Here is a 56,679-nt window from a genome sequence, read left to right on the forward strand (position 1 = left end):
GCTTGCCTTTATTGCTGCTGTGGTCTGGAGTCTATGGATGCTCAGCCAGGTGCCGTCGCTGCCGTCGGCGGGGTGATGGCGGGCGGGGCGAAGGTGTGGGGTAGCGGGGGTTATTTCTTGGTCTTCACGCTGCCGTTCTTTCCCAGCACGAGGGTGGTGGCTTTCAGACTGCGCTTGGTATGGTCGAAGATGGTGGACGGATTGATGCGCACGCCACGGTACTTGACCTCGAAGTGCAGGTGCTCGGTGGTGGCCCGCCCCGTGCGCCCCGTGAGTCCGATGACGTCTCCGGCCTTGACCTTGTCTCCTACCTTGACCAGGTTCTTGTACTGGTGGGAGTAGAGCGTCTCAAAACCGAAAGCGTGGCGGATGATGATGCAGTTGCCATAGCCCGAGAAGGGGGCGGAGCGGGTGACGACGCCGTCGAAAGCAGCCACGATGTTGTCTTTGGGCTTGGTCTTGAGGTCTACGCCACTGTGGCGCCGTCTGCCGCCATAGGGGCTGATGACCTTGGCACCCGGGAGCGGGTAGGCCCAGTGCTCCTCCTCTATCTGGGTAAGGTCGAGCTCGAAGCTGCTGCTGTTTTCAAACGGGTTGGTTTCCTCGTCGGGGTCGAGGGTCAGTCCGCGCTTCTCGTTGCTCTCTCCGTCGATGTGGGTTATACGGATATTGGCGCCGCGCTTCTCGAACGCCAGCACCTGACGGTAGAGTCGGTGGTTGCGGGCATTGACGATGGTGGCGGGGTTGACGCGTGAGCCGTTGACCATGATGAAGAAGCGGCAGAGACCCTGCTCGCCGTCGTTGCCGATGATGGCGATGGTCTGTCCGGCCTTTACCGTCTGTCCGCTCTGCACCAGGTTCTGCGCATTGTTCTCATAGACAGTTTCCAGACCATTGTCGTGGCGTATCACGATGACATTGCCGTGGCGGTCCATCTTTCGCGCGAGTCGTACGCAGCCGTCAAACATTGCCTTGACGGCATCGCCCTTCTTGGAGGTGATTTCCAGTCGGTCTTCCTTGTCAGAGAGCGTAGCCTTGCCCACGGGCAGCGGGAAGCTGTAGGCTCGGTCGCCCATGCTGGTGAAGTCGATGCTGAAGGCTTTGCTCTTGTCAAAGAGTCCAGGGGTGCTGATGCTTATCTGCTGGGTTTCGGCTGGGGTGAACTTGATGTTGGCTGGGGTGGATGCCGACAGCAATGTCGCCAGCAGGGCCCATGTCAGTGTATGCTTGATGTTCATATGTATAAAGGTAGACTTTTAGGAGTAAGGGTTAATGGTCGGGGTGTGGGATGTCATCGCATCAGGATACCGGTGTAGATGCGTCCGGAGTCGATGCCGAGACGGCGCGCCGAGAAGTAGTCGTCGGCATGGTCGAAGGTACAGATGCCGGCATGGTGGATATGCTCGGGCGCCACGCCGCAGCCGATGAGCTCCCGGATATTGATGCCGGGCAGGTCAAGGTGCCACTTGGTGTGCCACTCGGCGGTGTCGGTGAGGTCGAAGCCGGCCTGCAAGAACTGGTCGTAGACCTCCTGTCCCACTTCAAAGTTGGCAAGCGAGATGCCTGGTCCTACCACGGCGCGCAGCCTGTCGGGGGTGGTGCCGTAGTGGAGTTGCATGGCCATGACGGCACGCTGGCAGATGCGCTGCAGGGTGCCGCGCCATCCGGCATGGATGGCGGCGGTGGCGCGGGCCACGGGGTCGTAGAGCAATACAGGGATGCAGTCGGCGGTGGAGACTCCGATGCACACGCCGGTCATCGAGGTCGTCACCATGTCTACTCCGTCGAGTATCTTGTCGCGCACGACGTCGCTCATGTCGAGCAGTTCGGGCGCCACGGCGCGGTGCTCGATTCCGTGGACCTGGTGGGGGAGGACGATGTGGGAGGCGGGCAGTCCGAGCCTGTCGGCCAGCAGCTGGCGGTTGCGTGCCACGTGGTCGGCGCTGTCTCCGCAGTAGGGGTTGATATTGAACGAGGCGTAGTTGGCCTCACTCACGCCGCCATGTCGGGTGGTGGAGAAGGCTGTGACCCCTTCGCCGAGGTCATAGCAGAGCAGACGGGGTTCAGTCTTGCTGGTCATCATAGTCCTCCTCGTCGTATTCGAAATCTTCCAGGTCTTCGATATCTTCGATGTCGTCTTCATCGACAAACTCGATATCCTCGCCCTCGTCGTGGAGTTCTTCGGCAAAGCGGCTCATATCCTTGTCGCGGTGCACCAGCGTGTCTTCGGCTGTGATGTCTGCCAGCTTGTTGCTCTCGCTGTTGAGCTCACGCCACAGGATATCCTTGAGCTCGGGCAGTCCCTTGCCGGTGACGGCAGAGATGAACACCACGGGGAGGTCGTCGGGCAGAGTCTCGCGCAGCATGTCGATAAGCTCGTCGTCGAGCAGGTCGCACTTGGTGACCGCCAGCACGCGGTGCTTGTCGAGCATCTCGGGGTTGAACTGCTGCAGCTCCTTGAGCAGCACTTCATATTCGCGCTTGATATCGTCGGTGTCGCCGGGCACCATGAAGAGCAGCAGCGAGTTGCGCTCGATGTGGCGGAGGAAGCGCAGTCCCAATCCCTTGCCCTCGCTGGCTCCCTCGATGATGCCGGGGATGTCGGCCATGACAAACGATTGGTGGTCATGATAGTCTACGATGCCCAATGAGGGCTCGAGGGTGGTAAAGGGATAGTTGGCTATCTTGGGCCGTGCGCTCGAAAGCGACGAGAGCAGGGTGGACTTTCCGGCGTTGGGCAGACCTACCAGTCCGACGTCGGCAAGCAGCTTGAGCTCGAGGATGATGGTCATCTCCTCCATCGGTTCGCCCGGCTGTGCGTAGCGAGGAGCCTGGTTGGTGGCTGTGCGGAACTGGAAGTTGCCCAATCCGCCGCGTCCGCCCTTGAGCAGCAATACAGTCTGTCCGTCGTAGTTGACGTCGCACACGTATTTGCCCGTCTCGGCGTTGTAGACCACAGTGCCGCAGGGTACGTCGATATAGATGTCCTTACCATCGGTGCCGTGACACTTGTCGCGGCCACCATTGCCTCCATGTTCGGCAAATACGTGACGCTGGAACTTGAGGTGGAGCAGCGTCCAATAGTTGTGATTGCCACGGAGGTAGATGCTTCCTCCGCGTCCTCCATCGCCACCGTCAGGACCACCATTAGGGTTGTACTTCACGTGGCGCAGGTGCATACTGCCGCGTCCGCCCTTGCCCGAGCGACAACAGATTTTTACATAGTCAACGAAATTGGATTCTGCCATAATTATAATAGATGATAAGGAGTTGGTGAAAAGTGGAGTCTAATAAAACGAAAAAAGGTTGAAGCGCCGTGTCGTGCTTGTCGTAACTATCTGCATAGGTACGTCTGCCGGCACGCTGCTTCAGCCTTTTATGATATTACAAATTGTCGATGACGGCAGTGATGTCGCCAAAGATGCGGTCGAGCTCACCCAGACCGTTGATGTGATGGTGTATGCCTTCTTTGGCGTACCATTCAATGAGGGGAGATGTCTGGTTGTGATAAACGTTGAGGCGCTTCTTGATAGTCTCTTCGTTGTCATCGCTGCGTCCGCTCTGCTGTCCGCGGAGTATGAGACGCTTCATCAGCTCGTCTTCGGGAACGTCGAGCTCAATCATGGCAGCCACCTTGTGTCCGCGCTCAGCCAGCATCTTCTTGAGGGCTTCAGCCTGGGGGATGGTGCGGGGGAATCCGTCGAAGATGACTCCCTTGTGCTCTTTGCCGAAGCTGTCGTATACGCTGGCAAGGATGTCTATCATCAGCTCGTCGGGGATAAGCTGTCCCTGGTCGATATAACTCTTGGCGGTCTTGCCCAGCTCGGTTCCGTTCTTGATTTCATTGCGCAACACGTCGCCGGTAGAGATGTGCTCAAAACCGTACTGAGCAATCATCTTGTCGCTTTGGGTGCCTTTGCCCGAACCGGGGGCACCGAAAATAACTATATTCTTCATCCTTCTACTAATGTATAAATGTCTCTGAGGTTACGACCCTCCTGGTCGTAGTCAAGTCCATAGCCCACGATGAAATCGTTGGGGATTTCCATGGCTGCATACTCTATGTTGAGGGGTATCTTCAGTTTCTCGGGTTTGAGCAGCAGCGTACAGATGTGCAGCGAGTTGGGGTTGCGGGTGCCCAGGGTGTCGAGCATGCGCTCCATGGTCTTGCCAGTGTCTACGATGTCTTCGACGATGATGACGTCGCGTCCGGTTATGTCTTCGTTGAGTCCCATCACTTCGACCACCTTGCCTGTAGAGACGGTGCCTTCATACGATGCCAACTTGACAAACGATATCTCGCATGGGATAGTGATGTGGCGCATCAAGTCAGCGGCAAAGACAAACGAGCCGTTGAGCACGGCCAGGAGCAGGGGCTTCTTGCCCTCCATGTCATGGTTGATCCTGTCGGCGACGGCCTTGACGCGTTGCTGGATTTCGTCCTCGCTAATAAACGTTTTGAACCTTTTGTCCTTAATCTGTACGATACTCATGAGTATGAATTTAATAATTTCTCGGCAAAATTACAAAAAATATAGGAAAACAGCTACGATAGTTAGTCATTTTTTCGTATTTTTGCAAGGTATGAAAATATTTACGAGCAGACAGATAAAGGAGTGGGACAGATATACCATCGAACACGAGCCCGTGAAGAGCATCGACCTGATGGAACGCGCGGCGTCGGCAGTGGCCGATGAGATAGCCCGACGCTGGGTGCCCATGAGGGTAATCGTCTTTGCCGGACCTGGCAATAATGGCGGTGATGCCCTGGCTGTGGCGCGCTTGCTGGCCGAGCGCAGTTTTACCGTGACGGTCTATCTCTTCAACATCCACAACAACCTCTCGCCCGACTGTGCCGCCAACAAGAAACGGCTGGTCGAAAGCGTCAAGGTGGAAAATTTTGTCGAGGTCAAGGTAAACTTCGACCCGCCCGTGCTCGATGCCGATACGCTCGTTGTCGACGGACTCTTCGGGGCTGGGCTCGACAAGCCTCTCGCCGGAGGCTTCTCCTCGCTCGTCAAGTATATCAACCAGAGTGAAGCGCCCGTGGTGAGCATCGACCTGCCTTCGGGCCTGATGCCCGAAGACAATTCGAGCAATGTCAGAGCCAACATCGTGCGCGCCACCCTTACCCTCACTTTCCAGCAGCTCAAGCTCTCGATGCTCTTTGCCGAGAACCAGCCCTATCTGGGCGAGGTCAAGGTGCTCGACATCCGTCTCTCCAAGTCTTTTGCTGAGAGTAAGGACAGCCGCTTCTCGCTCGTCGAGGAGGGAGAGTTGCGCTCGTTTCTGCGCCGTCGTTGGCCCTTTGCCCACAAGGGAGAGATGGGCCATGCGCTGCTGATAGCCGGCAGCTACGGCATGTCGGGAGCGGCGATACTGTCAGCCCGAGCCTGTCTGCGCTCGGGAGTGGGCAAGCTGTCGGTGCATACGCCCAAGGCCAATTATACCGTCATGCAGATGGCGGTGCCCGAGGCGGTGCTGCAGATGGATGCCAGCGAACTCAGGTTTACCGAGGCGTTAGACACCATAGCCTATTCGGCCATGGGTGTAGGTCCCGGACTGGGTACCGACGAGACTACGGCCCTCTCGCTTATATCCCAGCTGCGCCGAGCCAACTGCCCGGTGGTTATCGACGCCGATGCCATCAACATACTGGCTGCCCATCGCGCCTGGTTGCAGCAGTTGCCCAAGGACTGCATCCTCACGCCCCATCCCAAGGAGATGGAGCGCCTGTTGGGGGCGGCGTCGCACGACAGCTGTGAACTGCTCAACCGCGCATCGGAAATGGCAGCGCGCCTCCAGGCATACATACTGCTCAAGGGACACTACACCGCCCTGTGCCTGCCCTCGGGACAAGTGATATTCAACACCACGGGCAACGCCGGAATGGCTACTGCCGGATGCGGCGACGTGCTCACGGGCGTCATCACTGGACTTCTGGCGCGGGGCTACCAGCATCAGCAGGCCTGCATGCTGGGTATGTATCTCCACGGACTTGCCGGAGACCTGGCAGTGCGCACCAAGGGAATGGAGAGCCTCGTGGCGAGCGACATCGTGGACTCCCTGCCCGCAGCGTTCCGCTACATCGAAGACTGATAACATCATAGACAATACAAAAGCAAATTATAACACACGCAATGAAAAAGTATATCCTTTCGGCGCTGATGCTGCTTGCCGGCATGGGCGTTTCCCTGGCCCAACAGACTGTGGCCGGAACCACTTACTTTCTGCCCAAGACGGCGCTGAGATTTGCCGTCAAGGTAGAGAAGACCACCTACACCCCCGGACAGTTTGCCATGTACGCCTTCCGCTACATGAAGAAGAAGGACGTGGCGCTCCATCCCGCCGAGACCTATAGGGTGGTAGACATCCGCATGAACACCATCGGTGTGCCCGATTCTACCAAGCAGTTTACCCTCAATCTGGATAAGAAACTCAGCATCAGCGAGGTAGACCGCGACGAGAGCGGACTGCTGCTCGCCATCAATGCCAAGGGACGCCAGGTGGCGCTGCCCGAGCGGTTTGTGCCTGCTCCCAAGCAGCCGCAGCCCAATCCCAACGACTATATGAACGAGGATATCCTCTCGGCTGGAAGCACCGCCAAGATGGCTGAGCTCACCGCCAAGGACATCTATGACATCCGTGAGAGCCGCAACCAGCTCGCACGCGGTCAGGCAGACTTTATGCCCAAAGACGGCACCCAGTTGCGCATCATGATGGAGAACCTCGATGCCCAGGAGCGCGCGCTGTTGCAGACCTTTGAGGGAACCATGGTGAGCGACACCGTCGAGACCATCATCACCTTTGTTCCCCAGCCCGACGAGGAGCGCAGCGTGCTCTTCCGCTTCTCCCAGCATCTGGGTATCACCGATGCCGACGACTTGGCGGGTACACCTTATTATATAATGGTGGCTCCAGAGGGCAATGTGCCCGAAGGCGGACCTGCCGAGAAGGAGTCCAAGGACAATTTCGGGCTCTGCGTCAACATCCCCGACAAAATCCAAGTCACGCTCACCCACGACAGCCGTATCGTGAAGACCTATGAGTGCTACGCCGGACAGTTTGGACGTACCGAGTATCTCAGCGCCGAGCTCTTCGGCAAGAAGAATACCAGCCACATCCTGCTCAATCCTATCAGCGGAAGCATCGAGAAGATAGAGAGCGAGACGCTGAAGTAGCCCCGCATCCCCCGCGGTCATCGGCTGATGGGCGGTCATAAAGTCCTCCGTCAGCCCCTTGCCAGCGGGCAAAATGAAGGCCATCGACACGCAATAAGAGATTTTTAATATATTAAAATCGGAAAATGCTATGCATATTTTGTAAAAAGTATGTAACTTTGCAGTCGTAATAGTGAAACAAAAAAGAAGCATTTATATGAAGTGTGTAACTATTTGGTTGAGAAAATGATGTAAAGATTTGAAATTCTGTAAACTTTTTAATCAGTCGGAGGACTGGAGGCGACGGGCAATGCCCACAGATGTTGTGATAACATTGCGTCGGGTGTTAAGGTGGTTACTTACAACCGCTCGTTGTTGATATTAAAAAGTCTTTTTCCTTAAACAAAACAAGTTTTTGTCCCGCCGAAGAGTATGATGTCGAGAGACATGGGCTTTCAGGCGTTTTTTTTATGCCCTTACGTGTAGCCTCCGCTGCGCCCTCGTGCCCTTTGCTCTCTTTCTTTTCCCTTGTCGTCGGGCGCCAAGCCAGATGGCAGGCTCTGGAAACTGCTCCCATTCTTTTTCCCGTTATCCATACAACATTTGCGAAGTTCGCGCGTTACCATTATAATAGAACTATACAACAAATACTGCTTATGGATTTTGATGAATATCAGCAGAAGGCACTCGACACCGCCATCTATCCCCATCCCATCGTCTACCCCACATTGGGATTGACCGGAGAAGCCGGCGAGGTGGCCGACAAGGTAAAGAAAGTGATACGCGACAATCAGGGAGAGTTCGGCGACGAGCGCCGCCTCGAGATAGCCAAAGAGATAGGCGACGTACTCTGGTATTGTGCCATGCTCGCCCACGACCTCGGCTATACCTTTGACCAGATAGCCCAAATCAATTGCGACAAGATAGCAGCCCGCAAAAATGCCGGAACGATACACGGTGAGGGCGATAACCGATAGGGTGGAGACAGGTATCTTCTCGGAATCATATACCACCCGCATCATTTCCGCTTTCACTATGCCGAAATGAATAGAGATGATGTCTGTTTGTAATTCCTTGTCCTGTTTCTCTAAATCATTCTTGTATTTCTCGGTTTCGATATGCTAATTATCTAAATCATAGTTTGCCACCATGTATAACATAAGTGCCACATGTAAGTAGCCCGTCCTCTTGAATATGCCTATAACGACAGGTATAAGACTGATGATGCAGCAGAAGTCTGTTGAAGTTGCGTGTCTTCTATCGTGTATGCCGGTTTGTGGCGAAAGTTCTGGAGGCTTTATGGAGTGTAGGATAATTGACCCATTCGACAATTTTCTTTCTGATAATGTAAATTTTCAACAGATTTACAAAGCGTTCTCACATACTTTGTGTATCTTTGCCATACATATATTATAAGGTATGCCAAAAGGACAGGTCATTAGATTGAAGATAGTTCTTGCCGAGAAGCAGAGATTCAATAAGTGGCTTGTCGAACAGTTGGGTAAGGACTTGGCAAGACATCCAAGCGGATGACAAATGCAAGTCTGCCATACCTTAAAAACCTTCTGCGCATTGCGAAAGCATTGAGTGTAGATGTGGCAAGATTGTTAAATACTGAAGTGGTCATCGATGATGGCGTATGAAGCCAATGTGCCAAGCCGATTTCTTGCAAGGGAAAGGCAGGGGACATGATTCGTAGTGGAAAAGGGCATGATATGCTGCCGTTGATAACTTCCGATAATATGCTATTATCAGAAAAAGAGGAGGAATAACCTATGACGCCAGAGAAAAAAGCGAGAATAAAGATAGACCGTTGGTTCACAGAAGCAGGTTGGCAGGTAGTCAACCGTGACGAGTTTGAACCTACGATGTCTGCTGTGGCTGTGCGTGAAGGATTGCTCGAAGGTAATCTCGAGGCCGACTATCTTATGTTTGTCAACGGCAAGGTTTGTGGTGTGCTGGAAGCCAAGCGTGAGGATGTCGATGTCGATTCGGATATAGTGAGCGACCAGGTGGCCACTTACGCCAAGAGTGTTCCTGGCTGCTACCAGACTTGGCAGAAACCTACGCCCCTTTTATTTAAGTCTAATGGTAAGGTTGTCTTATTCCAAGATTTTCGCAAGACAAACACGGAATGGGATACAATCAACCGTATCCATACGCCCAAAGAGGTCGTAAGTATGCTTGGCATCGACGACCCGTTTGCCGGCTTGCCTACGTTGAGCAAGAAGGGATTGCGTGACTGCCAGTATGAGGCTGTCACCGAGTTGGAAAAGAGTTTCCGTAGTGGGCAAAAGCGTGCCCTTATGGTGTTGGCAACTGGTGCGGGAAAGACTTATACGGCGTGCCTTGCAGCCTATCGCATGCTGACGTACACCCCGATGCGTCGAGTGCTATTCCTCGTCGACCGCAACAATCTCGGACGGCAGGCCGAGAATGAGTTTGGTACGTTCCGCCTTACAGGCAATGGTGAGGCGTTCAACAATATCTATGGAGTGGAGCGCTTGAAGTCGGCAAAAATACCATCCGACTGCAATGTGCTGATTTCAACCATTCAGCGTCTGTTCTCACTGCTGAAAGGTGAGGACATCGTGGACAATGACGAGGATGACAATGACGAGGCGACAGCCGAAGTGAGGCTCCCTGCCACTCCCAAGCTGCCCCATGATTTCTTCGACTTGATTATCATCGACGAGTGTCACCGCAGTATTTACGGCAACTGGCGCAAGGTGCTTGAATACTTTGACACCGCCCGACTGATAGGTCTTACCGCAACGCCTATTCCCGAAACTATGGCTTTCTTCAACAACAACCGCATCGTAAACTATACGCTTGAGAAGAGTATCGTGGATGGTGTGAATGTGGACAACCGCGTGTATCGCATCATGACAGAGGTGACGGAGAATGGCGGCGCAATCTTGAGGGGCGACCGAGTGCGTGTGGAGACTCGTTATACGGGCCAGACGGTGGAGATAAGTACGCGCGAGACTAAGAATTATTCCAAGGCAGAGCTAAACCGCTCTATAATCAATCCCTCTCAGATAAAACTCATTCTTACCACATATCGCGATGCCGTGTATACGGAAATGTTCAATGACCCACAGCGTGAGCCAAACTTTGCCTATCTTCCCAAGACGCTTATTTTTGCGCTCAACGAGATGCATGCCGCCAATATCGTGAACATAGCCAAAGAGGTATTTGGAGAGAAGTGTCCCGATGCCGATATGGATCGATATGTACAGAAGATTACCTATTCGTCGGGCGACAGCAATGAACTCATCCGCCAGTTCCGCAACGACCGCGACTTCCGTATCGCCGTCACTTGCACGCTGGTGGCTACGGGTACCGACGTGAAACCACTCGAAGTGGTGATGTTCATGCGTGACGTGGAGTCCGAACCGCTTTACATTCAGATGAAGGGACGCGGCGTGCGCACCATTGGTGACGAACAGCTTAGAGCAGTGACTCCCAATGCCTTCAGCAAGGATTACTTTTTCCTTGTCGATGCTGTGGGTGTCTCCGAGCACGCGAAGTCTGTTGCCAGACCAAGCGATAGTCCCGATATCGTCAGGTTGACACTGAAGCAATTGCTTGAGCGCATCGCTCATGGCAATCTGTCTGATGAGTATCTGAAACGTCTGGCTTCCACTTTGTCCCGATTGCACAATAAGTCCGACGACTCTCAGCGTGCAGAGTTCGAACGGTTGGCAAGCGACTCTATGAACGCTATTGCACAGCGTATATACGAGGCATTGGAGGGCGACACGCTGCCGCCTTACTATGATGTCAACGCCCCCAACAACGAGCGCAAAGGTCTTGTCGCACCTGTCGCCAATCATGCCGATGTGCGCCGATACATTCTTATTCTTGCGGCTGGCTTTGTCAATACGCTCATGCCTGGCGAAGATACGCTTATCTCTAAAGGCTTCTCATTGGAAGAAGCCGAAGAGACAACAGAGGCTTTTGAGCAGTACTGCAATGAACATGCAGACGAGATTGAGGCATTGCGCATCATCTATAACCAGAGTGGCGATCCTATCACTTATAGCATGATGAAAGACCTGGAGAACAAACTGAAGATGGAGAACTCTCGCTTCAGTACGAGGCAGTTGTGGAACTCTTACGCCATCGTTAGTCCTCATTGTGTGCGCCGTGCCACCAAGAAGGAAGAGAGCGAGGCAATTACCAACATCATACAGTTGGTGCGCTTTGCCTTCCACCAGATAGAACGGCTTGAAAGTGTCTGCACTACAGCCCGGCAGTATTTCAATCTTTGGTGCGGACAGTGGCACCGAGAGATAACGGATAGGCAGAAAGAACTGATGAGCCAGATTGTGGACTATGTGGCAAGCAATGGCGCTTGCACCATCGATGATATTCGCGACGACGACCGCACGCAGGCAGCACAGATGATAGCAGCGTTCGGTTCCAAGCAGAAAGCTGATGACGCTCTTCTCTCTTTGTTTAATTTTGTAGTTTTAGGTAAAACAGCATAACCATTTAAGTATGACAAACAATACATCTACCGAGCAGTCGCTCACCAAGAAAGTATGGACTCTTGCCACCACTCTTGCCGGAGTAGGAATTGGCTTTACTGACTATATCACCCAACTTACCTATCTGCTTTTCCTGAAGATGGATGCAGAGAATGTGGAAATGTTTGGTGAGAACTCGGCTATTCCTGACGGCTACCAGTGGCACGACCTTACCAGTCTGGATGGCCTGGACCTTATCTCGCAGTACGAGGAAACGTTGAAGATTCTTAGCGCCCAGGGTAATCTTATCGGTACCATCTACACCAAGGCGCAGAACAAGATAGACAAGCCCGTGTATCTGAAGAAAGTCATAACGATGATAGATGAGGAGCAATGGCTCGTTATGGATGGCGACGTGAAGGGTGCCATCTATGAGAGCATATTGGAGCGCAACGGCCAGGACAAGAAGAGCGGCGCTGGACAGTACTTCACGCCGCGTCCGCTCATCACGGCTATGGTCGACTGTGTCAATCCGCAGATTGGCGAGACCGTATGCGACCCTGCTTGTGGTACGGGTGGCTTCCTCCTTTCGGCCTACGATTATATGAAAAATCAATCGGCAAGCAAGGAGAAACGCGACTTCCTGCGTAACAAGGCTTTGCGTGGCATGGATATCACGCCTCTTGTGGTCACGCTCGCCTCTATGAACCTCTATCTGCATGGTGTGGGCACAGACCGTAGCCCCATCACTTGCGAGGACTCGTTGGAACGAGAGCCTAAGTCGTTGGTGGATGTGATTCTTGCCAATCCGCCTTTCGGTCAGCGTCCAGCAGGTTCGGTGGACTTGAACCGACAGGACTTCTATGTAGAGACCAAGAACAACCAGCTTAACTTCCTCCAGCACATGATGCTGATGCTGAAGAATGGTGGCCGTGCCGCAGTGGTGCTTCCCGACAATGTGCTCTTTGAGGGTGGCGCCGGCGAGACTATCCGCAAACGCCTTCTCTCTGACTTCAATCTCCATACCATTCTCCGTCTGCCTACGGGAATTTTCTATGCACAGGGAGTGAAGGCCAATGTGCTGTTCTTCACCAAGGGGCAGCCCACCAAGGATGTCTGGTTCTACGATTACCGTACGGATGTCAAGCATACCCTTGCCACCAACAAGTTGGAGCGTCGTCATCTCGACGACTTCGTGAAGTGCTACAATCCCGCTGACATCAACAATCGCACCGAGACTTACGATGCAGATAGTAATCCATCGGGCCGTTGGCGCAAATATAGCATTGACGAGATAGTAGCCCGTGACAAAACTTCACTCGATATCACCTGGATTAAGCAAGGTGGCGAGGAAGAGGAACGTACCTTGGAAGAGCTGATGACTACTATAAAGGAGCAGAGCCAGAGTATCAGCAAGGCGGTGAGTGAGTTAGAGAAGTTGTTGGGAGATATTGACGAGGATTGATAAAATGGCAAACAACATTATAGATAATAATATAAGTTCTTTGCAAGAAAAGCAGTTCGCAGAGGTTGTAGAATTAATTATACAGCATAAATGCCGTGCTTCTGTAGCCGTGAACAATGAAACATTATTCACGGCATGGTCTGTAGGTAAGTATGTGTCTGCTAAACTCAAAAACGAAGAATGGGGAAGTAAGGTCGTTTCTCAATTATCGGAATATATTCGTGCAAAACGTCCAGATGTAAAAGGCTTTAGTCGAAGCAGTATTTATAATATGGTGATGTTTTATGAAGAGTACTCCTCTGACGCATTTCAAAAAGTCATCGGCATGTATCTTTCTGCAAATTCATCATCAAACAATGATATTGGGTATCGTAATTATTCAAACTTGCAAGATTCCGAACGCAACAATCAAGCAACGGAAATTGTCCAGATGCCGTCTGGACAATTTCCTGATGTGTTGTGTTTGACGACTTTATCTAATCATTATGACATCTTGTGTCGATGTCGTAGCTCTGAGGAACGTTTATTCTATATACTTTATGCACATAAAGAAAATCTGAAGAACAAGGAGTTGCAACGTGCTATTTCTACGCAAACATATGAAACATTATTGCGAAGAAAAATTAATCTGTCGAAAGGATTGCTTGAAACATACCCAGACTCACCAATAATGTTCAAAGATACTTACTTTGTGGATTTCCTCAACTTGCCAAAGAAACATAATGAGTTGCACCTTAAGCATGGACTGATAGAACATATGAAGCAATTTATCCTTGAGCTGGGGAAGGACTTCATATTTATGGATCAAGAATATTGTTTGACTGTTGGTGCTTCTTCGTTCAAGGCTGACTTGCTGTTCTTCCATCGTGGACTACAAGCTCTCGTTGCTGTAGAATTAAAGAAAACGAAGTTCCATCCGCGCGACCTCGGTCAGTTGGAATTCTATCTTGAGGCTCTTGACCGTGATGTAAAGCGTTCAAACGAAAACCCTTCTATTGGTATCATTCTATGTCCCGATGCCGACAAGGTGGTTGTTGAGTATGCTATGAGTCGTAGCATGAGTCCAACAATGATAGCAGAGTATAAACGCATCTTGATACCACAGGAACAAATGCAACAGCAGTTAAGAGAGTTTTGCCAATTCTTTTTAACTGAAGATAGCCCGAAAAAGAAATAACAAATGAATACTAAAGCATTACGCCAAAAGATACTTGACCTTGCGATACATGGTAAACTTGTACCGCAAGACCCCAACGATGAGCCCGCATCAGTGCTCCTCGAGCGCATCCGTGCCGAGAAAGAACGCCTTGTCAAGGAAGGTAAAATCAAACGTCCTAAAAAGACGAAGGCTACTTCTGATAAGCCGCATTATGAGAACAAGTTGCCAAATGGATGGTGTCTTACAAACATAGGTGAACTTTTAATTAATCGTGATGGAGAGAGAAAACCAGTATCTTCCGCTATTCGTAATAAGCAGAAAAACAAAGTTTATAATTACTATGGTGCAGCTGGTATTATAGATAAGGTTGATGGTTATCTCTTTAATGAAAGATTGCTGCTTATCGGAGAGGATGGGGCGAATTTGTTGTCAAGAAGCAAAGATAATGCTTTTTTTGCTGACGGAAAATATTGGGTAAACAATCATGCACATGTATTGGATGCAATAGATAAGAATTTGCTTGATTTTGTAGCTATCGTTATTAATGCTATGAAATTGGATGACTATATTACAGGCTCTGCCCAACCTAAATTGTCCCAAGACAATCTGAATAAAATACCCATAGCGTTGCCTCCACTTTATGAGCAAATACGAATAGTTGCAAAACTTAAATACTGGTTTTCATTTGTAGATTGGATAGAGTATAATAAAGGCAACCTACAAGATACTATCAAACAAGTAAAATCTAAAGTTCTCGACCTCGCTATTCACGGTAAACTCGTACCCCAAGACCCTACGGACGAACCTGCCAGCGAACTGCTCAAGCGCATCAATCCTAAGGCTGAAATCACTTGTGATAACGGGCATTATCAGAAGTTGCCCGAAGGATGGGTGATTACGCCCATGCAAACACTATGTGCTTTGGTAGATGGAGAGAAGCAAAATGGCATAGAAAGAATAAATCTTGATGTGAAGTATCTGCGTGGAGAACGAGAAGCTAAAGTATTAACGTCAGGCAAATATACAGCTGCAAACACTTTACTGATTTTAGTGGATGGTGAAAACTCTGGAGAAGTTTTTCGTGCGCCAGTAGATGGCTATCAAGGTAGCACGTTCAAGCAACTTTCCATTCATGAAGAAATGTACACCGACTATGTTCTACAAGTAATAAACCTGCATCGAAAGACGCTAAGAGAGAATAAAGTCGGTTCAGCCATTCCGCACCTGAACAAGAAGTTATTCAAGGCTATCAATGTGCCTATACCTCCATACGAAGAACAAAAAAGGATTGTAAATGCCATAAACCAAACATTTACAATCCTCGATACAATAATGGAGAATCTATAGATTTTCAACGATACTATCCAGCTTTTCAAAAACTTGCTGTAAATACTGTACAATTCGATATTGTTCTGCGAGAGGAGGTAACCATAGAGTTATCTCCTCAAATTGTTTTCTTGTAATATGAATCATTCCAGAACCATGCGATTTTCGATAGAATTCAGTTATCATTGCATGGAAAGCATAGTACAGATATTTTTTATCCATAAAAGGATAAGGTACAACTTTAAATATATGCTGATTTAGCCAAGCATCCTCACCTTTCCAAATATATGTACCCAATGATGCTGCCCATGCAAACAGTAAATCACCTTTTTTAATTAAATATTTTTCTTCGTATTCATTTTTTGTGCGATTGTAATATGCATTTGGATCATTCAGATTCTGAATTCTAATAATAGGCAGACCTGTCTGTTCCCATTCTTCTGGTTTGAAAGCACGTCCATTGATATATTCGGCAACATCTCCGACTTTTAAAATAGCCCATCCTTCAGGCAACTTCTGATAATGCCCGTTATCACAAGTGATTTCTGCCTTGGGATTAATGCGCTTGAGCAGTTCACTTGCAGGCTCATCCGTTGGGTCTTGTGGTACGAGTTTGCCGTGAATGGCGAGGTCGAGAATTTTTGATTTTGCAAGTTTGATGTTATTGGCTAAATTGAATTTATCCTTTTCAATTAAATCAATTAAACCAAACCAACGCTTTATCTCTGCAACGATTCTTTCTTGTTCTGCGACTGAAGGAAGTGGAACTTCTAATTCAGTGAATATTGCTTTGTTAACACGTTGTTGACCAACTACTCCTTTAAAGTATTTTGTTCCTTGCGAAATATACCATGATGACTTAAACAAATATAAATAGAATGGAGCATAAACACCCAAACTTCTTAATATTACAAGTTCTGTTGTTCCTGTTCCAACCCCATTTGGAAGAGACTGCAATATACAAGATTTTAAATTTTCAAAGCATGGTGAGATTTTTGCGACACCAATATCTCCATCTTGAAAATGACAATATCCTTTTTTTACATCCCCCCAATTTCTAATTTCAAAAGAATGTTTACCAGAAAAGCCATCATCTACACATGCCATAGGTATAAAACCTATTTCAGTATTGTCATTTATTTCACTTTTGGGATTAAGCAGAAACAAATCGGACATTTGTGCCATAATCCAAGATCTTGGAATATTGAAAGGTTCATTCTCATAATGCGGCTTATCAGAAGTAATCGGACTATCGCTGCGGCGAAAGATGATGTTGGTTATCATCTGTATATAAACAAAAAAGAATAAATAGTAGTTTTCAGTTTCCTCTTTATTGTGTGACTCGCATGAGCATGTGTTCTTTTGTTTTACTTATGGTCCAACCATATGTGAAAGTTATTCATATTATGGCTTCGCAATTCTACTGCTTTTGTATTATGTAGTGTCCAGCCTTCTATTGGGTGTGAGAAGCAGCATCGTTATGTTTGACGGGAAACGAGGTGGTAGCTGGTGTAGACCCCAAAATTGTCCGCCCCGCCTCCGCATTTCATCATTGTCCTGAATTGTCCCCTGGTTTATCGGGTGAGCCGTGTCCTGTACAGATGTAGAGCGTACTTCTGAAAGCCCAAAGTGCATGATTAACAAAAAAAGAGGAGAACTTATCGTTCTCCTCTTCGTGACTCGCATGGGGCTCGAACCCATGACCCCAACATTAAAAGTGTTGTGCTCTACCAGCTGAGCTAGCGAGTCGCTCACAGCTATCATTTCTGAAAGCGAGTGCAAAGTTACTAATATTTATTTTACTGTGCAAATAATTTCCTTACTTTTTTACCCGTTTCGTATTGTGATGGGTAACAGGGAGTTTATGTCTATTCTTGTTCTGGTCATTTGGCTCGCTGTGGGTGGTGGCGGTGGTAGGGCGGTGGGCCTGACCGGAACTGCCGGTGTCGTGGCATCGCTGGAGGGTGTCATGGCGGTAATGGCGGGGAGCTTATTGCTGTTGAGGCTGTTGACTCTCAGCCTGGCTGGCGGGCTCACCAGCCTTCTCCTTGGTCACATAGCGTTGCCAGTAGGCGATGATGAGGGTGGTGAGGGGCAGGGCGATAATCAGTCCGATGAAGCCCAGCAGCGCACCCCATACCGACAGCGACAGCAGTAGTATGGCTGGGTTGAGGCCCATGGCCTTGCCCATAATCTTGGGCGTCACTATCATGTCGGTAATCAGCTGTACCACAGCAAAGAGCCCCACAGCCAGTCCGAAGATGAGCCAGAAGCTCTGTCCCGTGTCGGCAGCTTTGAGCATGGCAAGGAATGCGGTGGGGATGAGGGCGAAGGTGTGGAGATAGGGCACCAGGTCCATGATGCCGATGAGGATGCCCAAGCCTATAGCCATGGGGAAGTCCATGATAGAGAAGCCTATGCAGAACATCACGCCCATACACAGTGCCACGAGACCCTGCCCGCGGATATAGTTGTTGAGTTCGCGCTCCACGTCTTTGGCCAGCACGCTCCAGAAGGGGCGGTTCTTCTTCGGGAATATGCGTATCCAGTTGGTGGTGAGGTATTCGTAGTCGAGCAGGATGAAGAACATATAGAGCAGCGTAATCATCGAGGCGATGATGCTGATGATGACGTTGGCGGTCTGACCCACAAAACTGAACAGCTTGGGCATGGCGCTCTTGACGGCATTGTTGAAGTCGTCGCTGCGGAAGAAGCGCTCCACCTCGGTATGGTTTTCCTCGACCCATGACGAGATATATGCCGTGAGGTCATTGGTGTGGGTGGTCTGTCTCACCCAGCGGGCGAGGATGTCGCCGAGCTTCTGAAACTGCTCAATCATAGGCGGGATGATGAGGTAGACCACTCCGCCGATGACCGCCAGCACCATGACCATGGTGATGACGATGGCGAGCGCACGTACCCTTACGCCCATCTTGTGCTGCACAAACTTGACGATGGGGTAGAGCAGATAGGCGAAGAGCCATGCCACACAGAAGGGCAGCAGCACTCCGCTGAGATAGTTGACCAGACAGAACACACCCAGGGTGAGTGCCACCAGTCCGGCGCGGCGTATAAACAGGTCAAAGGTTATCTCCTTGCTCATATTCTTGTCATTCTTCTTGGTTGTTTTGTCCTTCCTCCTTGACGGCTTGCTGATAGCAGGTGCGGCAGAGAGGCTCGTACTCCTGGGCCTCACCCAGCATTACCCGGCGGTCGTTCTTGACCAGTCGGTGACTCACGTAGGCCAGCGCGCCACACTTCACACAGATGGCATGCACCTTGGTCACCTCGTCGGCCACGGCACACAGCGCAGGGATTGGGCCGAAGGGCACACCCTGGAAGTCCATGTCCAGTCCGGCGATGATGACGCGCACGCCGCGGTTGGCCAGCTGGTTGCACACGTCGACCAAGCTCTCGTCGAGGAATTGGGCCTCGTCGATGCCCACCACGTCGATGTCTGACGACAGCAGCAGTATCGATGCCGAGGCGTCGATGGGTGTGCTGGGGATGGCGTTATGGTCATGGCTTACCACGTCTTCGTCTGAGTAGCGGGTGTCTATCGCCGGCTTGAAGATTTCTACCTTCTGCTTGGCAAACTTCGCGCGCTTCATTCTCCTTATCAGTTCTTCGGTCTTACCCGAGAACATCGAACCGCAAATCACCTCGATTCTTCCGGGACGATGGGTTTCTCTGTATATATTCTCCATCATAATGCTACAAAATTACGAAGAGCTTTTTAGTGGAGCAAGAGAAACGCCGCTTTTTTGTCTCAATCACCACGTTTTAACGTTTTTTCCTTTTTCCTAATTATTTTTTTTGACCTAATGGTTATCGATACCGATATTTTTGTGTAAGTTTGCAACCATATATGGGTACATTATATATTATACCGACACCTGTGGGCAATATGGAGGATATGACGCTCCGCGCCATACGCATATTGAAAGAGGCCGATGTAGTGCTTGCCGAAGACACGCGCACATCGGGCAATCTGCTCCGCCACTTCGACATCAAGAATCATCTGCTGGCCCATCACAAGTTCAACGAGCACGGCACCACCGCCGGCATCGTCGAGCGGCTCAAGGCAGGTCAGACCGTGGCATTGGTGAGCGACGCCGGCACTCCCGGCATCAGCGACCCCGGATTCTATCTGGCGCGCGAGGCAGCCAACGCCGGTGTCGAGGTAGTGTGTCTGCCCGGCGCCACAGCCTGCATCCCCGCCATCGTGGCGTCAGGTCTGCCCTGCGACAGGTTCTGTTTCGAAGGTTTTCTGCCACAGAAGAAAGGACGGCAGACAATGCTCGAGTCGCTACGCGAAGAGACACGCACGATGATATTCTACGAGTCGCCCTACCGAGTGCTCAAGACGCTCCAGCAGTTTGCCGAAGTCTTCGGCGAAGACCGCCAGGTGAGCGTGGCGCGCGAGATATCCAAGCTCCACGAGCAGCACGTGCGCGGTACTCTGGCCGAGGCCATCGCCCATTTCACCGAGAATTCGCCACGAGGAGAGTTTGTTATAGTAGTGGCTGGTAATAATAAGAAATCTAAAAAGGAAAAACTATGAAGCAATTGAAGTTATTCGCATGCCTGGCACTCCTGTTGCTTGGCGCTTGTACGGGCAAGAAGTCATCGCCTGACCTGGCAAATATGGAACAAAACGACTCGCTGCAGCGCATCATCGCCCAGCGCGACAGTGAAATCAATGACATGATGAGCACGCTCAATGAAATCCAGGAAGGACTGAGCGCCATCAATCAGGCTGAAAACCGACTGAGCATAGCCCGCGAGGGCGAAGGCGCCAACAAGACGGCGCAGATTAAGGAGAACATCAAGTTTATTGCCAATACCATGGCCCGCAACCGTGAGCTCATGAAGCGTCTGCAGCAGCAGTTGCGCGAGAGCCGCTTCAACGGCGACGAGCTGCGCAAGACCATTAGCAACCTCACCCAGCAGCTCGACGACAAGGCGCAGGAGCTGCAGCGGCTCAAGGCCGAACTCGACGCCAAGGATATACACATCGCCGAACTCGACGAGAAGATAGACAACCTCAACGACAATGTCGAGAACCTGCAGACCGACGCCCAGCAGAAGGCCCAGACCATCAGCAACCAGGACAAGCAGCTCAACACCGCATGGTTTGTCTTCGGCACCAAGAAGGAACTCAAGGAACAGCATATCATGGAGAATGGTAAGGTGCTGCAGTCCAACTTCAACAAGAACTACTTTGCCAAGATTGACATCCGCATCGACAAGGAAATCAAATTCTACTCCAAGTCGGCACGCATCCTCACCATGCACCCCTCGGGCAGCTACACCCTCACCCCCGATGTCAACAAGCAGTATGTGCTGCGCATTACCAATCCACAACTCTTCTGGTCTACCAGCAAGTATCTGGTGGTGCTCGTCAAGTAACCCCATACACCCACACCAAGGCCCTCCCTCATCACGAGTGGAGGGCCTTTTTCGTCTATGATTATTTTCTGCAAGAATTATTGGAATCTTTGGAAATATCCGATTGTGCAGATAAAGCATGAGTATTTGCTGTCTAAAAGTATTGACTACATAAAACTACAAAACAATGATTGAAAAGATAATGGAACCCGCTGCCAAATGTGCAGAGGTGGTGTCTAAAGAATGTGTGAAAAAAGGTGCTGAAATTGCTGGCGTAATTGCTACTTGGGCAATGACTATGTTATTGTCAATATGGCTTACGTCAAGATATAAAGACAAAGTCCATAAAGAATTGTTAAACAAGCATGACGAAGAGACTGCCAATAGACTGACCGAACAATTCAACATAGAAGTAGAAAAGCTCAAAAAGGAAATAATGGAGTTGAAGAAGGAGCTAAACATAACAAAAGAAGAGGCGGAGTCTCGTTTCAGAGAAGGGGTTATTCGTATTTGCAAGAAATCTGGCATATCGCCTGACAGCGTCCTTAAATAAGGCTGCGCCTGCAACTGAAGGATATATTGCCCTCCGAGCCCATCGGGGGGCTTTTGGTATACTTTCCGCACGAGCATTGTCTGACGGGCAATATCTTTTTCCCCTTGAGGATGATAGGGAAAGGCTCTATAGTTGTGGTGTCATCCTCGGCAGAGCCTCTTTCCCGCGCCAATGCTGTCGGAGTTGCCATTGGTGGAGCGTCAGACATCACTGGCAACGCCGGGACCATCATTGTTGGTTCGTATCGGACGATACGCGCATCCGCATCGGACGGTACGTGCATCCGTATCGGACGGCACGTGCTTCCGTATCGGCCGATACGCGTCGGCAACAGTCATCTCCGCGCTGCTGAATGGCGTGAGCATGAGACTCTTTGGTGTCTCGTTGAGTGTGGGCGATATTGCGGTTCGCGTTGGCAGCGTTGTGGTTATCTACGCGTGTGGTTTCGCAAGGGGGCAACCCTGGTCAGAAATCTTCTGCAGGGCCTTTACTTGTTGGTCGTTCTTAGTAGGGTAGTGTCACGGATCGTTCATCTCGTCGTGCGCCTTCTCACACAGCTTTGCGAAAAGGAGGAACTGGTAGGCGTCGTCTCCCATATCCTTGAAGCAGGATGACTTGTGCGTTTTGAGTCCGTCAGCGGAGTAGATGTAGATATAGTCCTCTATCTCGCGGTCGGAAACGGTCGTACGGGTCTGCGTCCGCCACAGTCTGATGTTCTCCGTGCGAAAATACTCGTCGCTCACGGTGTTGCCGGCAGGGTTGAAGTAAATCCAGACGTCAAACTGGTAATCCTAAATGGTTTAGGCGGTTGATATAAGGTTGACAAGATGATGGATGGAGGCATTGCCTTTGTCTTGGATTAAATCTTTGAGGCAATATGTTTGTAAGATTTAGGGAGAGGGAGATGTGGTCTCCTTCTCCCGTTTTATATTCTCATCAAATTTCAATAGTTCCACAATCTGTGACACAAATCAAAATAGAATTGTCCAACAACTTGTTGGGAGAGTGTTTCGCCCCAATTTGGGCAAAGTCAACTGCGTTTAAGGTGTAGCCTATGGAAATGTATTTACGCCACAGTCTTTTCCGTTCCGGGCTGTTTCTTGTAGCCGTATTCTATGAGAAGTTCATCGGTGAGGTAGATGTCGCTCATGGCCTGCATATCGGCGATGCCCTCATCCATAAGGATAAAGGTATTTGAGTTGTAGAACTTGTCAAGAGCCTCGTCAAGGGAAATTCCAGCTTCCTTGGCGAATGCCTTGACGATGCGTCCATATTTCATCTGGAGGATAGTCTTGTTTGTTTCCATAACATTATAGTATTATAGATTTGACATAATGCAGGTTTCTGTCAAGAAGTTCTTGGCTCGTAATGCATATTTGGTTGTTCGGTTTCTTGTAAATCAGCATGTCAAGAGCCTGCTCTTTGGTATATATACCCTGCATGTACAGGTCAACGGTGTTGTAAACCTTATCGTCGGCTATACCACCTTCGATTATGTCATACAGTGTATGGCCTTGAAGCCTCCGGCATGCAACAATGTAATCAATCCAGTCGCCGTCATACTTTTCAAAGACATGGGATGTAAAGCCTTCCAGGTTCTCGTCAAAATGATAAATGTTGAGAACGGCAGAATTATAGAGTCTTATGAATCTCTCGGCGTATTTGTCAGCCTGAGACCGTAAGCGAGTAAGGTAAAAGCCTTTTCCGAAGTCAAGGCTCTCACGGGAGTGAAGGATGTCGGGCTTATCGACAACTACCCGGGAGGAATGGTACAACGTAATCATGCGACAACCCCTTTCTCCTTCATCACGGATATGAGATCGTCGGTGATATACTGCTTCGAGAACGTGTGGAGCACGTCATAACATGGGATTATGTAATTGCTGATAATCCCCGATTCGCTCATCTTGCGATAAACATCGCGTGCGCTCATCTTCATCCTCTCCGCTACGCTTGAGACGCAGAATATTACAAAGTCCAATGTTTCTGAATTCATATCCAGTCTTTTGTGCAAAAATAAGGATATTCGTTGGGATTAGCAAGGGAAATCCTGAAAATCTTATTAATTTCCATCGTTTTCCCACATAAAGCAAAAGGAGTTACGATAGTCTTCGTAACTCCTTTTGCAGTAGCGGGGGTGGGACCCGAACCCACGACCTCCGGATTATGAATCCGACGCTCTAACCAGCTGAGCTATCCCGCCATTTGTGCGATTGCGGGTGCAAAGGTAGTGAAAATTTTCGTGCTTGCAAAATTTTCGGACACTTTTTGTCTCTTTTCCTATGTTTTTTTTGTTGCGACGCCTTCCGGCGCCTCCTCGGATGGACGCAAAAGCGGCGGCGGCAGTAATAAAAAGTGAAAAAATAAGGAGAATATGAATAATTTATGCTAACTTTGCACTCAAAATTATGTACACGCGTATATAGTCACCACGTACATTATGCTGCGAATAAAGAAATTAGATATATTCATCCTCAGGCAATTCAGCCTGCTCTTCTGCGGTACGTTCTGCATCAGCCTCTTTGTTCTGATGATGCAGTTTCTGTGGAAGTTTGTAGACGAACTGATAGGCAAGGGTCTGACTCTCGACATTATGGGTCAGCTGTTCTGGTATATGGGCCTGATGTTCGTACCCCAGGCGCTTCCGCTGGCACTGTTGCTTTCTTCGCTTATCACTTTTGGCAACTTGGGCGAGAGCAGTGAGCTCACGGCCATCAAGGCTGCGGGAATCTCGCTGATGCAGACCTTCAGGTCGCTCATCGTCTTTGCAGTGGTCACCACCGGCGTGAGCTTCATATTCCAGAACCAAATAGGCCCTATAGCCAACCAGAAGATGGCCCAGCTGTTTATCTCGGTAAAGCAGAAGAGCCCTGAACTGGAGATACCCGAAGGCATCTTCTATAGCGGCATCCCCAACTGCAACCTCTATGTGCAGAAGAAGGACATGAAGACCGGTAAGCTCTATGGCATCATGATTTACCGCATGACGGCCAGCTATGAAGACCATGCCATCATCCTGGCCGACTCGGGTATGCTGCAGTCAACGGCAGAGAAGAAACACCTGCTGCTCACGCTATGGAGCGGTGAGTGGTTTGAGAATATGCAGACCCAGAGCTTCGGCGATGCCGCCTCGGTGCCTTACCGCCGCGAGACGTTTACCGCCAAGCGCATCGTGCTCGACTTTGACGGCGACTTCAGTCTGATGGATGCCTCCAGTCTGTCCAACAATGCCAAGGGCAAGAGTCTGGCCGAGCTTCAGCGCGGCAAGGACTCGCTCACGCTGCACTACGACAGTGTGGGCGCCGACTATATGGACTATGCCCGCATGACCTACTACCGCCAGGACAGCATCACACCCCACCAGCGGCTGGCTGTGGCAAAGATTATCAAGAGCCAGTCGGTGGACTTTGACTCCGTGTGTGCCAAACTCTCGCCCGACGCTCGCAAGAATATGGTGAACAGCGCTCTCTCTGATGTGCAGAGCGCCAAGGTGGACTTGGACTTCAAGAAACTGATAACCAATGACGGTGACCGACTGATACGCGAGCACAAGCTCGAGTCTATCAAGAAGTTTGCCCTCGCCCTGTCGTGTCTGATATTCTTCTTCATCGGTGCGCCGCTCGGCACCATCATCCGCAAGGGTGGTCTGGGTATCCCCATCATCGTGTCGGTGTTTGTGTATATCATCTACTACATCCTGGACAGCACGGGATATAAGATGGCACGTTCGGGAATATGGTCAATATGGTATGGCACGGCACTTGCGCCGGTGGTGCTCATCCCCACGGCGGCATTTGTCACCTACAAGGCTTCGCACGACTCGATGGTGTTCAACCTCGACCTGTGGCGCAGTCTGGCCATGCGCCTGCTGGGTCTGCGTCTGAAGCGCCATGTGCCCATGAAGGAGGTTGTCGTAGACGAGCCCGACTATCGCGGCGATGCCGAGAAACTGGCGCAGATAAGCCGGGAGATACTGGAATACTCGCGTCGTCACCGTCTGCGCTCGGCGCCCAACGTGATAAAGGTGTTCTTCAAATACTCGCCCGACCACGCCATAGAGAAAATCAATGCCCGTCTGGAAGAGGTAATCGAAGACCTGTCCAACACGCGCGATGTGGTAATCATCAACGAGATGAACTTCTATCCCTACATCGCCACCAAGGCCCATACGCGCCCCTTCGAGCGCCGATGGCTCAACATTCTGGCTGCGCTGTGTCTGCCCCTGGGCCTGTTTCTGTACATTCGCATGTGGCAGTTCCGCATCCGTCTGTTCAATGATCTGCGCGACATCCAGCAGGCCAATGCCAACATCATATCGAGAATAGAGAAGATAGTATAATATATATAATAAGGTGTAAGCACTCAGACAAGAACCAAGATTATGACTGATTTCAACATAGATAATATAGAGGCAGCCGTCAAGGACTTTGCCGAAGGTAAATTTGTGATTGTGGTCGACGATGAAGACCGCGAGAATGAAGGCGACCTGATTATCGCCGCCGAAAAGATAACACCCGAGAAGGTGAATTTCATGCTCAAGCATGCCCGCGGCGTGCTTTGTGCCCCCATCACCATCAGCCGTTGTGAAGAACTGGACCTGCCCCATCAGGTCTCTGACAATACCTCGATGCTTGGCACGCCGTTTACGGTAACGATAGACAAGCTGGAGGGCTGTAGCACAGGCGTGTCGGCACATGACCGAGCCGCCACCATACAGGCTCTGGCTGACCCCGCATCGACTCCGCAGACCTTTGGCCGTCCCGGCCATATCAATCCCCTCTACGCCCAGGACAACGGCGTGCTGCGCCGTAGTGGCCATACCGAAGCGGCCATCGATTTGTGCAAACTGGCAGGTCTCTATCCTGCCGGCGCACTCATGGAAATCATGAACGAAGACGGAACGATGGCTCGCATGCCCGAGTTGTGCAAGATGGCAGAAGAGTGGGGCATGCGCATCGTGTCTATCAAGGACCTTATCGCCTACAGACTCACCAAGGAGTCGATTATCGAGGTGGGCGACGAGGTGGAGATGCCTACCGAGTATGGCGACTTCAAACTCATCCCCTTCCGTCAGCAGAGTAACGGTCTGGAACACATGGCTCTCGTCAAGGGAGAGTGGCGTCCGGACGAGCCCATACTGGTGAGAGTGCACTCATCGTGCGCCACCGGCGACATCCTGGGCAGCAAGCGCTGCGACTGCGGCGAACAGCTGCACAAGGCCATGCAGATGATAGACCGTGAAGGTAAAGGCGTGCTCATCTACATGCAGCAGGAAGGTCGCGGTATCGGACTGATGAACAAGATAGCTGCCTACAAACTGCAGGAGGAGGGCTATGACACGGTGGATGCCAATGTGCATCTCGGCTTCAAGCCCGACGAGCGCGACTATGGTTGTGGCGCGCAGATGCTGCGTCATCTCAATGTCCACAAGATGCGTCTGCTCACCAACAATCCCGTGAAGCGTGTGGGTCTGGAGGCCTACGGACTCGAAATTGTGGAGAATGTGCCCATCGAGATTACCCCCAATATTTACAACGAGCGTTATCTCAAGACCAAGCGCGACCGCATGGGTCACACCCTGCATCTCAAATAATATAGGTTAAATCACCGTAGATGGGAGAGGGTAGGCCGCGGCCGGGTTGTTTGCAATAATATAGAACAGCCTATATAAGAACGTTAAAAAGTATATTATGATTAATTTGTCAGATTGTATCAATCGCCTGGCTCCATCGGCTACGCTGGCGATGTCGCAGAAAAGTAGCGAGATGAAGGCCCAAGGCATTGATGTCATCAATCTCAGTGTCGGAGAACCAGACTTTAACACTCCCGACCACATCAAGGAAGCTGCCAAGAAGGCTATCGATGACAACTATTCGCGCTATTCGCCTGTGGCGGGCTATGCCTCGCTCAGGGAAGCCATTGTGCGAAAGCTCAAGCGCGAGAACGGACTTGACTACACGCCTGCCCAGATATCGGTGTCAAACGGCGCCAAGCAGGGTGTGTGCAATACGGTCATGGCGCTCGTCAACAAGGGAGACGAGGTCATCATCCCGGCTCCCTACTGGGTAAGTTATCCGCAGATGGTCAAGATGGCCGACGGCGAACCGGTCATCGTGAACACTGGATTTGAACAGGACTTCAAAATGACTGCCCAGCAACTCGAGCAGGCCATCACTCCCAAGACCCGCCTGCTCATACTCTGCTCGCCAAGCAATCCTACAGGAAGCGTCTATTCGCGTGAAGAACTGCGGGAATTGGCAGAAGTGATACTGCGCCACGACGGCGTCTATGTTCTGGCTGATGAAATCTACGAGCATATCAACTATACCGGACATCATGAGAGCATTGCTCAGTTTGAAGGCATGCAGGAGCGGTGCATCATCGTCAACGGTGTGTCCAAAGCCTATGCCATGACCGGCTGGCGTATCGGTTACATCGCTGCCCCTGAATGGATCGTCAAGGGATGCAACAAGTTGCAGGGCCAATACACCAGCGGCCCATGTTCGGTAAGCCAGAAAGCGGCTGAAGCTGCCTATGATTCGCCTCAGAGTTGCGTGGAGGAAATGCGGAAGGCGTTTGAGCGTCGTCGCAACCTTATCGTCGACCTGGCCAAAGATATCCCCGGCCTCGAGGTCAACTGTCCACAAGGCGCTTTCTACCTCTTCCCCAAGTGCAGCAGCTTCTTCGGAAAGAGCGACGGCACGCGCGTCATCAACAGTTCTACCGACCTGGCCATGTATCTGCTCGAAGAAGCCCATGTAGCTACTGTCGGTGGCGATGCTTTCGGTGATTCCGATTGCTTCAGAATGAGTTACGCCACCAGCGATGAAAATATTCGCACGGCCATGGGACGCATTAAGGCTGCGCTTGGCAAACTCAAATGATATACGCCATCTAAAAAAGTCACAAATATCTTGTTAAAACTTCTTAATTAAGTGGCGGATATATATTAATTTGCTATCTTTGCTTGTCAAAAGATACAATCAGTTCAATTGTGCAAAACAAGGGAAAGAAAACAAGAAGAAATAGATTAACTTATAACATTTTATTAATAACCAAAAATTAATTGTAACATTATGGCAACTACAAAAAAAGCAGCCCCCAAGAAGGGCTTTCAGGGAGTTAGAGATGCAATTTGGATCATCGTTGTTTGCTTCGGTCTGGCCGTAGCTTTCTACGAGGGATTCCTCGGTAACGGAGCTAACTTCCACGGTGGAGACAACAGCGGTGAGCCCGCTAACCTGCTCGGTACAATCTACAAAGGTGGTATCGTAGTACCTGTAATCTTCACTCTGTTGTTCACCGTTATCGCACTCGGTGTTGAGCGTTTCTTCGCCCTCCGCTCTGCTTTCGGTAAGATGTCTCTCGCTAAGTTCACTGCTGAGGTTAAGGTAGCTATCAAGGCTGGCGATTTCGCTAAGGCTCACCAGCTCTGCGACAAGATGCAGGGTACTGTAGCTAACGTAGTTAACGCTTCTCTGAATACTTATGAGGAGATGGAGAAGACTACTGGCGTTAAGAAGAGCCAGAAGATCGCTAAGATTCAGCAGGCTCACGAGGAAGCAACTCAGCTTGAGATGCCTACTCTCCAGATGAACCTCCCCATCGTAGCAACTATCGTTACTCTCGGTACTCTTACCGCTCTGTTCGGTACCGTTGTTGGTATGATCCGTTCATTCGCCGCTCTGGCAGCAGGTGGTGGTGCTGACTCACAGGCACTTTCTACTGGTATTTCTGAGGCCTTGGTTAATACCGCATCTGGTATCTTGACATCTTGGTTCGCCGTTGTTATCTACAACTTCTTCACAAACAAGATCGATAAGCTGACTTACGCTCTTGATGAAGTTGGTTACACTATTGCTCAGACATACGAAGCCAACCACGGAGAAGAAGCTTAATTTTTGCTAACCCTTTAAAAATTTATCGCTATGGGTAAAGTAAAAATTGAGAAGAAAGATGTCTGGATCGACATGACTCCTATGTCCGATGTCATGGTGCTCCTGCTGACATTCTTCATGTTGACATCAACATTCGTGAAGAATGAACCAGTAAAGGTGAACACCCCTGGATCGGTTTCGGAGATCAAAGTGCCCGAGAAGGACGTGCTGACCATCAGTGTAGCCAAGGATGGCAAGGTATTCATGAGCATCGAAAATGCCAACGACCTCGTTAGTGTTGTTGATGCCATGACCAGCCGATTTGGTGTGACTTTGAATGGAGCACAGCGTGAAGCTCTCAAGAAGCATTCAATGCTTGGTGTGAGCGTAGAAAAATTGCCCGCATATCTGAGTCTTCCCGAAGACCAGATGACTGACGCCATACAGAAAGAAGGTATTCCTACCGACAGTATCGACAATGGCGATGGCAAGAAGGGTATGAGCGAGTTCCAGTTGTGGGTTGCTGAAGCTGTCTTAGTCAATGAGGATATGAAGATTGCCATCAAGGCAGACTCTGACACTCCTTACAAGACAGTGAAGACTGTAATGTCTGAGCTTCAGGATATGAACCAGAACCGCTATTATCTTATCACTTCTTTAAAGAAAGAGGAGGACTAAAGAATGGCAAAGCAGAAAGCAAGTAAACAAAAGAAAATGAATGTCCGCGTAGACTTTACGCCTATGGTGGATATGATGATGCTTCTTATCACGTTCTTTATGCTCTGTACGTCTTTGGCCAAACCTCAGACTATGGAATTGAGTATGCCAAGTAATGACAAGAACACGAAAGATGAAGACAAGTCTGTGACCAAGGCTTCTTACACCATTACAATATATGTAGGTGCCGATGACCAGATTTACTACATCGCAGGTTTGCCCAAATACGATGACCCTACCTGCCTGAAGAAGACAACTTGGGGTAAGGACGGTATTCGTAAGGTGCTCATTACCCACGTTACTGAAGATGGCACTCAGCCTGTACAGCAAGTGATGTTGGCCAAGGCTAAACTTGATGAAAAGAAGCTCAACGAGCCCAACTTCCCCGACACGCTCTACAACAGCGAGCTGTCTAAGATTAAGGCCGGTGACCTCGGTAATGGCCAGAAGATTTCGACCATGACCATCATCATCAAGGCTACTGACAAGGCCAGCTACAAGAACTTGATAGATGCTCTCGATGAAATGCAGTTGTGCAGCATCGGTAAGTATGTGATTGATAAAGTTAACCCAGACGACCAAAAGCTGCTTGATAAGGCAGGCGTTAAGTAGTCGTTATTGTTGAATTATTAAAATTAAGAAGACTATGTCAAAAATTGATTTGATTTCTTCAGACTGGGTTGATTTGGTATTTGAAGGGCGCAATAAGGCCTACGGTGCCTATAGACTCCGTAAGAGCACTACCAAGCGTAACATCCTCGCTATGGTTGCAGTTGTAATACTGTTGATTGTTGCCTTTATCATTCTCACAGTCAAGAATTTTGTAGACGAGCAGCGTGCCAAGGTCGCAATGACCCAGGTGGCTGAGCTTACTAACTATGACCAGCCCAAGAAGAAGGCTGAGGTTAAGCAGAAGAAAGTCGAGGTTGAACCCGAGCGTGTTGTAGAGCGCGTAAAGAGCTCTATCAAGTTTACCGCTCCTGTCATCAAGAAGGATGAAGAGGTGAAGCCCGATGAAGAGCTTAAGACTCAGGACGAATTGATGAGTACCAAGACCGCCATCGGTACCTTTGATGTAAAGGGTAACGATGATGCCAATGGTGAGATTCTCAAGGCCAAGGAAGTTATTGCCGAGCCCGAGCCACCTAAGCATGAGGAGGAAAACAAGGTATTCGATATCGTAGAGCAGCAGCCTTTGTTCCCCGGTGGTCCTGCGGCGCTTATGAAGTATCTCTCTGAGAATACTAAGTATCCCGTTGTAGCCCAGGAGAATGGTGTTCAGGGCCGTGTAACTGTACAGTTCGTGGTTGAGAAGGATGGTTCTATCTCAGACGTACACGTTTTGAGAGGTGTAGACCCATCACTCGACAAGGAAGCCGTACGCGTGGTTAAGTCAATGCCACGTTGGACTCCTGGTAAGCAGAATGGTATTACCGTTCGTGTGAACTACCGCGTTCCTGTATTGTTCAGATTGCAATAGTAAACGTTTGAATAATGAAGAAGACCGTATTCTACAGTATTGTAGGATTAACACTTTTCGCCTGCTTTTGTCTTTCTTGCTCCGGTAAGAAAAACAAAAGCGGACGAACAGATACATATTCGTCAGGGGTGGCCAGTTTCGCCTCTGACGAAAGTTTTAGCCCCATTATTGATGAGGAAGTTGAGCTCTTCCAATTCACTTACCCCCAGGCTACGCTCAAGCCTATCTACACCAACGAGTCAGACGCTATCACGATGTTGCTGCAAGGAAAGATTTGTCTTGCCGTGACAGCCCGCGATTATAGGGATATGGAGCGTCAGAGCTTGCGTGACAAGAGTTTCAATCCCCGTGCCATACCTATCGCTTACGATGGCTTGGCGCTTATTGTCAACAAGGCCAACAATGACACCTGTATATCTGTCAAGGATTTTGCTGCCATCATGTCGGGTAAGATTACCCAGTGGAAGCAACTCAATCCCAAGTCAGACAAAGGCGAGGTGCTCATAGTCTTTGACAATAAGAAATCCAGTACCGTCCACTTTGTGGAAGACAGTATCCTTGGCGGCAAGCCCATTACCAACCCCAATATGGCAGCCACCAACAACACCGCCGACGTCATCAAGTATGTTGAAGAGAATGTCAATGCCATTGGCATTATCGGCAGCAACTGGCTCAATGACAAGCGCGACACCACCAACCTCACATTCAAGAAGAATATCCGTACGATGTCGGTTTCCCGGCTTGACAAGGCTACGCCCGAGAACAGCTGGAAGCCCTATCAATACTATATTTATAATGGCAACTATCCCCTTTCGCGCACCATCTATGCGCTTCTCAACGACCCGTTGCGCGGTCTGCCGTGGGGCTTTGCCAACTTCATGCACTCCCCCAAGGGTCAGCTCATCATTTTCAAGTCCGGCCTGCTCCCTGTTCAGGGTAATATTACCATTCGTGATGTTAATATAACCAAATAGCCGTAACATTGAGAATTGGTAAAACGTCCTATAATTAAGTAACCCTAAAACTTAGAATTATGAAGTCGATTAAATATTTCTTTATCGGAGCTCTGCTGATGGGTTTCAGCGCTCCCGCAATGTCACAGGATATGAAGAGTGACATCGAGAACATTAGTAAACTGGTTAAGGAAAACAAGTCCAATCCTGCTGCTATCAAGGATGAGATTAAGGCTTTCCGCAAGAACTACAAGAAGAACGCTGAGGCACTGACAGCCCTCGGCCGCGCTTATCTTGATGTCAAGGATACCGCCAATGCCGTGGCTTTGGCCGAGAATGCCTTGAAGGTCAACAGCAAGTATGGTCCTGGCTACGTGCTCATGGGCGATATCGAAGTTGCCAAGGACAATGGTGGTAGCGCATCCGCTTGGTTTGAGCAGGCCACTATGATGGACCCCCAGAACATTGAGGGCTACCGTCGTTATGCCCAGGTCAACAGCAAGGCCAACCCCACTATGGCTGTGATGAAACTCGAGGAACTCCGCAAGGTTCGCCCCGACTATCCCGTTGACATCATCTCTGCCGAGATTTTCGACAAGGCTGGTCGCCTCGAGAAAGCTGTCGAGTATTATGACAAGGTTGACCGCAGCCAGATGGAAGACTATCAGCTGGCAGCCTATGCCACCGACTGCTTCCTGCTTGGCAAGTACGAGAAGAGTCTTGAGATAGCCCAGATGGGTGCTGGCAAATTCCCTTCCAATTCTGCCCTCAACCGTCTGTGCATGTTCAACAACACCGAGTTGAAGAAATTCCCCGAGGCAGTGGCTGCCGGCAAGGCCCTCTTCGCTTGCGAGGGTGCCAAGATTTCTGGCAACGACCACCTCTATTACGCTTCTGCGCTTAAGGGCAACAACGAGTTTGACAGCGCTATCGAGCAGTACATCAAGGCTGCCGAGGTGGCTCCCGAGGACAAGGACCTGCAGATTTCTGTTTACAGAGACCTCGCCGAGGTTTATGGCCAGAAGGGCGACATCGACAAGGCTGTTGAAAACTTCAACAAGTACATTGAAATCTCTCCCAAGCGCACCGCTTCTATGTATGGTCAGCTCGCTGCTCTCTACAAGAACCAGGCTGCCAAGGTAGAGGGAGCCGAAATGGAGAAGTATCTGCTCGAGGCCGACAAGGTATATGCTACCATTGCCGAGCAGTTCCCCACCTTTGCTGACTACGCTACTCTCCAGCGTGCCCACATCGGCTTCCAGCTCGACCCCGAGACCAAGACCGGTGCTGCCAAGCCCCACTACGAGAAGCTCGTAGAGATTATCAAGGGTCACGAGACCATGGATGACCACGACAAGGCCAACCTCCTCGAGGCTTACAGATACCTTGGCTACTATTACACTCTCGCCAAAGAGAACGACAAGGCAGCCGAATACTGGCACAAGGTGCTCGAGCTCGACCCGGAGAACGCTGCCGCCAAGGCCGCTCTCGGTATCAAGGAGTAAGACAACCATTCAACCATAATAGCAGAGCGGGAATAAGTTCACACTATTCCCGCTCTCTTTTTTACCCGTTTCCTTATCCCCTTTATCCCATTCCTATCCCCAATGAGTGCAGAAGAACAGCAGAAGAAAGACCTCTTCTATATGTCAAAGGCCCTCGAGCAGGCCCGCATAGCCCTCGATGCCGACGAGATACCCATCGGAGCCGTCATCGTGTGTGGCGACCGCATCATCGCCCGCGCCTCCAACCTCACCGAAGCCCTCAACGATGTCACCGCCCATGCTGAGATGCAGGCCATCACCTCTGCCGCCAACCTTCTCGGTGGAAAATATCTCAAGGGCTGCACCCTCTATGTCACCGTCGAACCTTGCGTGATGTGCGCTGGAGCCCTCGGCTGGTCCCAGATAGACCGAGTCGTCTATGGCGCCCCCGATGCCAAGCGCGGCTATGCCCTCTATGCTCCCCATGCCTTCCATCCCAAGACCCGCGTCACCGCCGGAGTGATGGAAGACGAGTGTCGGCAGCTGATGCAAGATTTCTTTAAGGCCAAGCGTTGACCGGCACCCGCTTCGTTACAGTTGCACGGGCTGACGCCACTATTTATTTGGCTTCCTATGAGACGTTACCTCTTTCTTGTCATCCTCGCCCTGTGCTGCGCAGCGTGCACCGGGCGCCGGTCGGCCTCCGAGCCAGCGCTCCCTGCCGACAAAAAGCCCTTTACCATCTACCTGCAGCCCTATGAAGATTTTCCTCAACGCGAGGCAGAGGCGCTGCGAGCCTCCATCACCCAGGCACTTGGCAGAGTCTATCGCGGCGACTGGTCGCATGTCGAGGTGCTGCCCAGCCGCCCCCAGCCGCCCCACGCCTATTACAAGCCACGCCAGCGCTATCTCGCCAGTGCCTTGCTTTGCGACCTCACCGTTGCCGGTCCCGACGCTTTTGTTATAGGACTCACCCACAAAGACATCTCCTTCAACATCCACAACACCAAGAACTACGGCATTATGGGCCTTACCACCCGTGGCCACTTCAAGACCATCGTGTCAGACTATCGTGCCAAGGGCGACAACTTCCTTGCCGTCATAGTCCACGAGTTTGGCCATGGCTACTACAAAGCCCCACACTGCATCGCCCCCACTTGCATCATGTGCGATTACCAGGCGCATAAAGGCAAGCCCTTCGTCTATGGCCTGTGCCCCGCCCATCAGTACATGCATTAACCCCCTCACCATTATCCATTCCCCCCTTCTGCCCCTGGCGGTCGCTGCAGAAAGGGAGATTGCGTTTCCCCTCTCCGCCATTGCTTTTGTCCCCCTGCAGCAGCCCGTCGTCGACTCGTAACGGAAGGAACGAGCCCTCGTACCTATTGCCACGTGCTTCCGTATCGTATGTCACGAGCCCACGTGTCAATTGATACGAGCTGCCAACGTGCATCTCGGCGGCGACAGACGGCGTCTGCGTGGGATAAGGTCCAATGAAATTACTCATGGTCCAATGTTATGGAGTTTCATCTATATGTAGAAAACTACTTTAACCTCCTTTCTTATTTACAACTGAAATCAATATTAGGACAGGCTCTTGTCATAAATATCCAAAAAACCAGCTCAAAAATCTGGAATTATGCTTTTAATACTGTATCTTTGTAGATGATTTAATGATGGTGAATTATGAACTTTGCAGAATTAAGGTCAGCGATAAAGAACAGTATTGACCTGGACTTTCAGGTAGCCAGCAGTCGACTCCAGACCACAATATTCGGTCTTGACAGGGCCGACATATTGCCGCTTGTAGTAGAAATCGGCATCATACCAGAGGATATAAAGCACGACTCAACAGAGGAGTAGTTATATACCAAAGTGTCTGACATCCTTTTGGCCAAGTCGCTCAGTGAGATGAATCTCGAGGTCGCTGTATTGACGCAACGGAGTGACAGTGCTGATATTATAGCGCAAAGTCGTTATCATGGCTATAGCCTGGTTGGTGATGCTAAAACCTTCAGGCTCAGCAGGACCGCCAAAAATGCCAAGGACTTCAAGGTAGTTTCTATGGCTCAGTGGAAGGGTGATTGCGATTACTCTGTTTTGGTTTGCCCTTACTACCAATATCCCAAAAGCGTAAGTACGATTTATAAGGAAGCTCTCGACCACAATGTCTCTTTGTTCAGCTGGGAATACCTTTATATGTTGCTAAAGGAGGGTGTAACAGAAAGCCCTTCCTGCAATCTTAGAGAATTGTTCAACCAAAGTGCGATAATAGCCAATGCGACAACAGTGGTCAATGCCAAAGCCAACTTCTTGCAGCAGCAGAACGTGAATATCGCCGATATTATCAATATGCCGCAAAGTAGGTTTGACGATTATCTTAAGGAAATCGTCAAGATACTCGTAGAACGCGGCAATGCCGAAATTGGTTATTACGAGAGTGAGCAGCAACGCGTAAAGCAGTTGAGTAGAGAGGATGCTATCAACGAGCTCCTTAAATGCCTGAAACTGGATAACAAAATCTCAACGATTAAGCAATTTATTGAGCAAATACAAAAATGATAACGGACTATATTGATAAGATAATCAATGGTAATTGCGTGGAAGTGATGAAGCAGTTACCTGACAACTCCATTGATTTGGTCGTAACTTCACCTCCATACGACAATCTGAGAACATATAAAGGCTATACCTTCCCTTTCGAGGATATCGTTGCCCAATTGTATAGGATTATCAAGGAAGGCGGTGTGGTTGTCTGGGTCGTTTCCGACGCTACTGTCAATGGTAGCGAGACCTGTACCAGTTTCAGACAGGCACTAACCTTCGTTGCAAAAGGTTTCAAGTTGCACGATACGATGATATTCCAGAAAACCAATCCCGTACCCCAAATATACAGGAAGAGATATACCAACGTGTTTGAGTATATGTTTGTTTTCTCAAAAGGCAATGTGGCTACCCACAATCCTATTAAGGTCCCCTGCCTCCATGCGGGATTAGAGCTAAAGGGCACAACCTATAAAAACTATTCCAAGGGTGAACAAAGTCGAACTAAATTGGCCAATCCTGTAAAGGCCGAAAAACTTAAGGGTAATATCTGGGAATATGTTGTTGGTAAAAAGGCTGTAGACCAAGAGGCCAAGAAGCACCCGGCTCCCTTCCCTTATGACCTCGCTTTAGACCATATAAGAAGTTGGTCTAATGAGGGTGATGTCGTTCTTGACCCTATGTGTGGTAGTGGTACAACCTGTGTGGCTGCCAAAGACTCTGGTAGGAAATACATAGGTATCGATATCTGTAAAGAGTACTGCCAGTTGGCTGAGAGCAGAATTAAGATGCACTCCAATACAGAGCCGTCACTATTTGTCAACATGGGTGGTTTCGCCGTTTGTCATAAGTGCTAATGGCATTGGGGGTAGTATTTGCAGACAGCTACATACAGCCAGCGGTCATATCTTTATTCTCCTTGTCGCCACCTCCGCCTCCGCCATCATCTACATAACGCCAAACGAGCACGGCCTTTTGGGTCGTGCTCGTTTGGCTTATTGGTGGGGCGGTATGTGGGCTGCTGTCGGCTTGTCTTTGGCGGTGTGGCTATTGGGCCTTGTCGTCGTCTTCGTCCACATAGTCTACATATTCGCCTTCGTCGCTGCCGAATATCTTCTGGTTTGACTGCTCCGGTGTGCGCTGGTCTATCACGCCGTCGCCTCTGCCGTTGTCGGTCTTGCGGTTGGTGCGCTGGGCGTTGCCGCCACGTAGCTGGTCTATGGCGCTTCTTACGCGTACCCACAGACCTACGCCCATCACGATGATGGCTATGATGCCTACGATGAAGATGAAGGCTATGAGCTTGAAGAGTATCATTGCTGCTTGAGTTTGTCAGTGAAATTCTTGAACACCGAGACCAGTATGTACCACACGATGATGAGCGATATGCCAGCTACTCCACACACGAGCAGGATGGGGATGCAACAGAGGATGAAGATGTACTTCAACTGGTTTTCGGCCCATCCCCAGTGCTTGAACTTGAGTGCAAACATGGGTATCTCGGCTATGAGCAGATAGCAGCTCAGCAGTATCAGCACCAGCAGTAGGGGGAGTGCCCAGGGCGAGCTCTCCAGCTGGTCGCGCCATCCGAGGATGAACGAGCCCCAGAAGAGGGCGTTGGCGGGGGTGGGCAGTCCGATGAAGCCCATGGACTGGCGCTCGTCGAGATTGAACTTGGCCAGTCGCAGTGCTGAGAAGGCTGCCATGACAAAGGCTGCGAAGGGGATGTAATCGCTCACGGGCATGAGGAAGGCGGGGTAGTGTACCATGGTGAGCTCGAAGCCCACGATGGCTGCGGGTGCCAGTCCGAAGGTGATGTCGTCGGCCAGCGAGTCGAGCTCCTTGCCTATGGGTGATGACACGTGGAGCAGTCGGGCGCTCATGCCGTCGAAGAAGTCGAAGGCTGCGCCTATGACAATCCATAGGAGTGCGATGTCTACATTGCCTGTGAAGGCATGGAATGTAGCAATACATCCTGCAATGAGATTGCAGGATGTCAGTGTGTTGGGGATAATTTTCTTGATGGTCTGTAACATGGTTGTATCAGTCCTTTAGTTTGGCTATCACTGTCTGGTCGCCCGTGGTGGTCTGGCCCATCTTGACACACACCTCGGTGCCTATGGGCAGATATACGTCTACGCGCGAACCGAACTTGATGAATCCCAGATGTTCGTCGATGAAACATTCCTCTCCGGGCTTGGCGTAGGTCACGATGCGGCGTGCCACGGCGCCGGCTATCTGTCGGCAGAGGATGTCGGTACCCTCGGGCGTGGTAATCATGATGTCGGCGTGCTCGTTCTCCTCGCTTGCCTTGGGCAGCCATGCCTTGTGGAAGTTGCCGTTGCGGTGGTTTACAAACTTCACCTTGCCGTCTACGGGGAACCAGTTGGCATGCACGTTGAAGAGGCTCATGAAGATTGACACCATGAGGCGGCGCTCATGGAAGTACTCGTTCTCCTCTACCTCTTCGATTACTACTATCTTGCCGTCGGCGGGCGCTACGACCAGCCGCTCGGTGTCCTCGCTGCCGAAGTAGCGTATAGGACATCTGAAGAAGTTGAGGATGATGGCATATATGGAGCCGAAAATGACAAGGAACGACCAGAAGGGAATCTTGGTCTCAAACGTACGGTGCAATATCAGCGCGACGGCGGCAATGAAAATGAAACCATAGATGATGGTGTCTGTGCCCTCGCGGTGGATACGTATCTTTTTTAGTTTTTTAATTCTATTGCCCATAAGGTTACTCTATATTCTATGCAAAGATACATTAATTAATGTGATGTCGCAAATATTGGCCGCGTTTTTTTTGTGGATGTCGGCAAATGTATGTAACTTTGAAACCCCAAACACAATTTTCGCCACCATTATGGAAGATTTTATACACCTGCACGTACACACCCACTACTCTATACTCGACGGTCAGTCCAAGATACCCCACCTGGTCGACAAGGCCATTGCCGACGGCATGCGCGGTATGGCGGTCACCGACCACGGCGTGATGTATGGCATCAAGGAACTGGCCGACTACTGCGCCGGTGTCAACAAGAAGCGCAAGGAGGAGGGGCTCGAGCCTTTCAAGCCCATCCTGGGTTGTGAGATGTATGTGGCGCGCCGCCGCAAGGAAGACAAGGTCAAGGAGATGGGCGACAACAGCGGTTACCACCTCATCGTGCTGGCCAAGAACTATAATGGTTACAAGAATCTCATCAAGCTCGTCTCCAATGCGTGGACAGATGGCTACTACTATCGTCCGCGTACCGACCGCGCCGACCTCGAGCGCTACCACGAAGACCTCATCGTCTGCTCGGCATGTATCGCCGGCGAGGTACCCTCCAAGATTCTGCATGGCGACATCGAGGGAGCCCGCGAGGCGTGTGAGTGGTATCATCGCGTGTTTGGCGACGACTATTACCTCGAGCTCCAGCGCCACGAGGTGACCGACCCCACCATCCTGGCCAACCGCGAAGCCTTCCCCCTGCAGCAGAAGGCCAACAAGGTGCTCATCGAGATGGCCCGTGAGTATGGCATCAAGCTCGTCTGCACCAACGACTGCCACTTTGAGGACAAGGAGACCGCCGAAGCCCACGACCATCTGCTCTGTATCTCTACGGGCAAGGACCTGGACGACCCCAACCGCATGCGCTACTCCAAGCAGGAGTGGTTTAAGACCCGCCAGGAGATGAACGACATCTTCAGCGATGTGCCCGAGGCGCTTGCCAACACCACCGAGATACTCGACAAGGTCGAGATATACAGCATCGACCACGGCCCCATCATGCCCTTCTTCCCCATCCCCGAAGACTTTGGTACCGAGGAAGAGTGGCGCCGCCGCTTCACCGAGGAGCAGCTCTTCCACGAGTTTACCTCCGACGAGAACGGTGAAAACCCGCTGCCTCCCGACGAGGCCCAGAAGGTGATAGACCGCCTGGGCGGCTACGACAAGATATACCGCATCAAGTTTGAGGCCGACTATCTGGCCCACCTCGCCTACGAGGGTGCCAAGGAGCTCTACGGCGACCCGCTGCCCGACAATGTGAAGGAGCATATCAACTTCGAGCTCCATGTCATGAAGACCATGGGTTTCCCCGGTTACTTCCTTATCGTGTCAGACTTCATCAATGCCGCCCGTCGCGACCTCGGCGTGTGGGTAGGTCCGGGCCGTGGCTCGGCTGCGGGTTCGGTTGTGGCCTACTGTCTGGGCATTACGCGCATAGACCCGCTCAAGTACGACCTGCTGTTCGAGCGTTTCCTCAACCCCGACCGTGTGAACCTCCCCGATATCGATACCGACTTCGACGACGACGGCCGAGGCAAGGTGCTGCGCTGGGTGATGGACAAGTACGGTCATGAGAACTGTGCCCACATCATTACCTATCAGGCCATGGCCACCAAGAACTCCATCAAGGATGTGGCGCGCGTGGAGCGTCTGCCCCTCGACAAGGCCAACGCCCTCTGCAAGGCCATACCCGACCGTCTGCCCGACGGCATGAAGATGAACCTCACCAATGCCATCAAGGCCACGCCCGAACTGCGTGATGCCGAGGCGTCGTCCAATCCCCAGGAGCGCAATACCATCAAGTATGCCAAGATGCTCGAGGGCACCGTGCGCGGTGTGGGTCTCCATGCCTGCGGCTTCATTATCTGCCGCGACCCCATCAGCAACTGGGTACCCGTGTCTACTGCCGACGACCCCGACTTCCCTGAGTTCAAGACGGCTGTCACCCAGTACGACGGCCACGTCATCGAGTCTACCGGCCTTATCAAGATGGACTTCCTGGGACTGAAGACTCTCTCCGAGTTGAAAGAGGCGGTAAAGAACGTGAAGCTGACCAAGGGCATCGATGTCGACATCGACACCATACCCATCGACGACGAGCTCACCTACAAGCTCTACCAGGAGGGCCGCACCATCGGTACCTTCCAGTTTGAGTCGCCCGGCATGCAGAAGTATCTGCGTGAGCTCCATCCCACCGTGTTCGAAGACCTCATCGCCATGAACGCCCTCTATCGTCCGGGCCCTATGGACTACATTCCCGACTTCATCAAGCGCAAGCACGACCCCTCGCTGGTGACCTACGACATACCCTGCATGGAGAAATATCTCAAGGACACCTATGGCATCACCGTCTATCAGGAGCAGGTGATGCTCCTGTCGCGCCAGCTGGCCAGCTTCACCCGAGGCGAGAGCGACGCCCTGCGTAAGGCTATGGGTAAGAAGAAGAAAGCCATCGTAGACGCCATGAAACCCAAGTTTATCAAGCAGGGACAGGCCAACGGCCACGACCCCCAGGTGCTCGAGAAAATCTGGGGCGACTGGGAGAAGTTTGCCTCCTATGCCTTCAACAAGTCTCATGCCACCTGCTACTCCTGGGTGGCCTACCAGACCGCCTATATGAAGGCTCACTATCCGGCCGAGTTTATGGCTGCCATCATGACCCGCCGCAAGAGCGACATCAAGGAGATTACCAAGCTCATGGACGAATGTCGCACCTACGGCGTGCCCACCCTGGGCCCCGATGTCAATGAGAGTTACGAGAACTTCGGTGTAAACCACCATGGCGAGATACGCTTCGGACTGGCTGCCATCAAGGGTATGGGCGAGGCTGCCGCCACCGCCATCATCAACGAGCGCGAGGTCAACGGCCCCTTTGCCGATATCTATGACTTTGCCGAGCGCGTGGACTTCCGCAATGTCAACCGCAAAGCCTTTGAAAGCCTTGCCTACAGCGGAGGCTTCGACAGCTTCGGGCTCTATCGTGAGCAGTATTTTGCACCTTGTGGCAAGGAGGGCTCGTTCCTCGATGCCATCGTGCGTTATGGACAGCGCTTCCAGGCGTCCAAGGCCGAGGCTGCCACTTCGCTCTTCGGCGCCGACGATGTAGAGATAGCCCATCCACAACCATCCAAGCCAGAGCAGTGGAACACACTCGAACGACTCAACAAGGAGCGCGAACTGGTGGGCATCTATCTCTCAGCCCATCCGCTCGACGACTACGAGGTGGCGCTCAAGCACCTCTGCAATACCCAGTGTATCGACATCCGCGGTCGCGACACCGATATGGAGCCGCTGAGCAAACTGCAGGAGATAACCTTCGGCGGAATCATCACCGAGTCGACCGAGCGCTTCTCCAACTACAGTGGCAAGCCCTTCGGTATCATCCAGATAGAAGATTACAGCGGCACTGGCGAGTTGAGTATCTTTGATGCCGAATGGCCCAAGTGGAACGGCATGCTCAAGAAGGAATATCTCGTGCGCATCACCGCCAAGTGCGTGGAGCGCTACCGTGGTTCGGGCAAGTTCCAGCTCAATATCGTCAACGTAGAGTTCCTCGTCGATGTCAAGAACCGCGGCATCACCAGCATGACGATAGGCATAGACTGCGACAAGTTTGACGAGCAGCTTGAAGACAACCTCGCCACCAAGCTCAACGACAACCTCGGCCAGACCCCCCTGCTCATACGCTTCTACAACTGTATGGACCAGAGGGGCGAGATAGTGATGCGCTCGGCCAAGAGCGTCAATGTGACCAGGAAACTGCTCGACTTCCTCGACGAATATCACTTCAGCTATCAGTTCAATACCTGACGACTCCCTCCGCTGCGTAGCGGCGGTTGCAGATACGAGAAATGGTTCGACAGCAGCTCAATGCAAGCTCTGTCGAACCATTTCTCGTATCTGTAGTAAGGGTGTTATCAGTTGTGAACCAGTGTGCCTATCTCTTCGCCGTCCATCACGCGCTTGAGGTTGCCCACCACATCCATGTTGAATACATAGATAGGCAGATTGTTCTCCTTGCACATCGTGGTGGCGGTGAGGTCCATCACGCGCAGGTTGCGGGTATAAATCTCGTCGAAGGTGATGTCGTGAAACTTGGTGGCTGTGGGGTCCTTCTCGGGGTCGGCGGTGTAGATGCCGTCTACGCGGGTGCCCTTGAGCATCACATCGGCCTCAATCTCTATGCCTCGCAGCGACGAGCCGGTGTCGGTGGTGAAGTAGGGGCTGCCCGTGCCGCCCGAGAAGATGCACACGCGGCCGTCTTCCATAGCCTCGATGGCCTTCCACTTGCTGTAGAACTCGCCGATGGGCTCCATGCGTATGGCGGTGAGCACCTTGGTCTTTACGCCCTCGGCCTCGAGAGCCGAACTCAGCGCCAGCGAGTTGATTACCGTGGCACACATGCCCATCTGGTCGCCCTTGACGCGGTCGAAGCCCTTCTGGCTGCCGCTCAGTCCGCGGAAGATGTTGCCGCCGCCGATGACAATGCCTATCTGCACACCCATCTCGTGTATCTCCTTGATTTGGCGGGCATAGTCACCCAGTCGCTCAGGGTCGATACCATAATTCTGATTGCCCATCAAGCTCTCGCCCGAGAGCTTGAGGAGGATTCTCTTAAATCTTGCCATAGTCTTATTTGTATTTTCAGATGATAAATTCCACTTCCTTGAACGCATAGCTGCGCTGTCGGCCCTCGCTGTCGCGCAGACTGAGCCTGCCGTCGTAGGCCACGCCCACCAGCTCGGCGTCAAATTCGCCGTCTTTGTCGCGATAGCGGTAGAAACCCTTGCGGCGGTAGAGCGCCTCGTGATACTCGCGGCTTATGCCGGCATAGTCGCCCTCCAGCACCCGTCGGTAGTAGTCGTCGAAGGCTTGGAGGATGCGCTCGAGCAGATGGTCTATGCTCTCGTCGCTGCCCGTGATCTGGCTGAGCGACACGGGGTTTGGTGCGTCGCTGGTGAAGCGCCGCTGGTTTACGTTGATGCCTGTGCCCAGTATCATGCGCTTCAGTCGGCCGCCGCTTACTGCCGTCTCGATGAGCGTTCCGCTGAGTTTGCGGTCGCGGTGGTAGATGTCGTTGGGCCACTTCAGCTCCATGCCGTCGGCATAGGCATCGAGCGCCCGCTTCAGGGCCAGCGCTTCGGCCATAGCCAGCACAAACTGGTGGTCTATTGCCACCTCCACGGGACGTATCTGTATCGAGAAGAGCAGGTTCTGTCCCTCAGCGTCCTCCCATCGGTTGCCTCCCTGTCCGCGTCCGGCGGTCTGGTGGCGTGCTGTGACCACCACCACATCCTCATCGCCCCGATAGGCGTGCAGATAGGTATTGGTCGAATCGACGGTGTCCAGTCTTATCACTCTCATATCACTCATCTACTCAGCAGCAATGGGTTGAAGGCATCCTCGGTGTGTATCACGTCGCAGTGGCGTGAGTCCATGCCCACCACGGTGATGATGTCAAACCTCACATCGGCGTCAATGCCCATCTGCTTGACATAGGCGTTGGCGGCAATGGCGAGATTGCGCATCTTGGTCTCGTCGACGGCCAGGATAGGGTCTATCGTCAAGCCCTCCGAGCGCGTCTTCACCTCGACGATGACCAGCAGGTCCTGCGTCTCGGTAATGGCCACGATGTCCAAATCGCGCTTGCCCAGTCGCCAGTCGCGGTCCTTGATGATATATCCATGGTTCTCCAGGTAGCATGCCGCCACCTCTTCTCCCCATTTGCCTAAGTCGTTGTGTTCTGCCATAACTGTCTGCAAATGTAACACTTTCCCGCCACTCAGCCAACTAAAGGCAAGAGAAATAGGCTGCGCCCCACCAATATTGCCGCCACCGCCGCTCCTGGTTTCCATCTCCGCCGCTTAAGGTGCAGCGGAGTTTCAATGACAGTGTAATGGCTAAATTCGAGTAGGGTGGTTATGCAAACTTCTCCTGGAAATGCGCTATATTCAGCTAAATGTGTGTTTTTTTGATAGATTTAGCTGAATATACGCCATGTTTTAGTATTTTTGCAACTGAAACATTGATACTTGAATATGTTTCCTGATACGAAAAGAAATATACTATAAGAGTTCATATCTCTCTACATGTTAAATTATTAATTGCTGATAACTATGAGACTGAAGCCAAAACTCCTCAATGCAATAATATTAGGATTGACAATGTTCCTTTCAATGCAAACAGCTTTTGCTGCTTGCAAACAGTCATTTGCCGCTCAACAAAAGAAGGTAGCGACTATTAGCAAAAAGAGAGTTGTCAAGAGCAAGAAGAGAACCTATCGCAAGGCTTCGGCGCGTAAATATTCGCATAGGGAACTGAACGCCATTATGCGGATACTTGAGCGGAAGTTCCTGTCGGAAGACAAGACCCCGGCCTTGCGAAATGTTGTTGGATTTGGAATGGGATCCAACTCCATTGATGTTGCGCTCCGTTGGAACACGAAGGAGAAGCAGCAGGAATTTCGTAGGCAGATTTACAACTCGCCCGCCATCAGGTTTGAGGGCAAGTTGGACCCTATCATCGACAACAGGGAAGGCGTGAGCACCTACCAAGGCATCTTCCTCAAGGCGGAGAAGCCTTCCTATCCATTGGGCACCACGGAGATCAGATTCACGATTACCAACCATAGTGGCGAAGAATTTGTGTATGGCGATGCCTATAGCATCACGGCCCAAGGAGCGGATGGCAATTGGATTGTTGTGCCCACCGATTGCTCGTTCACGGCCATCGGTCATGTTTTAAGCGATGGTCAAAGCGGCACCATCACGGCCCATCTTTTTCCCGATATTCTTCCAAACAATCCTGGCGTCTATCGCTTCTTCTATGAAGAAAACATAGATGGCAATAAGGTGCTGCTTATGGCAACCTTTGAGTTGAAGTAAATAAAAAAGAATTGTTGCTTATGAAAATACTCTTCAGTTTATTGGCATTACCTGTTGGCGGAATTAATTTAGTGCATACTTAATTCTGCCAATTGGCTTGTTGTTAATGAAGTTTACGTATTGCAGAATGGTAAGTGCACTAATTTTGCCAATGATTCTGGCAAACAAACCATTCGTTATTTTCGCGTAGTTCCTGATGACCAGTAACTGGTCTGTAAGTTGTGAGAATATTGTCTCAATCCTCTTTCTTGCCTTTGCAAACGGAATGAATGTCGGTTTCCAATCCTTTTGGTTGAGCCGATACGGACACTCCAGTCTTATGTGTGCGGTTTCAAACAAGTCAAGCTGTACGTCAGCTCCAATATACCCTTTGTCACCATAGATGCTACAGTCGTGATAAGTATGTTTTACATCCTTCATATAATGGAGGTCAGCCACACTTGCCTTTGACAGATCATAGGAATGGATAACTCCACTTAACCCACAGAGAGCGTGTAACTTATAACCAAAATAATACGTGTTCTGCAAAGCACAGAAGCCGAAGTCGGGAGCTTGCGAGAAATTGCCGGCACGCCCCATCTTGCAACGTTTTCCTCTTGCAACCCTACAAACCTCTATCGGCTTGGAGTCAACAAAGAATTGTTCCTCTCCGCCATCCATTTCCATGACAATCCTCTTGCGCAGTTCCTCACACAGGCCTGACGTTTTCTTCCTGCGGTCATTGAACTGTCTCCTTGATATGAGATTGGGAATACTGTCCTTGTGTTCTTGCAATTTATAGTCTAACAACCACTTCTCGCTATCAATGCTCTCGGTCTCTGCCGTCAGGGATAGCGCCACCACTTCCAAATCTGAAAACTTGGGAACAGGACTACGACGTGGAACATTACCAGATTCATTGACGAGATTTTCAGAGAATTGTTTGCATATCTCAAGTATTTTGACGAATTTTGTATAAAGGTTGTACATACGATGATTTGAACTTAATGTTTTGATCACCACTAAGTTACTAAGAATCAGCGACATGTACAACTTTTTACTCATATTTGTCAACTTAAATTAATTCCGCCAACGGGTTATCTGTAGAATTAAAAGACTTGATTGTTGACAAAACTATAGAAGAAAATGTTGAATGATGTTTTAAGGTAAAGTAGAAATAATAAGCCCTTATGGAAAACGTATTTAGAGATTATGGTAGATTTGAAAACGAATCCAACAATCAAATCATCTGTTTTAATGTAACACGCACCTATTTATTGTGTAAAAGACCCAGTTTGTATGAATGTGTAAGAAAGTATTGGAGATTGAATGGGGAACGAGCTAAAAAGGCAGAATACGTTTTTGCCATTTGTTCTGGTTACATCGTAGGGGTGTTTAAGCCAACCCATTGGTTCCTTACGGATTCAAATGAATATGTAGGTCGATGGGAATTTGAAGGTGTAGAGATTTCGGACTCTCCGTATTTACATATGGATATTTCTCAACTTGTAGGAAAAAGACAAAATCCAGTATCATACATTAATATGTAATCATCATGAGAAAAGAACAATTACTTAACATATACGAAGATAATGGGTTATATGGAGCAAAAGACCAAAATGGACAGATTGTTATTACCGCACAATATACGGAAATGTATCAATTTAGTTGTGGACTTTCATTGGTTAGAAATAGTCAATATCAGTATGCTTACATTGACTACGATAATAATATTGTTATTCCATTTGGTGTATATTCTTGGTGCGAACCTAGGTTTGTTTGTGGCTATGCCAGAGTGTTAAAAGATAAATGGGGTATCATAAATACAAGAGGAGATTTAATTATCCCATTAAAATACGATAACATATGGGCATTAAACGAAGAATACTTATGTTCCATAAAAGCATATGATGGTACACAAGAAACAAGTATCAACCTGTTAAAGTTAACATCAAACAACATGCTATTAGACGGACTTACCTATATAGCAACATATTCAGTAAACGATTTTAAAGAGCTGTCTAATTGCAGTCATGTATACATTAAAAAAGATATAGAAACCAACCAATTATTTTTCACTTATGGAACAAATATTGGTGCTGTAGCTATAAATTCTATTCCAAAAGAACCAATGTTTTCAATTGTCAGCAATAGCAACGGAAAGATATTTGTTTTACTCACAGAAAAATGCGATGTAGGAAAGACCTCATTTCCACCTTCATCTATAGAAATAAATGATGACAGTAACAAAAAAGGAAAGAAACTGGCTTCAAATTATCATAAAACTTCATTTTGGGATTATGAAAACGAGAAAATGAATGATTACGATAATTGGAGTGACCCTTTTGGTGACGAAAGAGCGTTTTATGACGGTTGGTCTAGAGAGGACGTAGAATCAGGTTTGGCTGATGCCTATGAATAAATAAAAAGAATACATTAGTGTCCGTTAAGACTGAAGGTCTTATTTGTTCAGATGGGACTACATAAAAGGAACCGACTGATTTTAGGCTAAAGCCCAAGGTCAGTCGGATTGTCATTTTCCACAACTCTGTGCAATCATCATTCCTATACCTCCAGCAACCACAAAGATACCAATCGTGAAGAAGAACCAGAAGAACCACTGGGCATAGTAACCAAGGTAACAACCATCATATTCCTTGTAGCGTTCACAGTCTTTTTCCCGTTCATCAGCAAACATGGAATTGACCTCACGAATATGCATCTGCATCTGTGCGGTCATCCTTTGGCGTTCTTTGGCAAACAGTTCTTGAATCTTCTGCCAGTCAGCATCATTGATATTTACAGACACCTTTAATTTCGTGGGAGCATTCTCCAAAACCTTATCTATATGCTGATTGATGGCATGCAATGTGTCAATATACCACAAGAGCATTGAGTGTTGCTGTAGTGTGAAGCAAATAGGGGGACAAGATAATCGTTAAATCTTCAAAGGTGATAATAATATGGAAGTAACGGCAATTTGCAGATTTTAGTATTTGAGGTAAAACGCCTAAATGTGCAAGATGAAAAAATCAGCCTTTTTACCTATGTAAAGGTAATATGAATTAGGATGAAAGGAACGGAAAAGTGCCATCGGCGAGGTGTTTCAGGGAGAAAAGGGGGAGCTCAATAACCATGGAACGGACTTGACAAACAAAATATCAGATAAATGTAGAGATGGAAAAATCGTGCCTAACATGGTTACAGCTTATTGAGTTTACTCATGCTGTGGGCCTTTATTTTGTGTGCCAGGCTTATGAGGCTCTAAAAAGGATTTCATTCTCGTAAAACTTAAAAATATGATTAATAATAATGGTATCATGATTCTCGCGAAAGAAGAAATTTTGCAGTTTATGTAATAATTTTTAATTGAAAAAGAAAGATATATGAATAAATCTGCTCATTTTACGATAAAGGTTTATATCTTTGTGTCAGAATTAAGGCAAATAATAGTTATGGCAAATCTGAATAGGCTTAAAGCTATTTTGGCATAATAACAGAAGACGGGTTCGGCTTGAGTGGAGAACTTGGTGGATTAACTAATAATGTTGGTAAATGGTGCGGCAATATAGCCCATCATGATTTTGTAAACTCTCATCAAGAGTGCAAACACCCTTCATGTTGCTGTTGAAGATTTATTAGTGGTTAACGATTCTTAAAAGTATGACAGATAAAGTACGTGCAGAACGTAATAGAACTCTTACGGTTTCGGAAAGCGAAGTTCCAGCATTGGAGAAATATATTTTGACTGCGGATGATTTGGTAAAATCATTTGCAGATAATACTATTGTCAATGCTGACTTGTTTGATTGTTTGGATATTATTCCCAATAATTATTTTAACTTGATTATTGTAGATCCACCATATAATCTTGATAAGGATTTTCATGGGAAAAAGTTTTCAAGTATGAAGACAGAAGCATACGAAAACTATCTAAGAAGTTGGTTTTATAAGGTTTGTGATAAACTTGCACCCAATGGGACACTATATATGTGTGGTGATTGGAAATGTTCATCTTCTATGCAAAGAGTTATAGAAGAAAGGCTCACTGTTCTCAATAGAATTACTTGGCAAAGAGAGAAAGGAAGGGGGGGGCAAAAACAAATTGGAAAAATGCAATGGAGGATATATGGTTTGCTGTAAAGAATCCTAAAGATTATTATTTTGATGTTGAGTCTGTTAAGATGAAGCGTAAAGTAATTGCGCCTTACAAAGTTGATGGCAAACCTAAAGATTGGGAAGAAACTGACTCTGGTAATTTTCGTATTACATATCCTTCAAATTTCTGGGATGATATAAGTATTCCATTTTGGTCTATGCCTGAAAATACGGATCATCCCACTCAGAAGCCAGAGAAATTGTATGCAAAATTAGTACTTGCTTCGACAAAGCCTGGTGATAAGATATTTGATCCTTTCTTAGGTAGTGGTACTGCTGCTGTGGTGGCTCGTAAACTTAATAGAAACTATTTTGGTGTTGAAATAAATCGAGAATATTGTCTTTGGTCGGTTAAAAGACTTATGAAAACTTTAGGTGACAAATCTATTCAGGGTTATTTTGATAGCGTGTTCTGGGAAAGAAATTCTCTCGGTGACCAAAAAGCCAATAAATCAACAAAAATCAACCAAAAAGAAGAACCTCAACTATCATAGTACTAAAAATTATGAATAAAAACGTTCATGATTTTGTTGAACTCATTGAAAGAAACAAGGGTGTCAACACAAAAGAGGAAATGATTAGCATCGTTACCCAAACCATTGCCATGGTAAGAGATGGTAGAGCTGTGTTTCATACCAATTTCTTTGCTGTCGTTTTTTGTTATAGCAAGAACAGTTCATTTAGTAATGTGGTATAGTCTTTATCAAAACTTGAGAAGTATGACCATATACCATGTTTTGTGGTTTTGGTAAGGAAGAATTTGGATAATGTCATCTATATGATAAACACCACACTTCTGGATAAAATCAGTCATAGTTCACAGGAACTTAGAGTTGATAATATAAGAGGTAGCTTTCTTGGTAGCAATATTCGTAAAGAATTGCCGGAAATCGGAAAGGTAAATGCTCCAAAAGATTTTGATGAACTATTTGCTTATCACGAAGGATTCACCTGGCAAGAGAATATTGAACGACTTGTGGAAAGAACGAATAATATAAAGCCCAATATTGGCAGAGCGGAATTAAGTGAGGCTGAAATTAAGAATGTGTTAAATTCTCCAAAGAGGGCAATAAAGTTTATTCAATCCCATGATTACGGTATACTCTTGAAAGATTTAAGAACTCGTTGTGAAGAAGTGAAAGATGCAATACTTGTGGCATCTCATATACCAAATGTGAATATAAGAGGAAGACTTATTGAAGTTTTGATCACTTCTGATGAGGAAGAACGTAACAAATTGTTGCGGAATATCGAAGAAATAGAACATTTTCTCCCTACTTATGACACAAAGAATGACTTAGGTGACTATGTTAGGAACTTTTCTGATTCAGACTCATATACAGATATCAAGACAAAAGTCCTTTATCTTGATTTTAATCCTAAAGCCTATAATATTGACAAGTTCTTGAAGTGCATGGGTAATGAGAAGTCCGTATTTATGTTTTTCTTTGTAGGTATTGATGAAACAGGAATAGTTAATACTGTTTTGGCATCTGTATTGCATGACAAACTCCAAAACACGACTCTCCTTCAACATCATTGGGCTGGAAGAGGAACCAGAGGAACGGCACAATTTAATGGTAAAACCATAAATGAGTTGCTATATGATGGGCAATTTGAGAATAACATTAACGATAACGACTCTAAGAGTTTTCTTCAAAAGCTCCTTAATCGCTAAAATAATGCGGTCCTTCAAACTTATAATAGCACAATTACTCAAGCCCGAAGTCCTCCAAAATATGGGACTTCGGGCTTGAGTTTTCAAATAGTGAGGCTCCTCTCTAATCAGACAGACTTTGGATCCGGGTGGCATAGCCTCCTGAACCATTTTTGCCCAGTCTTTTTCTGGTCCATCAAGTTTAGCGGACAGCAATAATAAAAAAACAAAGATACAGCCATTGCTGGCTGTATCTTTATGGTTCTCAGGGGGATGTCGTTATGCTTTACTTGAACAGCTGGGGGATGAACAGGAGCGAGTACTGGCGCCAGTTGCACCAGAGGTGGCCGCGCGGACTCTCGTGGAATGTGTACTTCAGTCCGTCTTTGTCCATGCGCTCCATGAGCCGCTTGTTCGCTGGCAACAGCCAGTCTTCGCTGCCGCATGCAATCCAGTAGAGTTTGGGGTTGCCTTGTGCCAGCTTGGTGAGCTTGGTATCGAGGTTGGCATAGGCTGGAACCTCCTCCATATTAAGATGGGAGAAGTCGACGCCGGCGGAGTAGAGGCCGATGTAATTGAACATGTCGGGATAGTTGGCTGTAATCATAAGTGTGTGCATACCACCCATTGACAGTCCGGCAATGGCGCGATGTGCCTTGTCGGGGATGGTGTTGAATGTGGCATCTACATAGTTTACGATTTCAGGGAACGCCAGTTCGAAGAGTCCGTCCTTGTAGTGTGGCAAGAGGTGGGTCGATACGGGTCTGAACGCGAGATTCTCTGCCGTCTCGCCGGCAGCGGCCTGCTTGCCGAAGTTGCCGTTGGGCATGACGACAATCATAGGCACACACTTACCTTCGGCAATGAGGTTGTCCATGATGCGCGCCATGTGGCCCAAGTCGAGCCATGCTGTCTCGTCGCCACCACTGCCATGGAGAAGATAGAATACAGGATATTTCTTGTCGGTCTTGCCATATCCGGCAGGCAGATACACATTCATACGGCGGTCGGCGTTGGCCGTGTTGGAGTGATACCATACCGTGCGCACCTGACCATGGTCCACATCCTTTACCAGATATTCGTCGGCAGCGCCGCCACCCACATAGAAGATGCTGAATATGTTGCCCACATCGCGGCGCGTAAACGGATTTACAGGGTCGATGCCCAACACTCCGTCGATGTCAAAGCGATAGGTGAACATTTCGGATGCGAGCTGCGGAGTGGTATACTCCCATACTCCATCCTTGCCTTTCTTCATTGTAGCCTGGCCGTTGTTCTGCTCCCAGTCAGCCAATATCTTCACACTCTTGGCCTTGGGCGCTTTCACGCGGAAGGTTACGGTGTGGTCGTCGTTTACCTGTGGCGAAACGATGTCGCCCTCACGATACGAGATGTTCTGCTGTGCGCTCATGCCCATTGCTACGAGCATGGCTGCCATTGCTACGATAGTCTTCTTCATAGATTCTATTTTTAGTTGTTGATTTCTAATAGTATCTACAAAAGTAATAATAATTTGTCATAACCGGACCCATCTTCCGTAGCTTTTTTCATTTATGTTATTCGGTTTCGACTCCGACTCTTTTCTTGTCGGTCAATGTAGAAACCTCAACGTGTCTTCGTTCAGGCTGCTTTAGAAGAGAAATGTCGTAAAGCGTTTGGTGTTTGCTTCTTTCTGCTTCAATTCTTCTTCCATTCTCCGTGTCGCCATCTTGAAAAAGAAACGAATGAGATGTTCATCGGTCGCTTCTGTACGAATCATGCGGAGCGCAGCAATGTATTCCTTGCGATTTTCTGACGGGATGATAAGGAGGGGATGCCCCATGCGTAACAGTATGTAGTTGCTGACCAGACGCCCGGTTCTTCCATTGCCATCGCGGAACGGATGGAGATATTCGTAGAAACCATGGAAACGGGCAGCAAGTATCATGGGGTGTACATTAGCGGCGACGATGGCTTCCTCTGTCGATTCCAATAGCTTTGGCACTCTTGCGATGAGTTCTTTATGGTTGCCGAAGACCGTGTCGCCAGCCGTCATATCCGTAGTGGTGTATTCTCCCGCGACGGCTTCGGGAGCGTGATAAGAAAGCGTGTGACGGGTAACTCGCTTGTTGATTTCCTTGAGCAGTTCTTCGTCGATAGGATGCTGCGTATTTTGCATCATATACTCGAATGCCTCGAAGTGGTCAAGCATTTCGAATGCCTCGAAAAGCGTCTTTCCCGCAGGAATCATTCCCAATCCTTTCTCCTTCAGCTCTCGGGTGTCATCTACGGAGAAAGAGTTGCCTTCAATGGCGCACGAATGAGTGGAAAAGAGCACCTCGTTATATTTGATGTACTCTTCTCTATTCATTTGATTGATAATCGAGGTCTGGTATTGCTGCCTTGCCGCCTCGTATTCTTTTATTTCTGTGTCTAACGCCATTATTGCTTTCTTGTTGTTCTCTGCGGTGATTGGGGGAGGCCTGCAGACACAGGCTTAGTTATTTATCATGGCAAAGATACTGTAAAAAAACTAAGCGTCAAACTTTTCTGACGGAAATCGTTCCTTTTTGTTAGGCAATGATGCCACCCAACACCTGAAACGCCACAGAGAAGCATGCTTTCTTATGTATTGCGCTCGGTTTGCGTTACTTTACGGCATAACCGTGAAGATAGGCTGCATCTCGGCAATAAAAATAAATATGATTTATTTTGTATTGCGCTCGGTTTGCGTTACTTTGCGGCATAACCGTGAAGATAGGCTGCACCTCGGCAATAAAAATAAATATGATTTATTTTGTATTGCGCTCGGTTTGCACTATCTTTGCAGAAGAATTTATAATAATCAAGATGGAAGTAACAATCACTAACGAGAATTTTAAGGACTATCTGAATGGCGAACTGCCATTGGTAGTGGATTTGTGGGCTACATGGTGCGGACCTTGCCGCGCGCTGGCTCCCATTGTATCTGAGTTGGCCGAAGAGTACGACGGCCGTCTTGTGGTGGGCAAGTGTGACATCGAGGAATACGATGACATCGCTACCGACTATGGCGTGCGCAATATACCTACCATCCTCTTCTTCAAGGGTGGCGAACTGGTAGACCGCTTCGTGGGCGCAGCCAAGAAGGCAGTAATAGAAGAGAAGTTCAAGGCGCTGCTCTAATCCCACGCGCTTATTGGGGATTAACAGCCTGTACAGACCGAAAACAACGAGCCGGGTATGCTGACGATTGTCGCATATCCGGCTCGCTGTATATATAAATAAGGTGGAGCTAAAACTCCAGCAGGCGGCTGCCGTCGGCATCGACGCTGATTTTTACGCGCACGGTGTCATCGGGCAGGATGTCTTCTATCAGTTCGGGCCACTCCAGGAGACAGAGGTTGCCGCTGTAGAAGTAGTCTTCGTAGCCCATGTCATAGACTTCCTCGATGCGGCGGATGCGGTAGAAGTCAAAGTGGTAGATGGGGTCGCCATGCCCGTCGGTGTATTCATTGACGAGGGCGAAGGTGGGCGAGGTGATGACGTCGTCTACGCCCAGTTCCTGGCACAATGCCTTGATGAAGGTGGTCTTGCCGGCGCCCATGCCGCCATAGAATGCGATGACGCGGGCTTCGCCGATGCTGTTGACAAACTGCTGTGCCGCTGCGCGTATGGCGTCGAGCGACTCTATTCTGATCTGTGTCATATCGTTTTATCTTTTCTTGGGTTTCAGTGTGATGAGGGGGATGAGCATCTCTTCCATAGAGATGCCGCCGTGCTGGAACGTGTTCTTGTAATAAGACACGTAGTAATTGTAGTTGTTGGGGTAGGCGAAGAAGCTGTCGCCGGTGGCAAACACATAGCTGGTGCTCAGATTGGGCATAGGCAGCTGGGCCTGCTTGGGGTCGCGAATGACAAATACGTCCTTGGCGTTGTAGCTGAGGTTCTTGCCCAACTTGTAGCGCAGATTGGTGTTGGTGTTGCGGTCGCCTACTATCTTGATGGGGTTGGTGCAGCGTATGGAGCCGTGGTCGGTGGTCACCACCACGCGGTATCCGGTGGTGGCGAGTGCCTTGAAGAGGTCGGCGATGACCGAGTGGCGGAACCACCCGAGGGTGAGGTTGCGGTAGGCAGACTCGTCGTTGGCCAGCTCGCGTATCATCTTAGACTCGGTGCGGGCGTGCGAGAGCATGTCGATAAAGTTGATTACCACCACGTTGAGGTCGTTGCCCGTACACTCGTTGAGGCGCCCCAGAAACTTCTCTGCCGCAGCGCTGTCGTTGATTTTGTGATAGCTGAAGGTGTCGTGGCGGCGGTAGCGGTCTATCTGGGTCTGGATGAGTGGCGCCTCGTTGAGGTTCTTGCCCTCTTCCTCGTCTTCATCGACCCACAACTCGGGAAACATCTGCGCTATCTGCGTCGGCATGAGGCCGCTGAAGATGGCGTTGCGCGCATACTGGGTGGCTGTGGGCAGGATGCTGGTATACATGTCTTCGTCTATCTCGAAGAGGTCGCTGATCTCCTGAGCCAGCATGCGCCACTGGTCGTAGCGGAAGTTGTCGATGACTACGAGAAACACCTTCTCACCGCTGTCGAGCATGGGGAAGATGCGACGGCTCATGATGTCGTTGCTCATCAGCGGACGGTTGCTGTTGCCGGGCTTCACCCAGTCCAGAT

55 protein-coding genes, 2 tRNA genes and 1 pseudogene (1 of these 58 cut by a window edge) are annotated in these 56,679 nt (G+C 49.5%); 32 read left to right on the plus strand and 26 right to left on the minus strand.

Features of this window, described 5'->3' with window-relative positions; genetic code table 11:
- Positions 1-110: 110 nt before the first annotated feature.
- From CIK94_RS01945 to hpt, 5 genes are all read right to left on the minus strand, one after another.
- A complete protein-coding gene (locus CIK94_RS01945; RefSeq protein WP_022309488.1) occupies positions 111-1,238 on the minus strand; it encodes a M23 family metallopeptidase in 1,128 nt (375 codons plus the stop codon).
- A 53-nt stretch (positions 1,239-1,291) separates the two neighbouring features.
- Complete coding sequence (gene pgeF, locus CIK94_RS01950) at positions 1,292-2,083, minus strand: peptidoglycan editing factor PgeF (protein ID WP_254046121.1); 792 nt, start codon at positions 2,081-2,083, stop codon at positions 1,292-1,294.
- Entirely contained in the window at positions 2,064-3,248 is a 1,185-nt protein-coding gene (obgE, locus tag CIK94_RS01955) for a GTPase ObgE (RefSeq protein WP_022309486.1), read from the minus strand. Before obgE ends, pgeF begins: the two co-directional genes overlap by 20 nt.
- A gap of 136 nt (positions 3,249-3,384) precedes the next feature.
- The gene (locus CIK94_RS01960; protein WP_094389170.1) at positions 3,385-3,957 is read right to left on the minus strand and encodes an adenylate kinase; all 573 of its coding nucleotides are present in this window, start codon (positions 3,955-3,957) and stop codon (positions 3,385-3,387) included.
- A complete protein-coding gene (gene hpt, locus CIK94_RS01965; RefSeq protein ID WP_022309484.1) occupies positions 3,954-4,493 on the minus strand; it encodes a hypoxanthine phosphoribosyltransferase in 540 nt (179 codons plus the stop codon). The genes CIK94_RS01960 and hpt overlap by 4 nt, the downstream gene beginning before the upstream one ends.
- Positions 4,494-4,584: 91 nt before the next feature.
- Between hpt and CIK94_RS01970 the strand changes: the two genes are divergently transcribed.
- The 7 genes from CIK94_RS01970 (at position 4,585) to CIK94_RS02005 (ending at position 15,606) form a co-directional block, all read left to right on the plus strand.
- Positions 4,585-6,099, plus strand: a complete 1,515-nt coding sequence (locus CIK94_RS01970) for an NAD(P)H-hydrate dehydratase (RefSeq protein ID WP_094386658.1) — start codon at positions 4,585-4,587, stop codon at positions 6,097-6,099.
- A gap of 41 nt (positions 6,100-6,140) precedes the next feature.
- Complete coding sequence (locus tag CIK94_RS01975; protein WP_022309482.1) at positions 6,141-7,181, plus strand: DUF4831 family protein; 1,041 nt, start codon at positions 6,141-6,143, stop codon at positions 7,179-7,181.
- A gap of 635 nt (positions 7,182-7,816) precedes the next feature.
- Positions 7,817-8,137 carry a nucleoside triphosphate pyrophosphohydrolase family protein gene (locus tag CIK94_RS01980; protein WP_094421035.1) on the plus strand — a complete coding sequence of 107 codons (321 nt, stop codon included), beginning with the start codon at positions 7,817-7,819 and terminating at the stop codon, positions 8,135-8,137.
- 798 nt (positions 8,138-8,935) lie between these two features.
- On the plus strand, positions 8,936-11,656 hold the full coding sequence (locus tag CIK94_RS01990) for a type I restriction endonuclease subunit R (RefSeq protein WP_094421037.1): 2,721 nt from the start codon (positions 8,936-8,938) through the stop codon (positions 11,654-11,656).
- Positions 11,657-11,666: 10 nt separating this feature from the next.
- Positions 11,667-13,100, plus strand: coding sequence for a type I restriction-modification system subunit M (locus tag CIK94_RS01995; protein ID WP_094421039.1), 1,434 nt, complete (start codon positions 11,667-11,669; stop codon positions 13,098-13,100).
- Positions 13,101-13,104: 4 nt separating this feature from the next.
- Entirely contained in the window at positions 13,105-14,277 is a 1,173-nt protein-coding gene (locus CIK94_RS02000; protein ID WP_173845656.1) for a YhcG family protein, read from the plus strand.
- 3 nt (positions 14,278-14,280) lie between these two features.
- Positions 14,281-15,606 carry a restriction endonuclease subunit S gene (locus tag CIK94_RS02005; protein WP_094421041.1) on the plus strand — a complete coding sequence of 442 codons (1,326 nt, stop codon included), beginning with the start codon at positions 14,281-14,283 and terminating at the stop codon, positions 15,604-15,606.
- On the opposite strand, the gene CIK94_RS02010 is transcribed toward CIK94_RS02005, so the two are convergent.
- The 4 genes from CIK94_RS02010 to CIK94_RS02025 form a co-directional block, all read right to left on the minus strand.
- Complete coding sequence (locus CIK94_RS02010) at positions 15,601-16,869, minus strand: restriction endonuclease subunit S (protein WP_254046122.1); 1,269 nt, start codon at positions 16,867-16,869, stop codon at positions 15,601-15,603. The genes CIK94_RS02005 and CIK94_RS02010 overlap by 6 nt on opposite strands.
- Positions 16,870-17,261: 392 nt before the next feature.
- Positions 17,262-17,334: transfer RNA gene (locus CIK94_RS02015), tRNA-Lys, on the minus strand.
- Between the two features lie 241 nt (positions 17,335-17,575).
- Positions 17,576-18,688 (minus strand): AI-2E family transporter, encoded by a 1,113-nt coding sequence (locus CIK94_RS02020; RefSeq protein WP_094421043.1) that lies wholly within the window; start codon positions 18,686-18,688, stop codon positions 17,576-17,578.
- A gap of 7 nt (positions 18,689-18,695) precedes the next feature.
- Positions 18,696-19,295, minus strand: coding sequence for a thymidine kinase (locus CIK94_RS02025; RefSeq protein ID WP_094389161.1), 600 nt, complete (start codon positions 19,293-19,295; stop codon positions 18,696-18,698).
- A gap of 158 nt (positions 19,296-19,453) precedes the next feature.
- Between CIK94_RS02025 and rsmI the strand changes: the two genes are divergently transcribed.
- The 3 genes from rsmI to CIK94_RS02040 all read left to right on the plus strand — a co-directional run bounded on the left by rsmI (position 19,454) and on the right by CIK94_RS02040 (position 21,529).
- Positions 19,454-20,149 (plus strand): 16S rRNA (cytidine(1402)-2'-O)-methyltransferase, encoded by a 696-nt coding sequence (gene rsmI / locus CIK94_RS02030; RefSeq protein WP_094384715.1) that lies wholly within the window; start codon positions 19,454-19,456, stop codon positions 20,147-20,149.
- Entirely contained in the window at positions 20,146-20,997 is an 852-nt protein-coding gene (locus CIK94_RS02035) for a hypothetical protein (RefSeq protein ID WP_094384717.1), read from the plus strand. The genes rsmI and CIK94_RS02035 overlap by 4 nt, the downstream gene beginning before the upstream one ends.
- 166 nt (positions 20,998-21,163) lie before the next feature.
- Positions 21,164-21,529, plus strand: a complete 366-nt coding sequence (locus CIK94_RS02040) for a hypothetical protein (protein WP_094421045.1) — start codon at positions 21,164-21,166, stop codon at positions 21,527-21,529.
- 518 nt (positions 21,530-22,047) lie between these two features.
- Here the strand turns inward: CIK94_RS02040 and CIK94_RS02045 are convergent.
- From CIK94_RS02045 to CIK94_RS02065, 5 genes are all read right to left on the minus strand, one after another.
- A complete protein-coding gene (locus tag CIK94_RS02045) occupies positions 22,048-22,272 on the minus strand; it encodes a hypothetical protein (RefSeq protein WP_094421047.1) in 225 nt (74 codons plus the stop codon).
- Positions 22,273-22,595: 323 nt separating this feature from the next.
- Positions 22,596-22,835 carry a DUF3791 domain-containing protein gene (locus CIK94_RS02050; RefSeq protein WP_094384721.1) on the minus strand — a complete coding sequence of 80 codons (240 nt, stop codon included), beginning with the start codon at positions 22,833-22,835 and terminating at the stop codon, positions 22,596-22,598.
- A 4-nt stretch (positions 22,836-22,839) separates the two neighbouring features.
- Positions 22,840-23,313, minus strand: coding sequence for a DUF3990 domain-containing protein (locus tag CIK94_RS02055; RefSeq protein WP_022309560.1), 474 nt, complete (start codon positions 23,311-23,313; stop codon positions 22,840-22,842).
- A complete protein-coding gene (locus CIK94_RS02060) occupies positions 23,310-23,525 on the minus strand; it encodes a DUF3791 domain-containing protein (protein WP_022309559.1) in 216 nt (71 codons plus the stop codon). Before CIK94_RS02060 ends, CIK94_RS02055 begins: the two co-directional genes overlap by 4 nt.
- 133 nt (positions 23,526-23,658) lie before the next feature.
- A tRNA-Met gene (locus tag CIK94_RS02065) sits at positions 23,659-23,732 on the minus strand.
- Between the two features lie 237 nt (positions 23,733-23,969).
- On the opposite strand from CIK94_RS02065, the gene CIK94_RS02070 reads away from it, so the two are divergent.
- The 14 genes from CIK94_RS02070 (at position 23,970) to CIK94_RS02130 (ending at position 37,441) form a co-directional block, all read left to right on the plus strand.
- On the plus strand, positions 23,970-25,868 hold the full coding sequence (locus tag CIK94_RS02070) for an LptF/LptG family permease (protein WP_022309558.1): 1,899 nt from the start codon (positions 23,970-23,972) through the stop codon (positions 25,866-25,868).
- A gap of 42 nt (positions 25,869-25,910) precedes the next feature.
- Positions 25,911-27,122, plus strand: coding sequence for a bifunctional 3,4-dihydroxy-2-butanone-4-phosphate synthase/GTP cyclohydrolase II (locus tag CIK94_RS02075; RefSeq protein ID WP_094384725.1), 1,212 nt, complete (start codon positions 25,911-25,913; stop codon positions 27,120-27,122).
- A 97-nt stretch (positions 27,123-27,219) separates the two neighbouring features.
- Positions 27,220-28,413 carry a pyridoxal phosphate-dependent aminotransferase gene (locus tag CIK94_RS02080; protein WP_094384728.1) on the plus strand — a complete coding sequence of 398 codons (1,194 nt, stop codon included), beginning with the start codon at positions 27,220-27,222 and terminating at the stop codon, positions 28,411-28,413.
- Positions 28,414-28,605: 192 nt separating this feature from the next.
- Positions 28,606-29,427, plus strand: a complete 822-nt coding sequence (locus tag CIK94_RS02085; protein WP_022309555.1) for a MotA/TolQ/ExbB proton channel family protein — start codon at positions 28,606-28,608, stop codon at positions 29,425-29,427.
- 30 nt (positions 29,428-29,457) lie between these two features.
- Positions 29,458-30,084 carry a biopolymer transporter ExbD gene (locus CIK94_RS02090; protein ID WP_094389157.1) on the plus strand — a complete coding sequence of 209 codons (627 nt, stop codon included), beginning with the start codon at positions 29,458-29,460 and terminating at the stop codon, positions 30,082-30,084.
- A gap of 3 nt (positions 30,085-30,087) precedes the next feature.
- Positions 30,088-30,735 carry a biopolymer transporter ExbD gene (locus tag CIK94_RS02095; RefSeq protein WP_094384732.1) on the plus strand — a complete coding sequence of 216 codons (648 nt, stop codon included), beginning with the start codon at positions 30,088-30,090 and terminating at the stop codon, positions 30,733-30,735.
- Between the two features lie 34 nt (positions 30,736-30,769).
- On the plus strand, positions 30,770-31,603 hold the full coding sequence (locus CIK94_RS02100; RefSeq protein ID WP_094384735.1) for an energy transducer TonB: 834 nt from the start codon (positions 30,770-30,772) through the stop codon (positions 31,601-31,603).
- Positions 31,604-31,617: 14 nt separating this feature from the next.
- Entirely contained in the window at positions 31,618-32,577 is a 960-nt protein-coding gene (locus tag CIK94_RS02105) for a PstS family phosphate ABC transporter substrate-binding protein (protein ID WP_022309551.1), read from the plus strand.
- 59 nt (positions 32,578-32,636) lie between these two features.
- Positions 32,637-34,061 carry a lipopolysaccharide assembly protein LapB gene (locus CIK94_RS02110; protein ID WP_094421049.1) on the plus strand — a complete coding sequence of 475 codons (1,425 nt, stop codon included), beginning with the start codon at positions 32,637-32,639 and terminating at the stop codon, positions 34,059-34,061.
- A gap of 102 nt (positions 34,062-34,163) precedes the next feature.
- The gene (locus CIK94_RS02115; protein ID WP_094421051.1) at positions 34,164-34,616 is read left to right on the plus strand and encodes a nucleoside deaminase; all 453 of its coding nucleotides are present in this window, start codon (positions 34,164-34,166) and stop codon (positions 34,614-34,616) included.
- Between the two features lie 57 nt (positions 34,617-34,673).
- On the plus strand, positions 34,674-35,279 hold the full coding sequence (locus CIK94_RS02120; RefSeq protein WP_094421053.1) for a hypothetical protein: 606 nt from the start codon (positions 34,674-34,676) through the stop codon (positions 35,277-35,279).
- Between the two features lie 447 nt (positions 35,280-35,726).
- The gene (locus CIK94_RS14610) at positions 35,727-35,903 is read left to right on the plus strand and encodes a hypothetical protein (protein ID WP_216821924.1); all 177 of its coding nucleotides are present in this window, start codon (positions 35,727-35,729) and stop codon (positions 35,901-35,903) included.
- Between the two features lie 12 nt (positions 35,904-35,915).
- Complete coding sequence (locus tag CIK94_RS02125) at positions 35,916-36,602, plus strand: HindIII family type II restriction endonuclease (protein ID WP_256388331.1); 687 nt, start codon at positions 35,916-35,918, stop codon at positions 36,600-36,602.
- Positions 36,599-37,441 carry a site-specific DNA-methyltransferase gene (locus tag CIK94_RS02130; protein ID WP_173845658.1) on the plus strand — a complete coding sequence of 281 codons (843 nt, stop codon included), beginning with the start codon at positions 36,599-36,601 and terminating at the stop codon, positions 37,439-37,441. The genes CIK94_RS02125 and CIK94_RS02130 overlap by 4 nt, the downstream gene beginning before the upstream one ends.
- 190 nt (positions 37,442-37,631) lie before the next feature.
- Here the strand turns inward: CIK94_RS02130 and CIK94_RS02135 are convergent, their stop codons facing one another.
- From CIK94_RS02135 to CIK94_RS02145, 3 genes are read right to left on the minus strand one after another with little or no spacing between them, the layout of a single operon-like run.
- Positions 37,632-37,901: a hypothetical protein gene (locus CIK94_RS02135; RefSeq protein WP_094389152.1), complete on the minus strand. Its 270-nt coding sequence runs from the start codon at positions 37,899-37,901 to the stop codon at positions 37,632-37,634.
- Positions 37,898-38,620, minus strand: a complete 723-nt coding sequence (locus CIK94_RS02140) for a phosphatidylcholine/phosphatidylserine synthase (protein WP_094421055.1) — start codon at positions 38,618-38,620, stop codon at positions 37,898-37,900. The genes CIK94_RS02135 and CIK94_RS02140 overlap by 4 nt, the downstream gene beginning before the upstream one ends.
- A 7-nt stretch (positions 38,621-38,627) precedes the next feature.
- Positions 38,628-39,323: a phosphatidylserine decarboxylase family protein gene (locus CIK94_RS02145; protein WP_094389151.1), complete on the minus strand. Its 696-nt coding sequence runs from the start codon at positions 39,321-39,323 to the stop codon at positions 38,628-38,630.
- 130 nt (positions 39,324-39,453) lie between these two features.
- Here CIK94_RS02145 and dnaE point away from each other — a divergent pair, with 130 nt between their 5' ends.
- Positions 39,454-43,173 carry a DNA polymerase III subunit alpha gene (gene dnaE, locus CIK94_RS02150; RefSeq protein WP_094384749.1) on the plus strand — a complete coding sequence of 1,240 codons (3,720 nt, stop codon included), beginning with the start codon at positions 39,454-39,456 and terminating at the stop codon, positions 43,171-43,173.
- Between the two features lie 107 nt (positions 43,174-43,280).
- On the opposite strand, the gene pyrH is transcribed toward dnaE, so the two are convergent.
- Genes pyrH through CIK94_RS02165 form a run of 3 tightly spaced genes read right to left on the minus strand, consistent with a single transcriptional unit; the run spans position 43,281 to position 45,113 of the window.
- Positions 43,281-43,991 carry a UMP kinase gene (gene pyrH, locus CIK94_RS02155; protein ID WP_022309541.1) on the minus strand — a complete coding sequence of 237 codons (711 nt, stop codon included), beginning with the start codon at positions 43,989-43,991 and terminating at the stop codon, positions 43,281-43,283.
- A gap of 16 nt (positions 43,992-44,007) precedes the next feature.
- On the minus strand, positions 44,008-44,727 hold the full coding sequence (locus tag CIK94_RS02160; RefSeq protein ID WP_254046123.1) for a biotin--[acetyl-CoA-carboxylase] ligase: 720 nt from the start codon (positions 44,725-44,727) through the stop codon (positions 44,008-44,010).
- A gap of 5 nt (positions 44,728-44,732) precedes the next feature.
- Positions 44,733-45,113: a YraN family protein gene (locus CIK94_RS02165; RefSeq protein WP_094389148.1), complete on the minus strand. Its 381-nt coding sequence runs from the start codon at positions 45,111-45,113 to the stop codon at positions 44,733-44,735.
- A 366-nt stretch (positions 45,114-45,479) separates the two neighbouring features.
- Between CIK94_RS02165 and CIK94_RS02170 the strand changes: the two genes are divergently transcribed.
- Positions 45,480-46,247: an immunoglobulin-like domain-containing protein gene (locus CIK94_RS02170; RefSeq protein ID WP_094421059.1), complete on the plus strand. Its 768-nt coding sequence runs from the start codon at positions 45,480-45,482 to the stop codon at positions 46,245-46,247.
- 63 nt (positions 46,248-46,310) lie between these two features.
- On the opposite strand, the gene CIK94_RS02175 is transcribed toward CIK94_RS02170, so the two are convergent.
- Entirely contained in the window at positions 46,311-47,291 is a 981-nt protein-coding gene (locus CIK94_RS02175) for an IS982 family transposase (protein WP_094421061.1), read from the minus strand.
- Between the two features lie 125 nt (positions 47,292-47,416).
- On the opposite strand from CIK94_RS02175, the gene CIK94_RS13940 reads away from it, so the two are divergent.
- The gene (locus CIK94_RS13940; RefSeq protein WP_144008270.1) at positions 47,417-47,776 is read left to right on the plus strand and encodes a hypothetical protein; all 360 of its coding nucleotides are present in this window, start codon (positions 47,417-47,419) and stop codon (positions 47,774-47,776) included.
- 5 nt (positions 47,777-47,781) lie between these two features.
- A complete protein-coding gene (locus CIK94_RS02180) occupies positions 47,782-48,648 on the plus strand; it encodes a WG repeat-containing protein (protein ID WP_094421063.1) in 867 nt (288 codons plus the stop codon).
- 111 nt (positions 48,649-48,759) lie between these two features.
- Here the strand turns inward: CIK94_RS02180 and CIK94_RS02185 are convergent, their stop codons facing one another.
- Positions 48,760-49,062, minus strand: a complete 303-nt coding sequence (locus CIK94_RS02185) for a hypothetical protein (protein ID WP_254046124.1) — start codon at positions 49,060-49,062, stop codon at positions 48,760-48,762.
- 827 nt (positions 49,063-49,889) lie between these two features.
- Between CIK94_RS02185 and CIK94_RS02190 the strand changes: the two are divergent.
- From CIK94_RS02190 to CIK94_RS02200, 3 genes and pseudogenes are all read left to right on the plus strand, one after another.
- Positions 49,890-50,878: pseudogene (locus CIK94_RS02190) on the plus strand (site-specific DNA-methyltransferase).
- A gap of 11 nt (positions 50,879-50,889) precedes the next feature.
- Positions 50,890-51,081 carry a hypothetical protein gene (locus tag CIK94_RS02195; protein ID WP_094421065.1) on the plus strand — a complete coding sequence of 64 codons (192 nt, stop codon included), beginning with the start codon at positions 50,890-50,892 and terminating at the stop codon, positions 51,079-51,081.
- A 63-nt stretch (positions 51,082-51,144) separates the two neighbouring features.
- Positions 51,145-52,062: a hypothetical protein gene (locus CIK94_RS02200; protein ID WP_144008271.1), complete on the plus strand. Its 918-nt coding sequence runs from the start codon at positions 51,145-51,147 to the stop codon at positions 52,060-52,062.
- 265 nt (positions 52,063-52,327) lie between these two features.
- Here the strand turns inward: CIK94_RS02200 and CIK94_RS02205 are convergent, their stop codons facing one another.
- Complete coding sequence (locus CIK94_RS02205; protein ID WP_094421069.1) at positions 52,328-53,500, minus strand: esterase; 1,173 nt, start codon at positions 53,498-53,500, stop codon at positions 52,328-52,330.
- Between the two features lie 171 nt (positions 53,501-53,671).
- The gene (locus CIK94_RS02210; protein ID WP_094421071.1) at positions 53,672-54,463 is read right to left on the minus strand and encodes a Fic family protein; all 792 of its coding nucleotides are present in this window, start codon (positions 54,461-54,463) and stop codon (positions 53,672-53,674) included.
- Positions 54,464-54,870: 407 nt separating this feature from the next.
- Between CIK94_RS02210 and trxA the strand changes: the two genes are divergently transcribed.
- A complete protein-coding gene (gene trxA / locus CIK94_RS02215) occupies positions 54,871-55,185 on the plus strand; it encodes a thioredoxin (protein ID WP_094384765.1) in 315 nt (104 codons plus the stop codon).
- Between the two features lie 109 nt (positions 55,186-55,294).
- On the opposite strand, the gene tsaE is transcribed toward trxA, so the two are convergent.
- A complete protein-coding gene (gene tsaE / locus CIK94_RS02220) occupies positions 55,295-55,708 on the minus strand; it encodes a tRNA (adenosine(37)-N6)-threonylcarbamoyltransferase complex ATPase subunit type 1 TsaE (RefSeq protein WP_022311753.1) in 414 nt (137 codons plus the stop codon).
- 6 nt (positions 55,709-55,714) lie between these two features.
- Positions 55,715-56,679 carry the 3' portion of a bifunctional response regulator/alkaline phosphatase family protein gene (locus tag CIK94_RS02225; RefSeq protein WP_094389144.1) on the minus strand. It continues 589 nt past the right edge of the window, so the window shows 965 of its 1,554 coding nt (coding positions 590-1,554); its start codon lies beyond the right edge, outside the window — the gene reads right to left on this strand; the stop codon is at positions 55,715-55,717.

Origin of the sequence: Prevotella sp. P4-51, assembly GCF_002251455.1 — a bacterium.
Taxonomy (GTDB): Bacteria; Bacteroidota; Bacteroidia; order Bacteroidales; family Bacteroidaceae; genus Prevotella.

What these genes read in the sequence shown, in the direction of transcription:
- CIK94_RS01945 (WP_022309488.1), bottom strand. Translation starts at nt 1,238, where the DNA reads ATGAACATCAAGCATACACTGACATGGGCCCTGCTGGCGACATTGCTG.
- pgeF (WP_254046121.1), bottom strand. Translation starts at nt 2,083, where the DNA reads ATGATGACCAGCAAGACTGAACCCCGTCTGCTCTGCTATGACCTCGGC.
- obgE (WP_022309486.1), bottom strand. Translation starts at nt 3,248, where the DNA reads ATGGCAGAATCCAATTTCGTTGACTATGTAAAAATCTGTTGTCGCTCG.
- CIK94_RS01960 (WP_094389170.1), bottom strand. Translation starts at nt 3,957, where the DNA reads ATGAAGAATATAGTTATTTTCGGTGCCCCCGGTTCGGGCAAAGGCACC.
- hpt (WP_022309484.1), bottom strand. Translation starts at nt 4,493, where the DNA reads ATGAGTATCGTACAGATTAAGGACAAAAGGTTCAAAACGTTTATTAGC.
- CIK94_RS01970 (WP_094386658.1), top strand. Translation starts at nt 4,585, where the DNA reads ATGAAAATATTTACGAGCAGACAGATAAAGGAGTGGGACAGATATACC.
- CIK94_RS01975 (WP_022309482.1), top strand. Translation starts at nt 6,141, where the DNA reads ATGAAAAAGTATATCCTTTCGGCGCTGATGCTGCTTGCCGGCATGGGC.
- CIK94_RS01980 (WP_094421035.1), top strand. Translation starts at nt 7,817, where the DNA reads ATGGATTTTGATGAATATCAGCAGAAGGCACTCGACACCGCCATCTAT.
- CIK94_RS01990 (WP_094421037.1), top strand. Translation starts at nt 8,936, where the DNA reads ATGACGCCAGAGAAAAAAGCGAGAATAAAGATAGACCGTTGGTTCACA.
- CIK94_RS01995 (WP_094421039.1), top strand. Translation starts at nt 11,667, where the DNA reads ATGACAAACAATACATCTACCGAGCAGTCGCTCACCAAGAAAGTATGG.
- CIK94_RS02000 (WP_173845656.1), top strand. Translation starts at nt 13,105, where the DNA reads ATGGCAAACAACATTATAGATAATAATATAAGTTCTTTGCAAGAAAAG.
- CIK94_RS02005 (WP_094421041.1), top strand. Translation starts at nt 14,281, where the DNA reads ATGAATACTAAAGCATTACGCCAAAAGATACTTGACCTTGCGATACAT.
- CIK94_RS02010 (WP_254046122.1), bottom strand. Translation starts at nt 16,869, where the DNA reads ATGATAACCAACATCATCTTTCGCCGCAGCGATAGTCCGATTACTTCT.
- CIK94_RS02020 (WP_094421043.1), bottom strand. Translation starts at nt 18,688, where the DNA reads ATGAGCAAGGAGATAACCTTTGACCTGTTTATACGCCGCGCCGGACTG.
- CIK94_RS02025 (WP_094389161.1), bottom strand. Translation starts at nt 19,295, where the DNA reads ATGATGGAGAATATATACAGAGAAACCCATCGTCCCGGAAGAATCGAG.
- rsmI (WP_094384715.1), top strand. Translation starts at nt 19,454, where the DNA reads ATGGGTACATTATATATTATACCGACACCTGTGGGCAATATGGAGGAT.
- CIK94_RS02035 (WP_094384717.1), top strand. Translation starts at nt 20,146, where the DNA reads ATGAAGCAATTGAAGTTATTCGCATGCCTGGCACTCCTGTTGCTTGGC.
- CIK94_RS02040 (WP_094421045.1), top strand. Translation starts at nt 21,164, where the DNA reads ATGATTGAAAAGATAATGGAACCCGCTGCCAAATGTGCAGAGGTGGTG.
- CIK94_RS02050 (WP_094384721.1), bottom strand. Translation starts at nt 22,835, where the DNA reads ATGGAAACAAACAAGACTATCCTCCAGATGAAATATGGACGCATCGTC.
- CIK94_RS02055 (WP_022309560.1), bottom strand. Translation starts at nt 23,313, where the DNA reads ATGATTACGTTGTACCATTCCTCCCGGGTAGTTGTCGATAAGCCCGAC.
- CIK94_RS02060 (WP_022309559.1), bottom strand. Translation starts at nt 23,525, where the DNA reads ATGAATTCAGAAACATTGGACTTTGTAATATTCTGCGTCTCAAGCGTA.
- CIK94_RS02070 (WP_022309558.1), top strand. Translation starts at nt 23,970, where the DNA reads ATGCTGCGAATAAAGAAATTAGATATATTCATCCTCAGGCAATTCAGC.
- CIK94_RS02075 (WP_094384725.1), top strand. Translation starts at nt 25,911, where the DNA reads ATGACTGATTTCAACATAGATAATATAGAGGCAGCCGTCAAGGACTTT.
- CIK94_RS02080 (WP_094384728.1), top strand. Translation starts at nt 27,220, where the DNA reads ATGATTAATTTGTCAGATTGTATCAATCGCCTGGCTCCATCGGCTACG.
- CIK94_RS02085 (WP_022309555.1), top strand. Translation starts at nt 28,606, where the DNA reads ATGGCAACTACAAAAAAAGCAGCCCCCAAGAAGGGCTTTCAGGGAGTT.
- CIK94_RS02090 (WP_094389157.1), top strand. Translation starts at nt 29,458, where the DNA reads ATGGGTAAAGTAAAAATTGAGAAGAAAGATGTCTGGATCGACATGACT.
- CIK94_RS02095 (WP_094384732.1), top strand. Translation starts at nt 30,088, where the DNA reads ATGGCAAAGCAGAAAGCAAGTAAACAAAAGAAAATGAATGTCCGCGTA.
- CIK94_RS02100 (WP_094384735.1), top strand. Translation starts at nt 30,770, where the DNA reads ATGTCAAAAATTGATTTGATTTCTTCAGACTGGGTTGATTTGGTATTT.
- CIK94_RS02105 (WP_022309551.1), top strand. Translation starts at nt 31,618, where the DNA reads ATGAAGAAGACCGTATTCTACAGTATTGTAGGATTAACACTTTTCGCC.
- CIK94_RS02110 (WP_094421049.1), top strand. Translation starts at nt 32,637, where the DNA reads ATGAAGTCGATTAAATATTTCTTTATCGGAGCTCTGCTGATGGGTTTC.
- CIK94_RS02115 (WP_094421051.1), top strand. Translation starts at nt 34,164, where the DNA reads ATGAGTGCAGAAGAACAGCAGAAGAAAGACCTCTTCTATATGTCAAAG.
- CIK94_RS02120 (WP_094421053.1), top strand. Translation starts at nt 34,674, where the DNA reads ATGAGACGTTACCTCTTTCTTGTCATCCTCGCCCTGTGCTGCGCAGCG.
- CIK94_RS14610 (WP_216821924.1), top strand. Translation starts at nt 35,727, where the DNA reads ATGAACTTTGCAGAATTAAGGTCAGCGATAAAGAACAGTATTGACCTG.
- CIK94_RS02130 (WP_173845658.1), top strand. Translation starts at nt 36,599, where the DNA reads ATGATAACGGACTATATTGATAAGATAATCAATGGTAATTGCGTGGAA.
- CIK94_RS02135 (WP_094389152.1), bottom strand. Translation starts at nt 37,901, where the DNA reads ATGATACTCTTCAAGCTCATAGCCTTCATCTTCATCGTAGGCATCATA.
- CIK94_RS02140 (WP_094421055.1), bottom strand. Translation starts at nt 38,620, where the DNA reads ATGTTACAGACCATCAAGAAAATTATCCCCAACACACTGACATCCTGC.
- CIK94_RS02145 (WP_094389151.1), bottom strand. Translation starts at nt 39,323, where the DNA reads ATGGGCAATAGAATTAAAAAACTAAAAAAGATACGTATCCACCGCGAG.
- dnaE (WP_094384749.1), top strand. Translation starts at nt 39,454, where the DNA reads ATGGAAGATTTTATACACCTGCACGTACACACCCACTACTCTATACTC.
- pyrH (WP_022309541.1), bottom strand. Translation starts at nt 43,991, where the DNA reads ATGGCAAGATTTAAGAGAATCCTCCTCAAGCTCTCGGGCGAGAGCTTG.
- CIK94_RS02160 (WP_254046123.1), bottom strand. Translation starts at nt 44,727, where the DNA reads ATGAGAGTGATAAGACTGGACACCGTCGATTCGACCAATACCTATCTG.
- CIK94_RS02165 (WP_094389148.1), bottom strand. Translation starts at nt 45,113, where the DNA reads ATGGCAGAACACAACGACTTAGGCAAATGGGGAGAAGAGGTGGCGGCA.
- CIK94_RS02170 (WP_094421059.1), top strand. Translation starts at nt 45,480, where the DNA reads ATGAGACTGAAGCCAAAACTCCTCAATGCAATAATATTAGGATTGACA.
- CIK94_RS02175 (WP_094421061.1), bottom strand. Translation starts at nt 47,291, where the DNA reads ATGAGTAAAAAGTTGTACATGTCGCTGATTCTTAGTAACTTAGTGGTG.
- CIK94_RS13940 (WP_144008270.1), top strand. Translation starts at nt 47,417, where the DNA reads ATGGAAAACGTATTTAGAGATTATGGTAGATTTGAAAACGAATCCAAC.
- CIK94_RS02180 (WP_094421063.1), top strand. Translation starts at nt 47,782, where the DNA reads ATGAGAAAAGAACAATTACTTAACATATACGAAGATAATGGGTTATAT.
- CIK94_RS02195 (WP_094421065.1), top strand. Translation starts at nt 50,890, where the DNA reads ATGAATAAAAACGTTCATGATTTTGTTGAACTCATTGAAAGAAACAAG.
- CIK94_RS02205 (WP_094421069.1), bottom strand. Translation starts at nt 53,500, where the DNA reads ATGAAGAAGACTATCGTAGCAATGGCAGCCATGCTCGTAGCAATGGGC.
- CIK94_RS02210 (WP_094421071.1), bottom strand. Translation starts at nt 54,463, where the DNA reads ATGGCGTTAGACACAGAAATAAAAGAATACGAGGCGGCAAGGCAGCAA.
- trxA (WP_094384765.1), top strand. Translation starts at nt 54,871, where the DNA reads ATGGAAGTAACAATCACTAACGAGAATTTTAAGGACTATCTGAATGGC.
- tsaE (WP_022311753.1), bottom strand. Translation starts at nt 55,708, where the DNA reads ATGACACAGATCAGAATAGAGTCGCTCGACGCCATACGCGCAGCGGCA.